This window comes from Hymenobacter sp. CRA2 (assembly GCF_002007105.1).
In the GTDB taxonomy this organism is placed as follows: domain Bacteria; phylum Bacteroidota; class Bacteroidia; order Cytophagales; family Hymenobacteraceae; genus Solirubrum.
In genome coordinates this window covers 57,672-112,505 of the sequence record NZ_MVBC01000017.1, presented here as the reverse complement: position 1 = coordinate 112,505, position 54,834 = coordinate 57,672, and the positions used below count along the sequence as shown (strand labels likewise).

Below are 54,834 nucleotides of genomic sequence, written 5' to 3'. Positions count from 1 at the left end.
CGCAAAAGCGCGCGGCCACTTGGGCCTGCCGGGCGCCCGGCTCGGCCAGCGCCTGCGCCACGCGCTGACGCAAATCCATCGAGTATGCTTGCATACAGCCGCTTACGTACGCGGAGCGCCAGCAGCTTCATTGTCTGTGAATCTGCTATAGCTAGAGGGAATATTTATACATTTAGAGCCTACTCTTTCATCTCATCATATGTCCAAAAGAATAAACGAGCCACAAGAAGATGCATCTGGTATTAATGATGTACTAGGGATAGAAGCTGATAATAAAGATATTATATCTGATTTGCAGCCATTTGACCCTAGTAAAATTATTGTCTATTCAAGAGATTGGACAATTGAGACAATGTTTAGTCAGATTTCTAGTGGTAATATTGATTTAGATCCAAGTTTTCAAAGAAGAAATGCTTGGAATGACTTTAGAAGGAGTAAGCTAGTCGAATCCCTGGTTGTGGGTTATCCAGTTCCTGAGATTGTCCTAGCAGAAGATCCTGCAAAGAAAAAATCATTCATTGTTATCGATGGTAAGCAGCGTTTGATGACTATTGCAGGATTTATTAATCCTGATAATTTCAGAAGTTGGCATAAGAATAAAATTAAAGGGCTTGATGTAAGAAAAGATATTAATGGTTTGACGTTTCAAGATTTGAAAAATAATCCTGATTATAAAGAGGATTTTAGGCAGTTCATGAATGCTGATTTAAGATGTACAATTATTTCAAATTTTGACAAGGACGATGTTTTGTATGATATATTTTATCGATTAAATACAGGTTCTGTTCCCCTATCAACTCAAGAATTGAGGCAAGTCTTGAATAAAGGTTTATTTAGCGACTATTTGTTTAAAGTAACAAACAAGACTTTGAATTTGCATAAGGTTTTGGGATTATCAGGCCCAGATAATAGATTGAGAGATGTTGAGATTATATTGAGGTGTTTATCTTTTGTCCTTTTTGGTGAAGGATATACTGGGAATTTGAAGCAATTCTTAGATTACTCTATGAAGGAGATAAATACTAATTGGGATAAATATTCTAGTAGAGTAGAAGAGGCATTTGTGGATTTTGAGGAATCAACACTTAGGCTTTCTAAAGTTTTTGATGGATATAAATTTGTTGGTCGTAAATATACGAATGGCAAAATAGAATCTAGATTTAATAGAGCTTTATTTGAAGTTCAGACTTTTTACTTTAGTTTACTTGATAGAGAAATAAATGGTTATGATGATAGAGCAAGTGATTTTCATTCTAGATTTATAAAATTGTGCGATAATAATGATTTCAAAAAATCTATTGAATCAACCACAAAGACACATGCAAGTTATTTTACAAGGTTCGAGTATTTTAGGGAAGTCGTTAATCAAGCATTTCAGGTTGATATTCGTAGAAATCCGTTTAATAATCATGTGTTATGAGATTTTTTCCTAAGGCTAAACAAGCCATTGAATCTACTTTTGATGACTTGTTTAAGAGCTTGGTTGAGCTGGAAAATAAGTTTGTAGTTGCCCATGCAAAGAATCCGCTTGCTGCGCCGAATGATTATGATTTGGATGTAAAAGCGTATTGTGTTTTAGCGCATGCGGCTTTTGAGGAATATATTGAGCAAGTTGGTATTATAGTCGCAAAAGCAATTGTTGAAAACTATAAGTACAGACAAGTAGTTAATGATGCCCTCCTGATGCTTGTTCATTCACAAGCTTCGTATATAAGTTTGTATAAAGAAGGGCCCCCAGAAAGTATTGATACAGTGTTTGACTATTTAAGGAATAAGCTAGAGGAATTAGTTGAAAATTTTGAGAAATCAATAGATAGGAGCCACGGATTTGGATATAAATATGTTGATAAAGTTTTGGTGCCATTGGCTATTGATCTTACAAAAGATTCAACGCTGCTAGCTTCTTACAAAAGTCTTACAAAAGAAAGAGGTGCGTATGCTCATAAAAGAAATCAGTATGGCGTATTTTATAGGAGTATAGCTCCGGAAAAAGCTCAAGATATTGTTGGTGATTGTTTGTTGATATGTGATGATATCAGAAAAAAAGCACTTTTAAAAATGTAACTAATAGTCAAATCTACCCCATCGGCGCGTTCTTGATAGAGTGCCCCGGCGGGGTAGACTCATTTTAATATCTTGTCTAACGTCGTTTAATTACTACTGTCCTCATGCCTCGCAATGGCTGTAGATATACCAGTTAAATGCATTCGTAGGTGTTTAGGTTAATTTTTGATTAGTGAATGAAACTCACTAATCATATTTACGATTTCTAAGTAGGCTTGTGAATAAGATTTTAGTATTTCAGTATTGATTATTGAGTAAGATTTCTGTTTAGTATGGTTGTCTAGATGTTCTAAGATAAAAGCATTATCCGAGCTTCTTATTTTTAAAATTCCATGGGTATATATATTTCTGTCCAAAATGAACTGATTTAACATCCTTCGTTTCTCTTTATTCGCTATATGTCGTACTGTGGGGTTGTTTTTTATAAAGTCGCAAAAATTATCTTTTAATTTCATTAAGTCTAATATATTTATTTCTTCTTTCTTCTTTGAATTTCTTAATATGAATTGGTTTGTATTAAGAAGCCTGTTCTTTATATTTTCTGCATTGTTTATGCAAACGTTTATTTGTCTTTGCAATACAACGAAGCTATTAATTCGATAAATGTCAGGTATCTCGACTTTTACGTCTACAGATGTTGTTCCTCCAACAGGCCAATCTTTGTCTCCAAAAAATAAGACACTAATAGTTGTGTGGCATTGCATTTCAGTTGTTGTATCTATATAGGATACATCATGTGAGCTAGTAGCCACAACCTGACGTGGCTTCAATTCTATCTTTTGAGGACTTAAAAGCTGCACGAGTAGTTGTGAAATTACTTGTAAATGAAATATTTATGCCACTACCTACCCCTCGTCCTCATCATCCGACACGCTCGCCGCGGCTACCACCGGCGGCATGGATTCCACGGCCAGCTCGTTCATCAGCTCGCGGGCGGGCAGCACGCCGGGCACGTCGGTGATGGTGACGATGAGCTGCTCTTTGCGCTCCTTCATGCTGGCGCGGCGGGGGTGGGTCTGCACGTAGTTCAGGATCTGGCCGAACTGCTCGCCCTGGAAGTAGGGCTGGTGGCCTTCGCCCGCGTCGAGGTAGCCCTTGAGGGTGTCCTTCTTGAGCGAGACTTTGCTGAAGCCCACGCGGCAGGCCTGCCAGCGCAGGCGCACGATGTCGGCCAGCTGCTCCACCTCGGGCGGGAGGGGGCCGAAGCGGTCCACCATGCTGGTGAGCAGGCGGCGCAGCTCCTCGGGCTCCCGGGCGCGGTCCAGCTTGCTATAGAGCTGCAGGCGCTCGGAGACGGAGGCCACGTAGTTGTCGGGGATGAGGATTTGCAGGTCGGTTTCCACGTTGCACTCGCGGGGGCGGGCAAAGTCGGCGGCGTCCTTGAGGCGGCCGGTCGTGTCGCCCAGAAACAGGTCGCGGAACTCGGTTTCCTTGAGCTCCTGCACGGCTTCGTCGAGAATCTGGTGGTAGGTTTCGTAGCCCAGGTCGTTGATGAAGCCCGACTGCTCGCCGCCGAGCAGGTTGCCGGCGCCGCGGATGTCCAGGTCGCGCATGGCCACGTTGAAGCCCGCCCCGAGGTCCGAAAACTCTTCCAGGGTGCTCAGGCGCTTGCGGGCGTCCGAAGGGAGGCCGGCCACGGGCGGGGTGAGCAGGTAGCAGTAAGCTTTCTTGTTGGAGCGGCCCACGCGCCCGCGCATCTGGTGCAGGTCGGAGAGGCCGTGCATGTGGGCGCGGTTGATGATGATGGTGTTGGCGTTGGGAATGTCCAGGCCCGACTCGATAAGGTTGGTCGACACCAGCACGTCGTAGTCGTGCTCCACGAACTGCATCATGCGCTTTTCGAGCACGTCACCCTCCATCTGCCCGTGGATGGTGGTGATCCGGGCGTCGGGCACCAGGCGCTGAATCAGGGCGGCCTGCTCGGTGAGGTCCTTCACGCGGTTGTGCACGTAAAACACCTGCCCGCCGCGCTTCAGCTCGCGGGCAATGGCGTCGCGCACCAGGTGCTCGTCGAACACGGCCAGCTCCGTCTGCACCGGCTGGCGGTTGGGCGGCGGCGTGCTGATGACGGACAGGTCGCGGGCGCCCATCAGCGAGAAGTGCAGGGTGCGCGGAATGGGCGTGGCGGTGAGCGTGAGCGTGTCCACGTTCACCTTCAGCTCCTTGAGCTTGTCCTTGGTCTTGACGCCGAACTTCTGCTCCTCGTCGATGATGAGCAAACCTAGCTGCTTGAACTGAATGTCCTTGTTGGTGAGCCGGTGCGTGCCGATGAGGATGTCGGTCTTGCCCTCGGCCACCTTCTGCAAGGTGGCCTTGGCCTGCTTGGTGGTCTTGAAGCGGTTGATGTAGTCGACGGTGACGGGCAGCTCGCCCAGCCGGTCGCGGAAGGTCTTGAAGTGCTGCATGGCCAAGATGGTGGTGGGCACCAGCACGGCCACCTGCTTGCCGTCGGCTACGGCCTTGAAGGCCGCCCGGATGGCCACTTCCGTCTTGCCGAAGCCCACGTCGCCGCACACGAGGCGGTCCATGGGGTGGGGCTGCTCCATGTCGTGCTTCACGTCCTCGGTGGCCTTGGCCTGGTCGGGCGTGTCCTCGTAGATAAAGCTGGATTCCAGCTCGGCCTGCATGAAGGAGTCCTTGGCGAAGGCGTGGCCGGGCGCGGTTTTGCGCTTGGCGTAGAGGCGGATAAGGTCGGCGGCAATGTCCTTAACCTTTTTCTTGACCGCCTTTTTCTTGTTCTCCCACTCCGGCGACCCCAGCTTGCTCATTGTGGGCGGCGTGCCCTCCGCGCCCGAGTACTTGGCAATCTTGTGCAGGGCGTGGATGCTCACGGTCAGCACGTCGTCGTCGCGGTACACCAGGCGGATGGCTTCCTGCTGGTGCCCGTTGATTTCCACCTGCGTCAGGCCGGCGAAGCGGGCAATGCCGTGGTCCTGATGCACCACGTAGTCGCCGGGCTGCAGGGTGCGTAGCTCCTTGAGGGTCAGGGCCTTTTTCTTGGAGAACTTGCGCTTCTCCTGGGCCCGATAGTACCGCTCGAAAATCTGGTGGTCGGTGTACACCAGCAATTTTCGCTCCTCGTCGATGTAGCCCTCACGCAGACCCAGGGCCAGGTGCTGAAAGCGGATTTCCCGGCCCAGCTCGTCGAAGATGGTGCGCAGCCGGTCGAGCTGCCGCATGGATTCGGCGGTGAGGATGGTGGTGAAGTCGCGCTGCTGGTTTTCGAGCAGGTTCTTGGTGAGGCGCGAGAAGTCTTTGTTAAACGAGGGCTGCGGCTTACTAGTAAACTGTACCTGCTCGGCTTCCTTGTAGTAGAAGCGTTTGCCGAACTCCAGCACCGGAAACCGCTCCAGGTGCTTTTTCAGCGCCTTGGTCGTCTCAAACAGCTCCTCCGGCTTGGACTTGATCTGCACGCCGTGGGCCTCCTGCATCATCTGCTGGAAGTTCTGCTCTGCCTTGTCGAACTGCTCGCCCACCACGTCGAGCAGCTGGCGCACGTCCTTGGTCCAGATGGCGGTATTGGCCGGCAAAAACTCCAGGAACCCCTCGCGCTTCTCCGTCAGCAGCTTGGTCTGCACGTTGGGCACGATGCTGATCTGCTCCTTGCGCTCCACCGACAGCTGCGACTCGGGGTTGAACGTGCGAATCGAGTCGATTTCGTCGCCGAACAATTCGATACGGTAGGGCAGCTCGTTGGCGTAGCTGAACACGTCGACGATGCCGCCGCGCACGGCGTACTGCCCCGCCTCGTACACGAAATCGGTGCGCTCGAAGTCGTACTCGGCCAGCAGCTCGCCCAGGAAGTTCACGTCCAGCCGGTCCCCGACCTTGGTCGAAAACGTGTTTTGTACCAAACTCTGGCGGTTGATTACCTTCTCGCTCAGCGCTTCGGGGTAGGTGACGATAAGCGCACCTTTGGGCAGCGGCTCCCCGTCCTGCTTGGCCTTGGCTTTAGCTTTTTCGTCCGCCGTCTTGCCCTTCTCGCCCGATTTGCCGCTGAGCCGGTTGAGCACCTCGGCGCGCATGAGCACGTTGGCGTTTTCCGTCTCGTCGAAGGAGTAGGAGCGTTTGTAGGAGCTGGGGAAGGTCAGCACTTCCTCCCGCTCGCCCACCAGGTGCTGCAAGTCGGAGGCGAAGTAGGCGGCTTCTTCCCGGTCGTGCAGGATGAACAGCAGGTGCTCGTCGGGCCGCTCCAGGTGCAGAGTGGCGGCCACCACCGCATCCTGGCTGCCGACGAGGCCGCGCAAATGGAAGCGTTGGCCGGCGCCGCCTTCCACCCCGGGCTTGAGGTTCAGGGCCAGAGTCTGGATGTCGGTGTCGAGCGAGTAAAGGCGGAGGAATTCGGAAGTCTGCACGGGGTATCGGCTGCGAGGAAGGGCAAAGGTAGAAGCCCGGCCGGATGGAATTCCGGTCGGGCGCACTGCTACCCAATACCGCTGCGGGGCAGGGAAAGTTTCCCGCAGAGCCGGTTGGAGCCGGTGTGGTGGCAGCGGCCCGCGTAGCTGCTCTGCACCATTGCTTTTCGGCGATGTTTCGGCCTGGTCGGGATAGAAAACGCCGGGATTGGTCGGAATTCTTGCCCGCGTGCCCGTGGTGGGGCGTACCTTCGCCTTCAAGTTTTTCCTTCGATTTCCTAGTGCGCGGTTCTTCTCACTTAGCTATTGGCCTGATTACGGGTGTGGGTATTGCCGCTGTGGTGCCCGATGTGCGCCTCTCATTGCCCGGTATTGCCCTGACCGGTTTCTCCGCCCTGGCCCCCGACCTCGACCACCCCAACTCCCGCCTGAGCAAGCGCATGGGCTTCATGCAGAACTACGTGCGCTGGGCTTTTGCCGCAGCCGCCGCGCTGCTGGGCGTGTACGCTTACCTGAACCTGCCGCCCGGCCCCAACCAGCGGGTGGCCTTCACGGCCGCCCTGTCGATGTTTTTGATCGGCATGGCCATGCAAAATCAGTCGGCGCGCAAGCTGGCGTTGCTTTTCACCGGCGTGGCCGCCGTGCTGGCGGGGTTGTACTGGCAGTTTTTGTGGCTAAGCCTGCTGGGCGCCTTCGTGGCGGCAGCACCGTTTACCTCGCACCGCTCCTTCACGCACACCATCTGGGCCGCCGCCCTCTGGACCTACATCGGCTACCTCGCCAACAAGGACCTGGGCTGGCACGGTGTGGCTGCCTACGCCGGCGCGGGGTACATGTCGCACCTGCTGGCCGATACGCTCACTAAGTCCGGCGTCCGTTATTTTTTGCCCCTCTCCGACACGTCCCTGAAAGTCCCAATTATCTCCACCGGCTCGGCCACGGGAAATGTAATTGAGCTGGGTATTTGTGCCGGTTATGGCTTGTTGGTGGCAATTTTATGGTGGCAGCGGTACAATTTAACCTAAACTAGACGCATTCCATTTTTGGGAAGAAATACGTAAGGATGACCACTTCTGAGGCCGTGCCCGCAACAAAAAGCCCGCAGAGTGGTTGCGTATCGGCTAGGTTTTGTAACATTGCAGGCTCAGACAACGCCACGCTGAAGTAGCAGTTCTGGCCACTTAGGCTACTACCGGGTAGCCGGCCATCCGCTGTGATTCCGCCTTGGAAAGTGAGTCGATAGCTGAAAGCAAGCAGCTATTTAAATTAGCACTATTCAAGGTTATGTGTGGTATTTTTTCTGAAGATCTTGCGTTTTTAATACATCAAAACCTCACTATGTCTTTGTACCTTTGGCCACTCCCGGCTACCGGGCCCGGAGTCTCCGTCCTCTCTTCCTCTTCTCTCGCACACCTCTTGCAATCATGAACCAGATCAATAGCCCACTGATCCGGATAGGCGTCTTTTACGACGGCAATTATTTCCTCAAGATCAGTGATTACTACTACTTCCAGCACGACCGGAAAGCCCGCATCAGCCTGGAGGGCCTGCACGAATTCATTCGGCACCAAGTAGCCGAGGACGAAGACGCCGACGTGCGTCTGTGCCAGATTACCGAGCCGCACTTCTTCCGTGGCCGCCTCTCGGCCACCGAAGCCCGCGACAAGGACCGTCTGTTCCACGACCGTCTGCTCGACGACATCCTGATGAACATGTCGGTGCAGACGCACTACATGCCCCTGAAGACCCGCGACGGCCGCTTGCAGGAAAAAGGTGTGGACGTGTGGCTGGCCCTCGAAGCCTTCGACCTGTCGCTGCACAAGAACCTCGACGTGGTCGTGCTCATCGCCGGCGACTCGGATTACGTGCCCCTGATCAAGAAGCTGAACACGCTCGGCACCCGCGTAATGCTGCTGAGCTGGGACTTCAAATACACCGACTTCAAAGGCGAAAACCGCGTAACGCGCCCCTCGCAGTTGCTGCTCGAAACGGTGAACTACGCCGTGGCCATGAACGAGGTCATCGACAGCAACCGCGGCGGCGACCTGGTGGACAACCTGTTTGTGAACCAGCCGGAGCCCTCGCCCTTTCCCAACGTAGCCACGCCGAAGCCCTACACGCCCTCGGCGGCCGGTCCGGAAGGCTCGATTGGCATCAGCACCATCAAGAACCTGAAGAACGGCTACGGCTTCGTGGTGATGCCGCCCAACAACCTGTTCTTCTCTTACGCCGACATGGCCGAAGGTCAGGACTTCAACGAGCTGCGCGAGGGCGATTGGGTGGAATTCACCGTGGGCCGCAACCACCGCAACGAAGACTGCGCCCGCAACGTGCGCAAAGTCGAAGCGCCCGAAGGCGAATACCAGCACGAGCCCGAAGGAGTCGAATCGGAGCTGTAAGCCCGCGCCTCCTCGTTTTTTAGCCCGGTGCTACTGCCGCCGGACCGGCCGCTTGCTCTTCGCGGAGCAGCGGCCGCGTCCGGCGGCGGCTTTTTAGGGGCTACTCGTCGGCGGGCTGCGCTAAGCCAAGCTGCGCGGCCACGGCCTGCACAAACTGGCGCTTGGTGGCTGGGTAGCGGTTGAAGGTGCCCAGGCCCCGGGCCACCACTACGTCGCGGGCCGGGCACTCGATGCGGCCACCCACCACCACCAGGCTTTTGCCGTGGTGCTCCACTTCGGCGTGGGCCACCAGCTCGTCGTGCAGGTGCACGGGGTGCAGAAAGTTGAGCTTGAACTCCACCGTCGACACGAACTCCTGGTCCAGAAATGCCCGGGTAAGGGCCGCGGCGCCCAGCACAGCATCCATCAGGCCGGCTACCACGCCGCCGTGGGCCGTGCCGGGGGAGGAGAGGTGCTGCTCCTGCACCGTCATGGTGTAGGTGACCGTGCCGGGCTGCTGCACCGCGAGCTTCATGCCGTTGGTGCGGCCGTAATGGTTTACCTGGTCGTAGAGGGCCAGCAGGGTGGCCAGGTCGGGCATGTCAGCCATGCGGAAAGGTAAAAGAGCTTGGGAATGGTCGAAAAGTTAGCTTTCTTTCCCTACACGCCACTTTATCCGGCCATGTCCAGCCCGCTGCCTACTCACCCCACGTTCGCCGAGTTTTACCCGTATTACCTCACCGAGCACCGGCGGCGCGGCACCCGCGTGCTGCATTTCATCGGTACCACGCTGTTTCTGACGTGGGTAGTGGCGGCTATAGTGGCGCGGCAGCCATGGTTTATTTTGGCCGGAGTGGTTTCGGCGTACGGCTTTGCCTGGGTGGGACACTTTTTTGTGGAGCACAACCGCCCGGCCACCTTTCAGCACCCGTGGCTGTCGTTGCGCGGCGACTTCCGCCTGTACTGGGATTTGCTGCGCGGCAAGGAGCAGTTCGGCGCGTAGCATCGCGCAGTCAGAAGCTGCGCTACAGCGTTTTGCGCATCAGAAAGTGCGGAATCACGCCGAACAGCGTGTGCGAAGGCTCGACTACGGCATAGCCCAGTCGCTCGTAAAAGCCCACCGCCGCCTCGCGGGCGTGCAGGGTAAGCTCCGTCATGCCTTGCTGGCGGGCGGCGGCCTCCAGGTACTGCAGCAATTGCCGGCCCACCTGGTGGCCCTGCCATTCGGGCGCCACGGCCATGAAGCGCACCTGCCCCTGGGCCGGGCCGCTGGGGCTCAGGCGGGCCACGCCGGCCACGCTGCCATCGGGAGTGCGCCACAGGGCGTGCGTGGTGGTCGGCGCGTCGTCGTCGTTGGCCCGCTCCGACCCCGGGGGCTGGTTCCAGGGCTGGCGCAGCACGCGGTAGCGGAGTTGGTAGTAGGCGGCCCAGTCGGCGGCCGTACGGGGTGAATCGGGAAAAGCAGTCATGCGTAGAAGGCGAGGCGCTAGGAGGCAGGGCAAACCTGCCGCCGGCAAGTTGTCCTTCGGGCCAAATTAGCCAACTTTGATGCCCCAGCGGCGGTACCTGCCCGCCGCGTGCCGCTTTTTCTCGAACTGAATATTTCCCGTCATGGCCTCTTTCGACATCGTCAGCAAAGTAGACCCGCAAACCCTTGAAAACGCCGTCAACAACGCTAAAAAAGAGTTGATGACGCGCTACGACTTCCGCGACACCAAAGGCGGCTTCGAGCTGGATAAAGCCAACAACGTCATCACGCTCTCGTCGGAAAACTCGATGAAGCTCAAGTCGCTGGAGGATATTCTGATGACCCGCATGGTGAAGCAGAGCATCGACCCGACCAGCCTGGATTTCTCGGCCGAGGAAGAGCCCTCGGGCGCGCTGGTGAAGAAAAAGCTGAAGGTGCGCGCCGGCATCGACAAAGACCTGAGCCGCAAGGTGCAGAAGCTCATCAAGGACTCGAAGCTGAAGGTAGAAGCCCAGATTCAGGGCGACCAGCTACGCGTCACGGCCAAGAAAATCGACGAACTGCAGGCTGTTATTGCCCTGCTGCGCACCAACGCAGCCTCTATCGGCCAGCCGCTGCAGTTCGTGAACATGAAAAGCTAGTTTAATGTGGGAAAGGTGAGGAAGTGTGAATAATGTGGCTGAACCTAGCTGAGCTACATCGATTCATTTTCCACATTCCGCACATTCATTACACATTCTGCACATTCAACACTGTGTTCGACTTCTCCGTCTTCTCCAGCCCCCAAGCGTGGGTGAGTCTGCTGACCCTCACGTTCATGGAAATCGTGCTGGGCATCGACAACATCATCTTTATCTCCATCGTCGTCAACCGCCTCAACCCGGCGCAGCAGAAGCAGGGGCGCACCATCGGCCTGATGCTGGCCCTGCTCATCCGCATCGGCCTGCTGATGAGTATTTCGTGGATCGTGGGCCTGAAGAACCCGCTGTTTCACGTGGACGTGCCGTGGGCTGAGCAGGACTTCGGCGTCACCGGCCGCGACATTATTCTGTTCATCGGCGGTCTGTTTCTGATCGGCAAAAGCACGACCGAAATCCACACCAAGCTACAGGGCGAGGAGGAAGAAGAAGGAGTGGAAAAGACTTATAGCTCGCTGCCGCGCATCATCGTGCAGATCGTGCTCATCGACATCGTGTTCAGCTTCGACTCCATTCTGACGGCCGTGGGCCTGGTTGATAACGTGCTGATCATGATTCTGGCCGTAATTCTATCCATGGGCGTGATGCTCGTCTTCTCGGGCGTGGTGGCCAACTTCGTCAACCGCAACCCCACCATCAAGATGCTGGCCCTGTCGTTCCTGATCATGATTGGCGTCATGCTGGTGATGGAGTCCTTCCACAAGGAAATCGAGAAGGGCTATATCTACTTTGCCATGTTCTTCTCCCTGTTGGTGGAGCTGCTGAACATGCGCCTGCGCAAGCAAGCCAAGCCCGTGCAGTTGCGCGAGTCGCGCTACGACTAAGCAGAAAGGCAATTCGGCATTCCCCCACACGGCAACGGTCGGCAGCTACATCAGCTGCCGGCCGTTGCCGTGTGGGGGTAGAAGCGTTAGGTGCGAAAGAGCAGGTACACGGCCAGCAGCGCTACAATGGCGGCCGTCGCAGCGGCGTCGCAGGTCTGTCGGGGTGGGCGGCTGCGCTGGTAAGCCCAAGCGGCGGTCAGGCCAAAGGCCGCGCTCAGCAGCGCCACGGCCCGCGGAAACCAGCCCTTGGCGTAGCTGTGCGCCTCAGCCGATGGCGCGCCGCTGGGGCGGTAGGAGCGCACGTGCCCGGACAAGCCACTCCGCTGTAGGTGCAGCGCCGTACCAGCCGGGTATGTATGATCGGCCCGGAAATTGGTGCTATGGGTCTGGACGAAGTAGTAGGAATCGATGATGCCGCGGCGGTCCTGCACCGTGCGCAGGCTCACCCCCGTCACGATTTCGCGCGGATAATCGCGCACCCAGACAAAATCCAGCAGCAGCAGTGCGGCAGCCACCATCAGTACCTGACACAGCACCCGCGCCACGGGCGCGTAGCGCGCGTACACGGCCGCCTCGCCCGACGGTCCTCGCGGCGGCTGTCGGCGCAATTGCTCGTGGTGCTGCTGGCGCAGCTCGGCCGTGGTCAGCGTAGCGTAGGCGTGCTCCAGGTCGGCCAGTTGACGCCGGATGGCCGGGTCGCCCTGGGGCGCGCGTTCGAGCAGCCGCTTCCAGTGTTGATACGCCTGCTCGATGCGGGCCGGGGGAGCGGTGTACGGCACGCGCAGCACCTGGTAAGCATTGCCGCGGAATGGCACGGTATACGCGGGGCGCGGCACCGTGCCCCGTAGGCTCGCGTCGTAACGGGCGCGCAGCGCCGGCTGGCGCAGCGTGTCGTAGGCCTCGTTGATGAGCAGGTAGCGCCGGTGCGCGGCCGGGTCGGGTGTACGGTCGGGGTGGGTGAGGCGCACCAGCCGCAGGTAAGCCTGCCGTATTTCCTCGGCGGTAGCTTGCTCACCCAGCTCTAGTACCTGGTAATAGTTGCTCACGTGCCACTTGCGGCTAGGGCCACCACGTCCGGAACCTGCGTGAGCACGCGCTGCCGGGCCAACTCCAGCAGCCGGCGGTTCATTTCGGGGCGATGCTGGCGGTAGTAGGCGTATTCATCGGCGGTGAGCAACGCCGTCACCAGGCCCACCACGGTGTGCTGCAGGCGCTGGTTGCGGCGCAGCAGTTCCTCCAGCAGGCGTTGCTGATCGGCGGGCGCGGCGGTGCCTAGGGGCAGGCGGTAATCAAGCGCATAATCCGCCACCACGCGCAGCAGGCGCGCGTTGAGCAGCTTGAGCACCGGGCGCAGGGCGCGGTGCAGCAGGTCGTCGGCGCCGGGAAGCGCGTCGGGCGGTAGCGTGGCCGCTACGCTGGGGCGCAGGGCCAGTAGAGCGGCATCGAAGTCGGCGGTGGAAGCCATAACGCAATATTGGTAGCGGGCTTAACAACAAACGCCCGGCCACCGGGGCCGGGCGTTTGGTAAAACAGCAAGCGGGGCAAATTAGTGGCGCACCACCAGTTTTTGCGTAGCCGTGCCGGTCGAGCCGGTCAGGCGCACCACGTACATGCCGGCGGGCAGCTCGGCGGTGCTCAGCTCCACGCCTTCGCCCTGCAGGCGGGAGGCGGCAGCCGTCTGGCGCAGCACTACCTGGCCGAGGTTGTTCACTAGCTCTACCTGCACGGGCTGCTGGCTGGCGGCCATCAGGCGCACCGTCACGCGGTCCTGCGAGGGGTTCGGGAACACCGTCATAGCGTCAGCCGACAGGCGGGTCTTGGTCGACAGCACGCGGGGCAGGTCGTAGGCCACCGTTTGGTCGGTGATGCTGCTGCTGGAGCCCTGGCTGGCGCTGGCGCCCATGCCACGGCGGGCAAATACCTGCCAGATCAAGGCCGAGTTGGCGGCGTTGTTCAGGATGGAGTCGGCCTTCAGAATGCCGTTGCGGCCGGCGATGAAGCCCGGGGCACAACCCTGGTACTTGCAGCCCTCAATGACCAGCTTCAGGGCGAGGTTGTTGCCGCCGGTGCTGCCGTACAGGTCCGTGTTGTAACCGTAGCGGTTGATCAGGGCCCAGTTCATGTCCCACAGCGTCGCTGCCCAGATTTCCCCGTTGTTGTGCACCTCGTTGTAAGGCGCCACGCCCAGGTTGGCGTACGTCAGGTTGTTGACGCTCATGTTGGTCGAGTACGGCTTGGTGCGGATACCAGCGCCGGTCAGCGAGTCCGAGGCAGCGTAGTTGCCGATGCCGCGCGGGGTAGTGCCCACGTCACCGGGTTTGGTAGTCATCCACAGCGCGAAGAAGTCGCTCCAGCCTTCGCCCATTTGCTCGGCGTTGGACAAGCAGCCCGAACCGACACCGGTGAGGCGGTTGGTAATGCCATGGCCGTATTCGTGGGCGATGATGCCGTTGTCAAGGTCCCCGTCGCGGTCAAAGGCTGCGGCGGTGGCCGTGACGGTGCCAGCCGCCAGCGCGGCGCGCAGCTGCTCCCCGTCGGCTTTGGAAATGAACATAGCCGGGATGCGCAGGCCGGCCGAGTCGGCGGCGGTGGTAGCGCCCATGTTCACCAGCGTGGTCGAGCCCACGATGCTGTCCATCACGATGACCAGGCGGGCACCAGCGGCCTGGGCCGCCTGTGCTTTGGCGGTGAAGTTGCAGCCGCCGCGGCGCACCAGTGCGATGTTGCCGCTTATCGCTGCCGCGTTGGGCAGCGGGTTGGCGCAGCCGGGGCCGGCGTACACTACCCGGCCCGTCAGCGGTGCCACCACGGCCAGGCGGCGACCAAAGCTGGCTTGAGCGAATCGGAACGGCCCGATGGTGGTGCCGTTGCCCAGCGTGAACGTCAGGGACTGGCTGCCCGGCGAGTTCCACAGGTACATCTGCATGCGGGGCAGGGTACCGTCGGCGGGCGAGGCGAAGTTGGCATTATCCATGCCGCGGCCGTCCTGTGCTTCGGCCTGCACATAGTCATTGCCCCGGCCTGCGCCCGAGTAGTTGATGGACTGGAAGTTACGAGCCGCCTCGGTGAAGCCGTGGCGTTCGGTAACGTCGTGCATCAGGTTGTTCCAGTAGAACAGGTTGCTGATGGCCGCGTCCTGGTTGGCGTTAGCCGAAATCGTGGTCTGGTACGGGAAGTCGAAGATTTGCTGCGCGCCGCCGTCGGGGCTGTAGCCGGCAGCATTCCGGTTGCGGCGGTCTTCGTAAGCGTAGGCGTTGTTGCCGCGGGCAATGGTGAATTCGGCACCGGTCTGGCCGTCCACGTCGTGCCAGCCGTAAGGCGAGGCCGTGGTATTGGCAGGGTTGCTCACCACCTGGCGCGCGCCGTGCATGGGGCTTTCTACCGTCAGCGGCCACACATTGTAGCTGTTCGGCACGTTGGTGCGCGAGGCCGTGGTGGGCTGCGGGGCGGGCGTAGTGCTGCGCCGGGCAGCCGTGGCGGCTACCGAGCGTTGGGCCCGCTGCTGCGAGAGGGCCGCAAACGACGTTTGCTCACCCACTACGAAGTCAGTGCGGTCAAGCAGCTCACCGGTGCTGGCGTCGATGCGCGCATCCCAGTAGTGCTGGGCGTCGAGCGGGTAGAGCGTCACGTTCCACACCAGGGCCAGCCGGCCGTTGGGCCGCAACGAGTACATCAGCTTCACCGGAATCTTTTCCAGCGAGATGCCGCCCTTGGAGAAGGTCATGCCCTCGGTGGCGCTGCCTTCCTGCTCCAGCTGCAGGCCCTGCGGAGCCGGCATCTGCAGGGCGCGGGCGGCAGCTGCTACCGCCTGCTCGGGCGTGAGGCCGGGCGTAGCGCCGTTTGCCATAGCGGCGGCATCCGGCACGAACGTGTTGTGCGACTGCACCACGCGACCCGTGCGGTCAAAGTGAACCTCGATAACGGCTCCGTAGATTTCTACGCCCTGATGGCGCTGGCGCAGGTACAAGTGCGTCACGCCGGCGTCGGCATCGGTGTATTCCGACGCCACGGCCGGGTTGCGCAGGTCGGCTTCGGTCAGGCCGAGCTTGGCGCGGCGCGCATTCAGGTACTCCAGGCCCCGCGTCAGCGAGGAGGGAGGAGCCGTCTGAGCTGAGCCCAGCGCCGGTAGCGCCAGCAAAGCGGCCAGCGTGAAAGCACGGCCGTAGTGCGTAAACGTGTTTGTCATATAGGAGACGGGAAATGAAATGTCGAAGGGCTTATTCCGCCGTCAGCGGAATTGTGGGCCTCTAAAATACAAAGCCGGGACGGCAATTCCGAACGCTTATGCTGGTAAATCGGGCGCCCGGCAAGGGCCGTGGGCAAGTCCACGGAGCCTATAAGCGGCGCCAAGTAGCCACCCAGGCGGCCCTGGTAGATTTGCTGCAGCGCTGAACAAGGCTTCCGCCGGGGGCATAATTGCCTGCAACCACCGCGGGTGAGGTCGGGGCATTGAGGCTTGCCGCCCGCTAATCGTTGCTGCGCGAGCAGATGTGCTCAGCGTCCGGCACCCCACCAGCACTTAGCCGGCTGAGCAAGCCGCACGGGCGCAGGTGCACAGAGCGGCCGCTCAACTGCCCGTGGCCAGGCCCCACTTCGTGAGCACGTCCCACACCAGCACGCCCACCGTCACCGACACGTTTAAGGAGTGCTTGGTGCCGAACTGCGGAATTTCCACGGCCGCGTCGCAGTGCTGCAAAACGGCATCGTCTACCCCGAACACCTCGTTGCCGAACACCAGGGCTAATGGTTGATTCGGGGCCGGCTGAAACTGCGGCAACGGCACCGAGCCGGTGGTTTGCTCCACGGCCACCACTTGCCAGCCCTCGGCGCGCAGCTGCGCCACCAGCGCAGGCACATCCGGGGCGTGCTCCCACGGCACCGACTCCGTGGAGCCCAGGGCCGTCTTGGTGATTTCGCGGTGCGGGGGCCGGCCGGTGATGCCGCCGAGCCAGAGTTTGCTCACCGCAAAGGCGTCGCAGGTGCGGAAGGCGGCGCCTACGTTGTGCAGGCTGCGCACGTTGTCGAGAACCACGCACAAGGGGAATTTCTCCGTATTTTTGAAGTCCTCGACCGTGAGCCGGTTCAGCTCGTGGATGGTTAGTTTTCGCATGATTGTAGGCCCGCGCCAGCGCGCGGGAGGGCAATAGAACGATACCGCCCGAACCCGGTGTTCAGACGAAAGCGCAAGCTACGGCTCACCGCTCTTTTTTGCCCGATCCGCTGGGCCGCCCGCCGGCCCCGCCTCCTATTGCCGCTCCTCCGCCGTGAAGACAGCTACCGATAAGCCCGATAAGAAAGCCGTACGTACCCACGGCACGCTCGGCCCCGCCCCCGTGGCCGATACGCCCCTGATGAAGCAGTACCACCAGCTCAAGCAGCAGCACCCCGGTGCGCTGCTGCTGTTCCGGGTGGGCGATTTTTACGAAACCTTCGGCGAGGATGCCGTCACGGCTGCCCGCATCCTGGGCATCGTGGAGACGAAGCGCGGCGCGGGCACCTCGGCCGAAACGGCCCTGGCCGGCTTTCCGCACCACTCGCTCGATACCTACCTGCCCAAGCTGGTGCGCGCTGGGCAGCGCGTAGCCATCTGCGACCAGCTCGAAGACCCCAAGCAGGCCAAAGGGCTGGTAAAGCGCGGCATCACCGAGCTGGTGACGCCCGGCGTGAGCCTGCACGACAACGTGCTGGAGCGCCGCTCAAACAACTACCTCGCCGCCGTGCACTTCGGCCGCGGGCAGCAGGCCGGCATCAGCTTCCTCGACATCAGCACCGGCGAATTCCTGGTGGCTCAGGGCGACGCGGGCTACCTCGGCAAGCTGCTGCAGAACTTCGCGCCTGCGGAGGTGCTGCTCTGCAAAAACAGCCGCCGCGACTTCGAAACCGCCTTCGGTCCCGATTTCTGCACCTACGCCCTCGACGAATGGGTTTTCGGTCACGACTACGCGCACGAGACGCTGACGCGCCACTTCAAGACGACTTCGCTCAAGGGTTTTGGCATCGATAACCTCAACGACGGCATCATCGCCGCCGGCTGCATCCTGCACTACCTGGCCGAAACCAAGCACAACGACATCGGCCACGTCAACGGTATCGGGCGCCTGGAGGAAGATAAGTATGTGTGGCTGGACCGCTTCACCGTGCGCAACCTGGAGCTGCTCTCGGCCCAGCACGCCGGCGGCGTCCCGCTCATCGACGTGCTCGACCAGACGCTGACGCCCATGGGTGCCCGCCTGCTGCGCAAGTGGGTGGTGCTGCCGCTAAAGGAGCCCGCCCAGATTCAGCGCCGCCTCGACACGGTGCAGGCCCTGCACGAGCAATCGGAACTGCTGGAAGCCATCCGTGACCAGCTGCGCCAGATCAACGACCTGGAACGCCTGATTTCCAAAGTCGCCGTGCGCCGCGTGAACCCGCGGGAACTGCTCCAGCTCAGCCGCGCCCTCGAAGCGCTGGCGCCCATGCGCGAGTTGCTGCACGCCACCGACGTGCGCGCCCTGCAGAAGCTGGCCGACCAACTCAACCCCTGCGAGACGCTCCGGCGCGAAATCCAAAGCAAAATTCGCCCCGACGCCGGCGTGCTCACCAACCAGGGTAACCTGATTCTCGACGGCATCGACGCTGAGCTGGACGAGCTGCGCGCCATTGCTTACTCTGGCAAGGACTACCTGTTGCAGCTGCAGCAGCGGGAGCAGCGCAACACCGGTATTTCGTCGCTGAAAGTGGCCTACAACAAGGTGTTTGGCTACTACCTGGAAGTCACCAACGCCCACAAGGACAAGGTGCCCACCGAGTGGATTCGCAAGCAGACCCTGGTGAATGCCGAGCGCTACATCACCGAGGAGCTGAAAACCTACGAGGAGAAAATCCTGCACGCCGAGGAACGCCTGTTCGTTATTGAGCAGCGCATCTACGACGAATTGGTGCTGACCGCCAACGAGTTCGTAAGCCAAGTGCAGCAGAACGCCCGCACCGTGGCCGTGCTCGACTGCCTGGCTTCCTTCGCCGCCACGGCCCGCCAGCACCGCTACGTGCGCCCAACGGTGGACGACGGTAGCCTGCTTGACATCCGCCAGGGCCGCCACCCGGTCATCGAGCGGCAACTGCCCCCCGGTGAGCAGTACATCCCCAACGACATTCGCCTCGACCGTGACGATCAGCAAATCGTCGTCATCACCGGCCCGAACATGGCCGGCAAATCGGCCCTGCTGCGCCAGACGGCCCTCATTGCCCTGCTGGCCCAGATTGGCTCCTTCGTGCCCGCGGAAGCCGCCCACGTCGGCGTCATCGACAAGATTTTCACCCGCGTCGGCGCCTCCGATAACCTCTCCAAGGGCGAGAGTACCTTCATGGTGGAAATGACCGAAACGGCTTCCATCCTGAACAACCTCTCCGACCGCTCCCTGGTGCTCATGGACGAAATCGGCCGCGGCACCAGCACCTACGACGGCATCAGCATTGCCTGGGCCATCGTGGAGCACCTGCACAACCATCCCAAGGCCCGGGCCAAAACGCTTTTCGCCACTCACTACCACGAGCTGAACGAGCTGGCCGAGCAGTGCCCGCGCGTGCGCAACTACAACGTGGCCGTGAAGGAAGCCGACGGCCGCATCCTGTTCCTGCGCAAGCTGCAGGAAGGCGGTTCCGAGCACTCCTTCGGCATCCACGTAGCCCGCATGGCCGGCATGCCGCCCGCCGTGGTGCTGCGCGCCAACGAAATCATGCACCACCTGGAGCAGGAGCGCACCAGCGTCGGCGCCGAAGACGGGGCAGGAGAGGAATTGGTAGAAGCCGAAGCGACGCCTGCTACCAATGGCCGGGCCAAAGCCGTAGCCCAGCCCCATGCCCGCCCGGTAGCCACGGCCAGTGCCCCGCGCCCCACGTTGCAGCTGAGTATGTTCGAGGCCGCTGATCCAGTGCTGGAGGGCATCCGCGACCTGCTCCAGCACCTCGATGTAAATACGCTCACGCCCATCGAAGCCCTGCTAAAGCTTAATGAGCTAAAGCTGGCGCTCAGCCGCAAAGCCTAAGATCAGTCCGCTCATCCTACAAAGAGCCGGGCCATCCCAGCATAACAGGGTGCCCCGGTTCTTTGTATAATTCAGGGTCTATTGCCCAATGAAAGGCCGTCGTTATGCTTGAGCTTACTTGGGTAAAACAGAATTATTTCCAATAGTCAATGAAAAAAAGTGCCTCAGAATGAAGTAGAAGCAGTTTTGGAAGAGATTTTTATGGCCTTAGCACTTGACTTCCGTTGTTCGCGCTTTACCTTTGTGTCACCAATCGCCGCTTCGGTGGCAGACTTCAAGCGAGAGTAGCTCAGTTGGTAGAGCGCGACCTTGCCAAGGTCGAGGTCGCGAGTTCGAACCTCGTCTCCCGCTCAAAAGAGCCCGTTGCTTCAGCAGCGGGCTTTTTTACTTTTCGGGCCTAGTACAGCAGGTAGCAGGCCGGGTACATATTTTTTTGCTGGGGCTCTTGACAACACGGATTTTCTTGTTGTACCTTTGTGCCATCAAAACGCCGCCTGCGGCGGTTGACCTCAAGCGAGAGTAGCTCAGTTGGTAGAGCGCGACCTTGCCAAGGTCGAGGTCGCGAGTTCGAACCTCGTCTCCCGCTCAAAAAAGGATGCTGCTTCGGCAACATCCTTTTTTATTTTTGTGCAAGCTGATTGCATCGGCCAGAGTGGTGTAATGGTAGCCACGAGGGACTTAAAATCCCTTTTCCGCAAGGAAGTACGGGTTCGAGTCCCGTCTCTGGTACAAAGAAGCCCCGCAGCACTTAGTGCTGCGGGGCTTCTTTGCTTTCAAGCTATAGCGTTGGCGTAGAAGGTGTTAAGCCTGCGGGGCAGCTGGCCGTTGCCAGCGCAGCAGCGGCACTAGTGCAATAACGGGTAAGGGCGACACAATGAAATCGATGAGGCGCCGGCCGAGCTGGTACGCCCACTGCGCGTCGCCTGCCAGCTTGCCCCCGATCAGGAGCAAGGCACTGGCCGCAAATACGCTCCCGTAGATCAGTACCGCTGTGCGCAGAGCTTGGCGGCGGGCCGTCAGCAGCCAGATGAGGGTGAGGCATGCGCCGGTGTACAGCAGCCCGTAGGTGAGCATGGCCGGCAGGCTGCGGGTAGTAACCTGGTGACTGGTGCCCTGCTGCACGCGCTGGGCCCAATCGGCTAGGCCCAGGGCAGTCAGGACGCGCTGCCAGCCGTGGGTGAGCCCGGCAAATACCGTTTCGTCGTAGGTGCCGACCCAGAACAGCAGGGCCGCCAGCAACGCCGCCAGGAGCCAACGGCGCCAGTGCTGCGGAGTGCTAAACGCGCCTTCAAGCATGAACAGGAGAGGTAGCGTACCGGCGCACCCACAGCATCCAGAGCAGGAAAATGCAGCCGTACACCACAAACGTGAAGGTGTAGTGGTGGTTGAAATCGACGGTGCTGCGGGAGTACAGGTGGTTTAGGGCCAGAACCCCTACGCGCAGAATGTTCAGCACATAAATCAGGGCCATGCCCACGGCCATGAACGGCAGCTTGCGCCGCCAGCCACCGCCGGGAAAAGCCAGGACGAAGCCCACGAACAGAGCATAGAGCACCAGGCCGTTGCACGGGTCGCCGACCCATACGGTGGGTTGGCCGTCGACCAGTACGGTGCGCTCGGCCACGCTGCCCGCCATGCCTACCCAACGCAGGGCGGTGGCACTGGCAGCGGCAATGTTCAGGGATAATGCCTCGTCTAAGTGCCCTGCTGGCTTGAGCCACTGCTCATAGCCGAAAAACCATAGTAGATAAAGACCCGCCGCCGTCAGCAGAAAGCGGCGCAGCTGCGGGGCATTGGTGGAATAGGATTGCATACTGTAAACATAGCACGGAAACTGCTTCGGGCGCGCTAAGCGCACTCACATGATAAGGGAAGAAAAGTATACCGAATGCCTAATTGAATTCTGAGTAGAAAATAGCAGAATTAAATTGCATTGTGTAGTTTTCACGGAATTTTCGCTAGTGCATTCAGCCGCGCTGAAGCTTTCGGGCTCAGTTATTTATCGCCCGTTCGCTGAGAGCCGCGTCAGGTGCCACCCACGCTTGATTTGGCGAAGCTTTTAATGCGTAAGAGTCCCTCTTTTTTTACCACCTAACCCCTTTTTCATGCACACACCTTTACGTGCTGCGGGCCTTGACGGGCCCTCACAGTCTGTTTTGTGCCTTTCGGGTAACTGGACGCGCCGCTTGCTGACAGCCTTGCTGCTGTTGCTGCTGGCGGGCCCGGCGGCCTGGGCGCAGCTGACAGGCGTCAAAGCCATTCCCGGCGACTATCCGACGTTGCGGGCGGCCATCACCGACCTGAACACCGCGGGCGCCGGGGCGGGCGGCGTGACGTTCAACATTGCGGCGGGCTACACCGAAACGGCCGCCAACCTGGCCATTACCGCTACCGGTACGGCTGCCAACCCGATTGTCTTCCAGAAAGCGGGCACGGGCGCCAACCCCAAAATCAGTGCGGGCGTGGGCACCGGCACGCTGGACGCCATCATTGCGCTGGTGGGCTCGGACTACGTGACGCTGGACGGGCTGGAGCTGGCCGAAAACGCGGCCAACACCACCACTGCCACGCAGATGGAGTTTGGCATCGCGCTGTTTCGCCCTTCGGCCACCGATGGGTGCCAGTACAACGTGATTCGCAACTGCACGGTGACGCTGAACAAGGCCAACACGGCCACCTTCGGCATTTACGGCGCGGCTTCGACGGCGGCCGCATCGACCTCGGTAGCGGCTACGGCGCCGAGCGGGGCTAACTCCAACAACCGCATCTACGCCAACACGGTGAGCAACGCCGTGAGCGGGATGTACCTGACGGCTTCGACGTCGACGGCGGTGGCCAACTACGACCTCAACAACGAAATCGGGGTGACGGCCGGTAACACCGTGACCAACTTCGGCGGGGCTGCTACCTCGGGCTGGGGCATCGGGGCCAACATGCAGAACGGGCTGAAAATTGCCAATAACACCGTGAACAGCACGGGTGGCACGACGGGTACGTCGACGCTGCGGGGCATCTACGGCAACACGGGCACCTCCGCCAACGTCGACATCACCAATAACGTCATCACGCTGGTGGGCGGAGCTACTTCCAGCGCCGTGATTGGCATTGACAACGGCATCGGCTCGACGGCGGCCGGCAACACCGTGAACATCACGGGCAACACGATTCAGAACAGCACCTACACCACCGCCACGAGCGGGGCGTTTTACGCGATTCAGAATACCGCATCGGCGGCTACCGTGAACATCACGGGCAACACGATCAGCGGCAACGCGTCGTCGGCTACCAGTGGGGCCTTCATGGCCATCCGCAACACGGCCACGCAGCCGACGCTGGTTGTCAGCAACAACGTCATCAGCAACAATACGCTGACGGGCTCGGGCGAGTACGACGCCATCTTCAACAGCGGCACGACCAGTGCGGCCTTTACGGTGAACGGCAACCAGTTCGGCAGCACCGCGCCCGTGGCCACCACCGGCTCGCTGTTCTTCCTGAACAGCAACGTGAGCAACACTGGCACGATGAGCCTGCAGAATAACGTGGTGCGCGGCCTGACCAAGTCGGGTGCTGGTGGGGCTTTCTATGGCTACTACAACGCGTCGTCGCCGACGGCCACGCAGACTATTTCGGGCAACACGTTCGCGGATCTTTCGGTGACCGGTGCCACCACCTTCTACGGGCTGTACCTGCTCACCTCGACGTCGCAGACGCAGAACGTGACGAATAACACGGTGTCGAACATCACCGGCGGTACTAGCGAAGCCTACGGCCTGTACATCGCGTACGGGGCCAACGGCTCGACCGTATCGGGCAACACCGTGAGCGGCATGACGACCGGCGGCAACGTGTACGGCCTGGGCATCGGCGGCTCGTTTGCGGGCGGCAACGTGTTTCAGAACACCATCAGCGGCATCAGCAGCTCGGGCGCCTCGTCGACGGTAGCGGGCCTGCAGGTCAGCGGCACCACCAACGCCGTGAACGTGTACCGCAACAAGGTGTACGACGTCACGGGCACGGGCGCTACGCCCACGGTATCGGGCATTCTGGTATCGGGCGGAACCAACGAAGTAGTGCACAACAACCTGGTGGGCGGCATCACGGCGCCGGCAGCCTCGGGCTACAGCGCCGTGAACGGCATCAGCGTAACGGGCGGTACGGCAATCAGCCTGTACTACAACTCAGTGTACCTGAACGCGACGAGCAGCAGCAACACGTTCGGCACCTCGGGCATTTACTTCACCGCCACGCCCGGCGCGCTGGACCTGCGCAACAACATCGTGGTGAACAAGTCGACGGCGGCCGGCAGCGGCTACCTGACGGCGGCCTTGCGCCGCTCGGCGGGCACGGCCGGTACCATCCCGGCTAACTTGTCGGCCAACAGCAACAACAACCTGTACTACGCCGGCACGCCTTCGGCCACGAATGTGATTTACGCAGAAGGCGGCGCTACCGTAACCAACGCCCAGCAGACGCTGGCAGCCTATAAAAACTTCGTGGTGAACCGCGAAGGCGCCTCGGTAACCGAGGACGTGCCGTTTGTGAGCACCACGGGCAGCGCGGCCGACTTCCTGCACGTGAGCACCACCGTGCCCACGCAGGTAGAAGGTGCGGCCATGTCGATTGCCGCCATCACCGCCGACTTCGACGGCGACGTGCGCAGCACTTCCACGCCCGACATCGGGGCCGACGAAGGCATCTTCCAGCCGCAGGACCTGACCGGGCCGAGCATCACCTTTACGCCCCTGGGCAACACGACCACGCTCGCCACGCGCACGCTGACGGCCATCATCACGGACCCGAGCGGCGTAGCCACCGGAGCCAATGCCCCGCGGCTATACTTCCGCAAGGGCACCAGCGGCGCCTTCCAGTTTGTGAATGCCACCACGGTAAACGGCACGAGCTACACCTTCACCTTCGACTACGCGCTGCTCGGCGGCGTGAGCAACGGCGAAGTGGTGCAATACTACCTGGCCGCTCAGGACCTGGCTTCGGCCAACAACACCACTACCAGCCCCGCCGGCGGCAGTGGCACGCCTCCCGGCACCACCGGCCCGAGCATCGTGTACCAATACAACGTGCTGCCTTTGCTGAGCGGAACGTACTACGTGGGTACCAGCGCCTCGCCGGATGCCTCGCGCACTTTCGCTACGCTGACGGCCGCCGCCAACGCCTACAACAACAGCGGCATGGGCGGCGCCGTGACGTTTGTGCTGCTCGACGCCAGCTACTCGGCGGCCACGGGCGAAACGTTCCCGATTGCCTTCGGCAACAACCCCGATGCCAGCGCCAACAACACGCTGACCATCCGCCCCAACGCGGGCGTGACGGCCACGATTACCGCCGCCGGCTCGGTGCTGGCGTTGTCGAACGCGCGCTACGTGACCATCAACGGCTCGAACAACGGCTCGGCTTCGCGTAACCTCACGCTGACGACCAGCGCCGTGGCTACGGGCACCTACAACCTGGCCCTGATCAGCACGGCTACCACCGGCCCGGGCAACCAGAGCATCACCGTGAAGAACCTAAACACGGTGGGCGGCGGCACCACGAGCAACACGACCTACGGCCTGTACGTGGGCAACGGCCCCGACAACGACAACGTGACGCTGCAGAACAACAGCGTGGTGGGCGTGAGCTACGGCATCTACACCTTCGGCTCGGCCAACGTGTCGGCCGGGGGCATGGACAACCTGGTTATCACGGGCAACGTGGTAGGGCCGGCTACGGCCGCTGCCGCCGCCAACATCGGGCAGTGGGGCATTTATGTGTCGGGCGCCGTGGCTCCCTCGGTGACGGGCAACGAAGTGCAGAACGTCATCAGCGCCACCACGACCAACGTGCACGGCATCTACCTGGCCGACGTGCGCAACGGCATCGTGAGCCGCAACTCGGTGCACAACGTGGCTTACACGGGTTCCAGCACCACCAAGGTATGGGCCATCAACACGCTGATGACCAACCTGTCGACGGCTGCTAACCCCAGCGCGCTGCGCATCGACAACAACCTGGTGTACAACATCACCTCGTCGTCCACCAGCTCGACCTGGAACACTTCGGGCATCAACCTGAACGCCGGCTACGGCGACAAGGTGTACTTCAACACGGTGTACCTGAGCGGCGCCCTGAGCGCGGCCAGCGGTACGGCCGGTTCGGCGGCCTTCAGCAACGGCAACCCGAGCGTGGCGACGGTTTCGGCCAACGTGGACGTGCGCAACAACATCTTCGTCATCATCGGGGGCACGGGCGGTACGGCAACTACGCCGCTCTACGCGCACTACACCATGGCGACGAGCTACACCGGTAGCACGCTGAACAACAACGACCTGTTCGTGACGACGGGCAGCACCGGCGCCGCCCGCATCGGCCGCTTCAACGCCGCCGACGCCGTGGACCTGGCCGCCTGGCGCACCGCCACGGGCCAGGAAGCCAACTCGGTAAGCGTAAACCCGAACTTCACCCAGGTCGGCACGGCTCCCTACGACCTGACGCCGACCGCTGCGACGGTGAACAACGTGGGCGACGCGACGACCGGCGTGACGGTGGACTACACCGGCGCCACGCGCGGCAACACGCCCGACCTCGGCGCTTATGAGTTTACGCCGGCAACCATCGACGTGATGGCCGGCGCGCTGATCAGCCCGGCGGCCGCCGGCTGCTACGGCGCCTCGGAAGCTGTAACGGTGAGCTTCACCAACAACGCCGCCACGGCCCTGGACCTGGCCCTGAACCCGGTGACGGTAACGGTGGTGGTGACGCCGCCCAGCGGCCCGGCCCAGACCTTCACCGCCACGGTAAACACCGGTACGCTGGCCGCCAGCGCCACGCAGAACGTGACGCTGCCCGGCACACTGAACATGTCGGCCGCCGGCAGCTACTCCTTCGCCATTACCACCACTACGGCCAGCGACGCGACGCCCGGCAACGACCAGGCCACGGTGACGCGCACGGTAGTGGGCGTGGCCGCGCAGCCGCAGTTGGTGACCTTCACGGGCTTCACCGGCTCGAACCTGACCACGGTGTTCCCGGGCTGGTACGAGGCTACCGGCGTCACGCTGCCCACGCCGGCGGGCTCGGGTTGGACGAACACCTCGTTCCCGGCCGGCAACACCACGGCTAAAATCAACCTGTTCTCCAACAGCAAGAAGGACTGGATTGTATCGCCGAAGTTCCTGGCTGGGGCTTCGACGGTGCTGACCTTCGACGCGGGCATCACGGAGTTCGGCGCCACGACGGCCGACCCGGCCGGCATGACCGGTACCGACGACTTCGTGGAAGTGCGCATCTCGACGGACTGCGGCGCGACGTTTGCCCGCATCCCGACGTTCAGCCAGTTCAACGCCGGCAACCAACCCAGCAACGGCAGCCTGACCAGCTACTCCATCGACCTGAGCCCGTACGCCGGCCAGCAGATCATCCTGAGCTTCTTCGCCTCGGAGGGCACCGCCGACGATCTGCCGGACTACGACTTCCACCTCGACAACATCTCGGTGAGCAGCCCGCTGCCCATCGACCTGGCCCCGACGGCCCTGGTGGCCCCGGCAGGTGGACAGACCTGCTACTCGCCGACGGAAACCGTAACGGTGACGGTGCAGAACAAGGGCACCCAGGCCCTGGACTTCGCCGTGAACCCGGCGTCGGTATCGGTGGTGGTAACCACCCCGGCCGGCCCGCAGACGCTGACGACGACGCTGACCACGGGTACGCTGGCGCCAAACGCCACGCAGAACGTGACGCTGCCCGGCACGCTGGACATGTCGGCCGCCGGTGCTTACTCCTTCGCCGTCACGGCCACGGTGCAAGGCGACCAGACGACCAGCAACGACGCGCTGGCTGCCGTGACCCGCACGGTGGTGGCCCCGGTAGCCGGTACGCTGACGACCAACAACGCCGGGCTCTGCAACAGCGGTACCGCTGTGCTGACGCTGACCGGCGCGGCCAACGGCACCATTCAGTGGCAGCAGTCGGCTGACAACGTGACCTTCACGGACATCAGCGGCGCCACCACGGCCAGCTACACCACGCCGGTGCTCACCAGCACCACCTACTTCCGCGTGCAGGTACGCTGCAACGCCGCCGTAACCAGCAACGTGGTGACCATCACGGTAAACACGCCGCTGGTAAGCGGCACCAACACCCCGCTGACCGTTTGCGAAGGCACTACGGCTACGCTTACGGCCACCGGCTCGACGGGCGCTACCCTGCGCTACTTCGAGGCCGCCACCGGCGGTACGGCCCTGGGCACGGGCGCTTCCTTTACCACGCCGGCCCTCACGGCTTCGCGTCAGTACTTCGTGGAAGCAGTGAATGAAACCGCCGAAACGGTGGGCAAAGCCAGCACCACGGGCGGCGACGGTGGCTACAGCGGCGGCAACACCGGCCTAGTGTTCAACGCCACGTCGGCAGTGACCATCCAGTCGGTAACGGTGTACCCCAGCTCGACCACAGCCGGCTCCATGACGGTGGAGCTGCGCTCCAGCACCGGGACGGTTATTGCTACGGCTGGTCCGTTTGCCGTACCGGCCAGCAGCACCCCGCGCACCCCGCTGGTACTGCCGCTCAACCTGAGCGTGCCGGCTGCCGGTACCTACCGCCTCGTGACGGGCACCTCGCCCGCCCCGCCCGAGCTGTACCGCGACTTCACCGGTAGCTACCCCTACACCTCGCCCAGCGGCGCGGTATCCATCACCGGCGGTCTGCTGACCGGCAGCACGAGCACCACGTACTACTTCTTCTACAACTGGCAAGTACTGGCCGAATGCGTCAGCGCGACCCGCACGCCGATTCAGGTGAACGTGACGCCGGCGGCTTCGGCCGCGTTCAGCTACGCCAATTCGACGTTCTGCCAGACCTCAGGCACCAACCCGGCACCGACGGTGACGGGTACCACCGGTGGTACGTTCAGCTCGACCACGGGCCTGACCCTGAATGCTTCGACGGGTGTGATTGACCTGTCGGCTTCGACGCCGGGCACCTACACCGTGACCTACACGGCTGGCACCACCTGCACGGCCTCGACCACTGACACGGTGACGGTGGAAGCGGCGCCGGTGCGCCCGACGGTGAGCGTGAGCTACCCCTCGGCGGGCACGGCGGTGCTCAGCAGCTCGTCGGCCACGGGCAACCAGTGGTACCTGAACGGGGTGGCCATCCCCGGGGCCACGGGCCCGAGCTACACGGCCAACGGCACGGCGCAGCCCGGCGCCTACACCGTGGTGGTGAGTTCGGCCCAGGGCTGTGCCTCGCAAGCTTCGCTGCCGCTGACGGTGACAGCGAGCAGCAAACCGCTGGCCGGCTCCTCGCTGCAGCTCTTCCCCAACCCGACCCCCGACGGCCAGCTCACGCTGCAGTTGAGCGGCTACCACAAAGCCGTGGAGCTGACCGTGCTCAACGCCGTGGGCCAGGTGGTGTACCGCCATGTGGTACCGGCCGGCCAGGCGCAGCTGCTGCTGGACCTGCGCCAGCAGCCCACCGGCGTCTACATCCTGCGTGCTGCCACCGACGGCGGCACCGACACGCGCCGCATCGTGCGCCAGTAAGCACGCCGCTTACCCCGCACAAAAGCCCCGCCGGTTCTGCCGGCGGGGCTTTTTCTTTGGGCCTTGGGGCCAGTGGGCGGATGGCACGGGGGCTTATTCAATTTCGGCCGGAATAATGCCTTGTGCGGGGCTGATTGTACCTTTAGCCACTTGTCAGCGCCGACGCCCATGCCCGACCCCTCGTATTCCCCCGACCTCACGCAGCACTACCAGCAGAAAATCCGGCAGGTATCGGCCGAAGTCGGCAAGGTGGTGGTGGGCCAGCAGTACATGCTCAACCGCCTGCTCATCGGGCTCTTTACGGGCGGACACGTGCTGCTTGAGGGTGTGCCCGGTCTGGCCAAGACGCTTACTATCAGCACACTGGCTCAGGTGCTGCACCTGCACTTTCAGCGGGTGCAGTTTACGCCCGATCTGCTGCCCTCCGACCTGGTCGGCACCATGATTTACAACCAGGCCACGTCGGATTTTGAGGTCAAGAAGGGCCCCATTTTCGCCAATCTGGTACTGGCCGACGAGGTGAACCGTTCGCCGGCCAAGGTGCAGTCGGCCCTGCTCGAAGCCATGCAGGAAAAGCAGGTGACCATCGGCGAAACCACGTTTCCGCTCGATTTGCCCTTTCTGGTGCTGGCCACCCAGAACCCCGTAGAGCAGGAGGGGACCTACTCGCTGCCCGAAGCGCAGGTGGACCGCTTCATGCTGAAGGTGTACGTGGACTACCTCAAGAAGGCGGAGGAGCTGGAGGTGATGCGCCGCATGGCCAACCTCTCCTACGCCAGCGACGTGCAGGCCGTGCTCACCAAGGAAGACATTTTCGGCATCCGCGGGCTGATCAACCAGGTGCAGATTTCTGATACGCTGGAGAAGTACATCATTGAACTAGTATTTGCCACCCGCAAGCCCGCCGAGTACGACCTGGCCGAGTTTGCCCAGTATGTGCAGTACGGCGTAAGCCCGCGCGCCAGCATTGCCCTGCACCGGGCGGCCCGCGCCGTGGCCTTCTTCGACGAGCGCGACTATGTGCTGCCCGAGGACATCAAGGACGTGGCCGCCGACGTGCTCAACCACCGCATCATGCTCACCTACGAAGCCGAAGCCGACGGCGTACGCACCCAGGACCTCATCGAGGCCATGCTGCGCAAAGTGCCCATCAGCTAGAGGATTGTAGGGGGACGATTAAGAGGCCTTTACCTAGCCACTCACCAACAAAAACCGCGCCTTCAGCCAAGGCCGAAGGGGCGGTTTTTGTTGGAGCTGGGCGGTTATTCCACCACCACGCGCTTGGTTACTGGGCCGGCAGCCGTGGTCAGCTGTAGCGTGTATACGCCCTTGGGCAGGCCGCTCACCTCGACCTGCGCTTTCAGCCCCGCGGCCGCCGGTGCAAACCGGTGCTGCCGGACGTTTTGCCCCAGCGTGTTGAGCAGCGTGGCCTGCACGCCCGCGCGGCTGAGCGACGCCGGTAGCTGCAGCCAGAATGCCTGCTGGGCCGGGTTGGGGTACACGTCGACTTGGGCGGCTAGTGCGCCGGACCGGCTAGCCGTGGCCACGTCGATGGTGACGATGTAGTCCTCGGTTTCGCCCGAGCCCACCTGGGTGCAGGCGTCGCCGGTGCCGAGGCCGGCGCCCGTGGTCCGGCTCCGGATGCGTAGGCCCGTGGGCCCTGGCTGCGCGGTAGCCGGGATGACAAGGCTGGTGCCGGCGGGTACGTTGGCCTGCCCGCCCACAATTACCTGCACGCCCTCGGCTGCTTCGTACTGACCGTTGCGGTTCAGATCGAGCCAGGCTACAATGTCGGCTGCTCCGCCGCTGGCCGTTACGTTGAGCCGGTAGGTCTGGCCGCGCAGCAGCGTGGCCGTGGTGCTGCCGGCAGCGGGGTAGAGCACGTAGTAGTTGCCGCTCGAGCCCGAGCAGCCGCTGGCATTGTTGAGCGTAGTGTTGGGAATGGTTACGGCGCTAATATTCGGCGGGCAGCTACCCCCGAGGTTGGTGGTGCAGTAGGGGACCAGGGTAAAGCTCGTGGTAGCCGGCAGTGAGGTCAGCCCGCCGGTGCAGCTTGTCGTCACGCTGAAGGAGTAGCTGACAAGCGGCGAAAGGCCCGTAACGGCTACCGGCGACGTCGTGGCGGCCAGGGTCGTGGGCGTGCCACCGCCCGCAGGTACGTACGACACCACGTAGCCGGTGGCGTTGGCCGGACCCGTGAAGCTTACCGTCGCGCCGGTGCTGCCGTTAGCCGTTACCGTGAGGCCCGTGACGGCCGGACACGGCGCGGCGCTGCTGAAGGTCAGCGTAGCGGGCTGCGAAGTCTGGCCTGCGCCGCAGCTGGCTACTACGCTCAACGTGTACGCGGTGCTGGCTGTGAGACCCGTGAGCTGCACCGGCGGGGCCGTGGCGGGAATGGTAGTGGCCGTGCCGCCCTGGGGCGTGAGCGTCACGGTGTAGCTGCTGCCGTTCGAGGGGCCGGTGAAATTGAGCTGGGCCGAAGTGGTGGTGACGTTGGTAACGCTCAGGCCCGTAGGGGCCGGGCATGCTGCCTGGGTAGTGAAGCTGGTGCACACCGGCGGGGCTTGGCCACCGCCGGCGCAGTTGCCGGCCACGCACACCTGGTAAGTGGTGCCGGGCGTCAGGCCCGTGAGCATAGCCGGGCCCGATGCTACCTGCATGGTGGTGGCTGTGCCGCCCTGCGGCGTGTATGTGAGGGTGTAGTCGGTGGGCCTGGGCAAGCTATTAGGCACGTTGAAGAGCACTTGAGCCGAAGTGGTGGTAATGTTGGTGGCCGTCGGGGCAAGACTCAGGGGCGGGCAGGGCGGCACGCTGGCTACGCAGATGGCAAAAGTGCCAACACTACCGGTGCTGAAGGTGCCCGTTTCGTCGACGAGCAGGTAGTACGTTGTGTTCGGAGTCAGGCCCGTGGCGCTGAGCGTGGGCGCCGGACCCGACGAGGACGTGCTGGTGGCACAGGCCAGCTGCGTGAAGCTGCCCGAGCAGGAAGTGCCCTGCAGCAGGATAACGCGCCGCGCCGCCTCCCCATCGACGGTGACGTAGAAGCTGGTGCTGCCGGGGCCGCTGGCCGCTGTGGTGACGGTAAACCAGACGTCGTGGCGCAGGGACGAGTTGCCGCCGCAGCCCAGTAGCAAGTTGGAGGCGGCGGAGGACGTAGCCCCGCTGTTGCTGGCCGCCATAGGCGTACAGACGCTGCCATTCAGCGGCAGGGCTACCGCTCCGCAGGGCTCGTCGTTCGGAATCGGCACCCGAAAGGTGTAGGTAGCCGTAGCCTGGCCGCCCGTCGGGCAACTGCCCGTGGCTCGTACCGTGTAGCTGCTGCCGGGCGTGAGCCCCGTCAGCGGCAGCGGCGAAGCAGTGACGGTGAAGGTGCCGAAGGTATTCTGGGCCGTGTTGTTCTCGATGGCCACGGTCAGCGGCCCCGCGTTGTTCAGGCCCGGTGTAACGGCTAAAGTGCCCGTGGTCAGGCCCGTGCTGGTAAACGCGCCGATAAGCGGTTGTCCGCAGGTGGGCGCGGCGGGCCCGTCGGTGAGGCAGATGGTAAACGGCCCCGGCGTATCGTTGTTGGTGGAGCCGGCTACCTGGATGTAGTAGGTGGTGTTGGCCGTGAGCGAGCCGGTGGTCAGGCGTGGCGCTACCGTGTTTGGGGTCGTAGCGGCGCTGCAGTCGAGCTCGGTAAACGGCCCGGTGCACGAGGCGGCGGTGAACAGGTGAATGATGCCCGCCGGGTTGCCCGTGACGGTAATAGCTGCCCCGAAGCTGGTGGGGCCGCTGGCGCTGGTGGTGAACTTGAACCACACATCCTTGGGAAGGGTGGCCGTGCCGCAGCCGCTGGGGTTGGTGTAGCCGTTGGGCGTGGTCGTAGTAGCGCCCGCGTTGGTGCTCAGCGTGGGGCTGACGCACAACGCCCCGTTGGCAGTGAGCGTGACGGCGCCGCAAGGGTCATCGTTGGCCGGCGCCTGTGCCTGCGCCCCGCGGCTGAGGGCCAGCAAGCTCAGCAACAGTGCCCCGCTAATGCCACAGCGCTGGGCAAGCCGCAAAATGGTCCGGCCCCACTGGCCGGACAAGGGTAGTAGTGTTGGCATATGAGAGGAAAGGATGGTGGAAATCAGCAATCAACTCCCGCCGGACCAGGCGGAGTACGCGTAAGCGGGGCCGGAAAACCCGGTGGATAAAAGGCCACAAACGAGCGTAAGTCGCTCGGGTAACTGCGGGTGGCAAATGGCCGAGTTAATGTATAAAAAAGCCTGCGTCATGCCAGTGACGCAGGCCGTAGAACCCAAGGATAAATAGTTTGGGAAGGAAGCTTATTGCCCCGCCGCGGGGCACCTGGGTGCATGGCCGGGCGGCATATGCAGCCGTAGTGGGCCCAAGCCCGGGGCTGAGACGTTCGTATCCGATCCAAGCCGCTGACTGCCCCGCGGCACCAGCAGCTGGCGGACCAGGCGCCTGAGGGCATCAGGCAATTTGCGCAGCAGACTAGGGCAGAGCAGGTGGCCCAGAAAACGTACCTAGGAAGGTGCGGCCGGGCGGTATGCCCCGGTAAAAGGCGCCCAGTGTCGAGCGTTTTGTAATGACTGCATCGAGCCGTGCACCGCTGTTGCTGCCCAATCAAGACCTGAGAGTATACAGCCAGCACAGGCAGCCCCGCGCCGCTTTATCCGCGCTGGCGCCAGCTCATGATGTCGCGCCAGCGCGGGCGCAACGACTTCAGCGGCAAACCCGACGCCCGGCGAAACTGGGTAAGCAAATAGCTGGTGGAAGCCACGTAGGATAGCGTAGTGGCCAGCGCCGCGCCGGCGGCGCCCCACAGCGGAATCAGTGTGGTGCAAGCCAATAGCGTTACCGCCAGACCTGCCGTAGCAGCCAAGTTGTTGACGCGGTAGATGCCCTGGCCGGCAAAGTAGCTGTTGAGCAGCATCGTCAGGCTGACGGCCAGCACCCCGGGCGCCAGCAGCGCAATGAGCGGGCGGGCGGCGCCGAACTCAGGGCCGAACACGGCGGCCAGCACGGCGGCTGGCAACAGCAGCAGCACCAGCAGAGCCGCCGCGGTGGCCAGCAGGGCCGTGCGGGCTATGCGAACCGTGTGCGCGGCCTGCCCCGCTTTATCATCGGCGTGAACCATATCCACGTATTGCACCTGCGAAACGGAGCGCGGAATCAGCCAGATGGCCTCGGCCAACGCCACGCCTACCGACAGCACGCCCACGGCCTGCGCCCCGGCCAGCGCCGCCAGAAAGTAGTAGCTGAGGCGGTAGTTGAGAAAGGCCAGGATGTTGGAAAAATGCGCCCCGCGGCTGTGTCGGGCTAGTTCGCGCGTGGTGCTGCGCAGCTCTTGCAGCGTGCCGCGCCGGGCATCGGGCAGGCGCAGCAGCAGCAGCAGGCTGGCCAACAGCGGCAGGCCGTAGGCCACGTAGCAGGCCCACCAAAACACGGCTACCACGCGCACCTGCAGGCCCCAGAAGACAAGCAGCAAGGCGGCGGCCAGCAACCCGGCCTGGATCAGGTTGAGGTAGTTGTAGGCTTGTTCGCGGCGCCGGGCCAGCAGCAGCGTGGTGGTAATCGAAAAGGCAGCCTGCACCCACGACACGGCGAACAGATGCCCGGCGTAGGCCGCGCCGGTGCCGCGCCATAGCCAGATGCCCACGGTGCCCAAGGCGCAAACCAGCGTGGCCCAGGCCAGCGCCGGGCCGAACAGGTGCCACACGCTGCGCCGCGGTGCCAGGTAAATCAGCGACGAGCCGCCCAGCAGTCCGATAAACAGCAGCTGTAGGGCCACATCGGTCACAAACAGGCTGATCTGCCCCCGGCCCGCGGCCCCCAGGTAACGCGCCGTGAGCAGCACCACCGCGAAGTTGCACAGGGCCACGCCCAGCCGAGCCGCAAACGTGTGAAACAGGCGCAGCAGCATCAGACCGGCAGTGATGAAGGCAACGGTAAGCCCAACACGCGGCGGTACAGCCCGGCGAGCTGCTGGCCTACCACGGGGAAGCTGAAGCGTGCTGCGTCGGCGCTGACGGCGGCAGCCGCCGGTTTGGGCTGGCTGAGCAATTCCTCGATAGCGGCGGCCAGTGCCGCTTCGTCGCCGGGCGCTACCAGCCGGCCGCGGGCGTCGGTGCCGGCTAGCAGCTCGGGCACGCCGCCCACGCGCGTAGCCACGGCCGGCAGCCCGCTGGCCTGCGCTTCGATGAGCACGCAGGGGAGGTTTTCGTAGTTACTAAAGAGCACGAAAAGGTCGGCGCGGCGCATTTCGGCGGCTACCTGCGCGTGACTGAGCTTGCCCAAAAACTCGACCCCGCCGCTCCGCACGAGCCCCAATTCGTCGGCCAGCCGGTGCAAGGCTGCCTCCGCCGGGCCGTAGCCGCCGATGCGCAGGCTCAACTCCGGGCGGCTGGCCCGTAGCCGGGCCACGGTGCGCAGCAGGCCGCTCAGGTTTTTGGCCTGTTCATTAAAAGCCGCCACGTGCAGCAGCCGTCCGCCGCACGCCGGATCGGAAGGCGGCAACTGCTCGGCTGCGGTAGGCGGGTGAAATGCCGTCGTATCCACCACGTTCGGAATGACCACGCTCCGCGCATTCACGGCGCCGAACCGGGCCAGGGCCCGTTGTAGGTCGGCCGACACGGTGTGCAGCGCCGCCGCCCGGCGCACCACGGCGGCCGTGAGCCAGCGCCGCAGCCGCCCGAGGTGGTGGGCGTTGGCGGGCAAATACAGCGTCCAGTGCTCCGTCACCAGGTAAGGCAGCCCGGTCAGCCGCTTCAGCGCCCAGGCCACCAGGCCGGTGCGCAGCAGCACATGTACGTGCACCAGCTGCGGCGGCCCCCAGCGGCGCCGCAGCTGCCGGTAGCCGTGCCCGATGCAGCCGAAGTACAGCAGCAGCTTCAGCGGCTTGTCGAGGATGGCTAACCCCGTGAGCCGGGCGCGGTAGTAGTAACGCAGCGTCGGCACGGCGGCTTCCCAATCTGCCTCCAGCTCCACCAGCTGCTGCAGCGGTCCGCGCGCCACGGTGGCAAATAGTACGGCCGCCTGCGCGTAGGGCGCCACCGCCGCCACGTGCCGCTCCACAAAGTCGCCGTCCTGCACGTCGTAGCGGTGCGGGTACCACTTGGGCAGCATGAGCACGCGGGGCAACGACGAATCGGGCATGAGGAGCAAACGGTCCGCATTGGCGCGGGCGGAGCAAGTTCGGCAATCAGCGGCGGAAATGAACCTGGAGGCCCGGCCGAAAGCCAACGGCCCGCCTCCGGAAGGAGACGGGCCGCGGGACTAACTAACGGGATAGAGTAGGTACGCGTAAGGCGGTAGTTACTTGGTTACCACGAAGCGCACGGCGGCGCTGGTTTCCTCGGTTTGCACGGTGGCCGTGTACACGCCGTTCGTCAGCGTGGCGGGCAGCTTCACTTCCTGCTTGCCGGCGGCCAGCTTCTGGTTTTCCGTCACCACGGCCACTTCGCGGCCGGTTACGTCGAGCACGCGCACCGTCACGGCGCCGGCGCGGCGCAGCTCAAAGGCCACGGCTGAGGCACCGGCCGTCGGGTTGGGGTACACGCCCAGGCCCTGCACCTGGTCCGAGGCTTTCTTGCTGCTGGTCGCCACGGCGCAGTAGTCGGTGGTTTGCGGGTTGAAGTTGGTCCAGCCGCTCAGCCAGTTGGTGGCGCCGAAGGCGCCGCGGTAGGCCACGTTGTCGAAGAAGCCGCCGGCCAGCTTGGCATCGGCAAACGCGGCGCCCGAGAGCAGGGGCGAGGTGCTCTGCGGCAGGAAGCTGGGGCTGGTCAGCGTGAAGTTGTTCGCGTCGAGGGCCAGCGCGGTCAGCGTCGAAATGGTATTGGCGTTGCCGGCCGTGTTCCAGAAGCCCGCCACGTCGTAGGTCGTGGTGCCCGTGCCGGCGGCCTGGAAGTTGTTGCCCATGTCCGCCATCACGTTGTTCTTCAGCGTCAGCGCGCCGCTGGTGGCGTTGGCCTGGGCGCCGGCGCCGTCCAGCGTCAGGCCCGTGGGCCAGCCCGTCAGCACCGAGTTGAAGATGGAAATCTGCGTGTTGCGGCGCAGGTGCATGGCGCGGGTGAAGTTGCCGGTGCCGGGGCCCTGCAGGAAGGCGCTGACGTTGGAGAATACCGGCGAGGTGCGCGGGTTGTTGGAGGTGCCGCCCGCGTCGTTGTCGGATTCAAAGGCCGTGGAGCCGGAGATGTCGCCCTCGGCCGGGTTGCGCAACGTCACCGCGTACTGCACCTTGCCCGAGTAGCCGTTGTCCGTGTCAAAGTCGTCGTCGGTGGCCCCGATGGCCACCAGGTGCTTGGCATTCACCGTGCCCCCGAACCACTCGAAGGAGTCGTCGCCGCTGTTGGACACCTGTACGTAGTCGATAGTGGTGCCCGCGCCCACGCCGGCCAGCGTCAGGCCGTTGATTTCGTTGTCTTGCCCGAACGCAATGCCCGGGTACTCGATGCGCACGTAGCGCAGCGTGCCGGAGTTGTCGTTGGCATCGGTGCCGCCGTATTGGGCGCCCACGCCGCCTTCCACGGTGGGCGTGCCGGCCAGGTTTACCGGCGCCCGACCGCAGATGATCAGGCCGCCCCAGTCGCCGCGGCCGCGGGCGCCGGGAGCTTGGTTCGAGGTGAAGACGATGGGGCGGGCGGCAGTGCCGTCGGCAATGATGCGGGCGCCCTGCTTGATGATGAGCGTGCCCTTCGAAAGCTTGTCGCCGCGGATGATGGTGCCCGGGTCGATGGTCAGCTGCGCGTTGTTGTCCACGTACACGAAGCCCGCCAGCACGTAGATTTTATCGGCCGTCCAGCGCGTGTTGGCCGTGATGGTCCCCGTCACCACTTGCGTCGGGGTGCCGCAGGTCTGGGCCTGGGCCGTCGACAGGGGGAGGGTTGCCAGCGAGGCAAAGGCCAGGAGCGCGGGGAGTAGAAGCTTTTTCATAACCAGAGCGAATGGAGGTGAATTGCGCTGCGAAGGTCTGGAACGACAACGCCCCCTGGGCTACAGGAGGCGTTATCGTTTCGTTAGGAGCAGATTACGTTATTGTGTACTGCGGCGCGGTTAGAAGTTGTACACCAAGCCGAGCGTGGAGTAGTTGCCGCGGCGGTAGCGCGCAAAAGCGCCCCGCTCGTCGCTGCTGATCTTGCCGTTGCGGTCAAAGTCGTAGAGCAGCCGCACGTACTGGTTGAGGATGTCCTGCGCCCCGGCTTTCAGCTGCAGGTGCTTGCCGAAGCCCTTGGTCACGGCCAGGTCAATCACGTGGCGCGGCATCTCGATAATGGAGTAGTTAAACTGCCGGTCGCCCACGAACTGGATGCGCTGGCCCACCACGTTGTACTGCGCCGATACCTGCAGTTTGTGGTCGTCGTCTTGGTAGAACACGCCCGCATTCACCACGTAGGGCGACTGGCCTTGCAGCGCCCGGTTGAAGAGGGCAAAGTTTTCCGTCGAGGCTTTCTTGTACAGGTCCACGCGGCTGTAGATAAATGAGGCGTTCAGCACGAAGGCAAAGCGCTGCAGCACCGGGCTGCTGGTCAGCCCCAGCAAGGACTTGCGCGCTTCCAGCTCCACGCCCGCGTCGTAGGCCATGCGGGCGTTGTCGTACGTGAGGTTCAGCTGCGACGACGAGACGGACTTGGTCACCTGCTCGATGGCGTTGCGGAAGTACTTGTAGAAGGCGCCCACCGAAATCATTTCCGAGCGCGTGGGGTAGAATTCGTAGCGCAGGTCCGCGTTGTAGATGGTCGCGGTCTTCAGGCGTGCGTTGCCGCTGATGTCGGCGTTGAGGCCAAAATCGAAGTAGTTGTAGGTGGCCACCTCGCGGAATTCGGGCCGGTTGACGGTGATGCTGCCCCCCAGGCGCAGCAACGAGCGTTCCGTGAAGTTGTAGGTCGCGTTAAACGACGGCATCGGAATCACGCGGCGTTCTAGGTAAGCCGTATCGGTTGGGTCGCCGTTCTGCAGGTATTTGCGGTTGTATTCCACGCGCACCCCACCCGAGAGGCTGAATTTATCCGAAATCGGGACTACTACACCCACGTAACCGGCCAGCAGGGTGTTTTCGGCGCTGTAACGGTCCTCACCGGTCGTGCCTTCGGCCAGCACGAAGCCGCCGTCTTCCCGCACGTTCTGAGGCGCAAAAATCTCGTTGATCGGCAGGTTAGCCAGGGCCCCATTGAAATTGCGGCCCCGCACGTAGGAGAAGTAGCGGCTGTCGTAGTCACGCTTCTTCTGCTCGGCGTAGAAACCGGCGCGCAGCTTGTACTGGGTGGCCGAGGTGGTGTCGCGGCCGGGCAGGCGGTACTCCCACTGCCCGCTGGTCATATAGGTGTTTTCGCGCAGGTCCGAGAAATACCGGCTCACGTCGAACGCGTTGCCGCCGTTGGGAATGTTCACCCGGAAAGCCCGGTCCGTACCCATCATGCGGGTCGCGCGGTAACGGCTGTAGTCCGGCTCGTCGCGGAACACGTAGTTGTAGCCCGCTGCCCACGACAGCGTCGTGCGGTCTTTGGGGCCCACCTCGTGCGTGCCCTGCAGCTGGCCCGAGTAGATGGTGCGGCTCTGGTAGTGCAGCGCGTAATCGTCGCGGTCCTGCTCCTGATCCACGATGGTGCCCGTGCGGTGCAGCACTTCGTCGGTGCCGTACTGATTCAGGAAATTGCGGAATTCCAGACGGTTGCGGTTGTTGAGGCGCAGTTGCCAGTTATGAATTACCCCCAGGCGGGTGCCCGTCAAGGAGCGCTCATCCTTAAAGAGGTATTGCGGAGCCGGCTGACCGGTGGTCGGGTCCAGCTCAATCAGGTAGCGGTTGCGGTTGATGCTGTACTGCTCGTGGGTGTTCGAGTACGACACCGACGTAACGTTGCTCAGGTACGCCTGCCCGATTTCGAAACGCCGGTTCAAGCCCAGCGACATCCGCAAATCCGGGCGCGCCGTGATGGTTTGCGGCGTCCATTGGTTGCGGAAGCCCACCACCGAGCCTTCCACGCGCTCAGGCGTGCTGTTCGGCAGTTGGCGCTGCCCGCTGTCGAAGCCCAGCCAGTCGGAGTTGCCGCGGGCGCTGCTCATATAGTTCTGGCCCGTGGTGCCGGCACGGTACCAGCCCGATATGCTCAGCGACGTGGCATTGTCGAGCACCGAGTTCTTGGTGTACACTTTCACCGCGCCGCCACCCATTTCGCCCGGCAGTTCCGGCGAGCCGGACTTGAAAATCAGGACCCGGTCGATAACCGAGGAGGGGAGGATATCGAAGGAAAACGAGCGGGTGTCCACTTCCGCCGACGGCGTCAGGGCGTCGTTCAGCAGCACCGTGTTGTAGCGCTCGGCCAGGCCCCGGATGACGATAAAGTTGTTGTTCTGAATGGTTACGCCCGGAATGCGCTTCACCACCTCGGCCGCGTCGCGGTCCAGGGTCTTCACAATCTGGTCGTTCGACATGCCGCTGACCACCACCTCGCTCTTGCGCAGGTCCTGAATCAGCGCCACTTCGGTGCCCGTCTGCTTCTGGCCGGTCACGGTCACCTCCTGCAGGGAGTGCACGTTCTCTTCCAGCGCGCCGTTAAGCGTCGTTTTCTGACCCGCACTTACCACAATGCCCGTGAAATTCATGGGCTTGTAGCCGATGTAAGTCATCAGGATGTTATAGGTACCGGCCGGGAGCTTCAGCTCATAATTGCCCTCCACGTCCACCGGCGCGGCCTGCGTAGTGCCCGGCACTACTACGGTGGCCCCAATCACGGCCTCGCCCGTTTTCTTATCGACGACTTTGCCGACGATAGAACCTTGCTGGGCAAAAGCCAAGCTGCTGACGGTCAGCAGCAAAAACAGTAAAAAAGAACGGCGCATAAGCATGTGCTGGTTAGCGCCGCAAAAGTATTTTGACCCTGTTACGTCAGTATGACGGGCCAGTTATGCTTATGTTATGACATATGCAAGTGCTTGAATGTCTGCATTAGGCCGTACTTTTGTCGTCCCTTTTACACCACCTCCGCCCATGTTGCTATCCATGACCGGCTACGGCGTCGCCCAGCGCGAAACCGAGCACTACACCGCCGTCGTCGAGATAAAGTCGCTGAACTCCAAAGGTATGGACCTCAGCCTGCGTATGCCCCGTTCGCTGGCCTCCAGCGAGTTGGAGCTGCGCAACCTCATCAGCAAGCAACTGGTGCGCGGCAAGGTCAACGTCAGCATCGACATCACCCGCCCGGCCAGCACCCGCTCGCGGGCTACCCTAAACCGTGAAGTCCTGACGGCCGCTTACCAGGAGCTGCAAGCCGTGGCCCAGGAGCTTGGCGCCCCCACCGACAACCTGCTGGAGCTGGCCCTGCGCCTGCCCGGCGTCGTGCAGTCGCCCACCGAGGCCGCCACGCCCACCGAGGAAGAGCTGAACCTGTCGTGGACCGATCTGCAGCCGCTGGTGCAGGAGGCCCTGGACCGGGCCCTGGACTTCCGCCGCACCGAAGGCCAGGCCCTGACCACTGAGATTCTAAGCTACATCGACCGCATCCGCATTCTGCTGGCCGACGTGGACCGCCACGACCCCACACGCCTGGAGAATGTGCGCCGCCGCATGCACGACGGCCTGGCCGACCTCGCTCAGAGCGACCAGTTCAACCCCAGCCGCTTCGAGCAGGAGTTGCTATACTATATCGAGAAGCTTGACATCGCCGAGGAAAAAGTACGGTTGGTCAGCCATCTGCACTACTTCACCGAAACGGTGCACCTGCCCGAATACAGCGGTAAGAAATTGGCCTTTATTTCGCAGGAAATTGGTCGCGAAATCAATACTATAGGTTCCAAAGCCAACGATTCAACCATCCAACACCTCGTGGTGGGGATGAAAGAGGAACTGGAGAAGATCAAGGAACAACTCAATAATATTCTTTAACCGCAAAACCGTGTTTCTACATGCTTCGTAAATCCAATTGAACATTCTCAATACAATTCAGTATAAGAGTATGTATATGCTTGCTCACTCACCTTGCAACTTCCTTAGGTACTGAGTGTATGTTCAAAAAATGCCTTCCCGGTCTCCACAGGCCTTTTTGACTTGAATAGCTTGCGCCGTTTGCTTTTGCACTAAATTATTTTTGTATAAAGTTCTTGCGCACACAGCTTTTCTTCCTAAATTGTGTTATCCAAACAGAATCCCCACGGGCTGTTCGGTAGTTTACCCAGAATGAATGTTCACCTTTTGTTGGTTCTAGTCATGAAGAAAGTTCTACTCGCCCCGTTGCTCTGCTTGGCAGTGCTGCTGATGGCTGCTAAGCCTTTTGCTGAAGTGGAGCTGATTAAGAAGCGCGTTCTAAGCGAACGGGTGGAAATCCTCATCCCCAAAGGCTTCGAGGTGATGAGCGAGCAGCAGATGGATTTTCTCTATGCCAAGGCACAGAGCCGTCCGAGCGTTATCTACACCAACGCCTCGCACGCTAGCCTCGCCTTTGCGTACACCGACAACACGGCCGATCAGGACATGGTCGACATGTACGCGACGAACTTCATGAAGACGTACCGCAAGCAATACTCGGACGCCACGTTCTTCGCCGACGGTGTTAAAGAAATCAACGGCCGCAAAATCGGTTTTATCGAAATGATGAAGCCAGAACTGGGCCACCAGGTTTACCAGCTGATCTTCTTCACGGACGTAGAAGGCCGCCTGCTGATGTGCACCTTCTCCTGCCCCGACCGCCAAAAGCCGGAGTGGGAATCGGTAGCCAAGCAAGTAATGGGCTCCCTGCGCAGCAACAGCTAAACAGCGCGGCGCCACCCGCTCTGTTTCTTATCATCCCGGAATTGGCCGTATCCACCACGGACAGTTCCGGGATGAATGTTTTTATGCCGGGTCGTTAATTGCTCAAGGCGAAGCGGACTATGGCGTCCGGCTCAGCACCTGGCAATACGCCACCACCAGGCGGAAGAGGCCAGCAAACCCGGTCAGCGGCAGTGTCCGGGCCCGGTCATAGACATCGTGGTAATGAGTAGGCGTGCCGCGGGTGTAAAGGAAAAATGCCGGTACCCCAGCCTCGGAAAAGGGGTAATGGTCGGAGTTGGCTGCGCGGCCGCGCGGGGCTAGTTCAGGTAGGTAATGCCCTGCATCGTTTAAGCGGACTAGCTGCCGGTACTCCGCCTCGTGAATGCGGCCGTTGACCACGGTGGCGCCAGTTTGCCCGGTGCCCGCCAAATCGAGGTTGAGCAGGAAGCGGATGCGTTCAAGCGGAAGCAACGGATGCTTGACGAAGTAACGTGAGCCAACCAAGCCCGCCTCTTCGGCTCCGAAGGCTAGAAAGGCCACCGAACAGCGAGGGCGGTGCTCGGGCTGGGCATAGTAAGCGGCCAGCTCCAGTAGCATAGCGGTGCCGCTGGCGTTGTCATTGGCGCCGGGAAAGTATGCGCGCCGGCCCATCTGACCGAGGTGGTCGTAGTGAGCGGTTAGCACTAAAAACGAATCCGGCTGCGCAGTGCCCGGCAGGAAGCCCACCACATTCTGGGTGGGGTAGGCTGTACGCAGCTGGGCCTGCACCTGCACGCTGACCGACTGCTCGGGCTGCAACTGCGGCCATTTGCTGGCTAGCACTTGCAGCTGTGCCTGCGGGGCCACAGTGCTGCTCAGTGAAGCGGTGAGCTTGCCGGAAACCAGCGTGAGGCGCACTGCTGCTTGTTGTACATGCTCAGCAAATACAGTGGGCAAGGTGCGTAACCGCTCGGCGTCGCGTTGGCGCAAAACCAGAATACGGCCCTGCAGCGGGGTGGCCAGGAAGCGTTGGCCGGCCTGCTCGTCGTTGTATATTAAGGAGTCGAGGTACACGGGTACGCCGTTGACAGCGGCCGCACCAGAGCTGGGCTCGGCAATGAAGTCAGCACCCGCCTGCAGGGCATGGTTGCCCGCTCGCAGGCGTAGCTGGCCCGGAAACGTGTTAACGTCGAGGGTAAAGGGTTGGAAGTACCCTGGTGCTAGGGGCTGCAAGCCAAGCTGCTTGAACCGCTGCCGGATAAAATCAGCCGCGCGCCGTTCGCCCTGCCGCACGTAGCCGCGGCCGTGCAGGCGCCGGCTGGCTAAGTGCTCAATGGTGCGGCGGGCCCGGTTAAGATCCTGCGCCGCAGCTGGCCGGGTATCCAGGGCAAGCAGTACCGCGCTACCGACCAGCAAAGACCGTGAAAGTGAAGGCATGAGCGGTGTACGCGCTTAAGCCGGCATCCGGCCGAGGTCCCACCAGCGTTGCGTCAGGCGCATCAGGCCCAGCCCGGCCACGGCGCCCAGGCCGTCGCTGATCAGGTCGGTCCACTCGCCTAAGCGGCCGAGCGCCATCAGCGTCTGGGCCAGCTCGATGCCCGCGCCCAGCAGCAGGCACACAACCAGCGTGCACAGGAAAGCCCGGTGGCGCAGGCTCGGGAAGAGCCGTTGCCACCGGGCTGTCGATACGTAGAGCACGGCCGTTACCACGAAGATGCCCACGTGGGCGGCCGTGTCAAAGGAAAGTAGCTCCCACTCGGGTAGGGGCGGGAGCTGGTTCAGCGGGCTGAGCGTGCCCCAAAGCATGAACAACGTCCACGCCGCGGACACCACTACGGGCAGGTACCGAACCACCGCCGCGCGCAGTTAGGCGCCTACCAGCTCGCCGTAGGCCTCGGCCGACAGCAGGGCATCCAGCTCAGCCGGGTTTCCGATGCGCATTTTGATCATCCAACCGTCGCCGTAGGGGTCGGAGTTGACGGTTTCGGGGGCGTCGGCCAGCGCGGGGTTTACTTCCTCCACGGTGCCGGAGATGGGGCTAAATAGGTCCGAAACGGTCTTCACGGCTTCTACCGTACCGAATACTTCGTCCTTGCTGACTTCCTTGTCAACCGAATCAATGTCCACGTAAACGATGTCGCCGAGTTCTTTCTGGGCGAAATCCGTGATGCCCACATAGGCCACATCGCCTTCGATGCGGATCCACTCGTGCTCTTTGGTGTACTTCAGGTTAGCGGGAAGGTTCATATCGGGCAAGCAGGGAAAGAAAGTGTAAACCAGCCGCACGCTGGCGGCGGCCAAAGATAATGAATGGCGGCATCAGCCGCGGCGGGAATTCGGGCTGGCACGGACCTGAAACAAAAAACAAACGGGGGAAGCGGCATGGCTGCGCTTCCCCCGTTTGCCTGTTACGCCCGCTGCGGTTACTGTGACAGGCTGTAGCGGAGCTGGATACCGCCTTCCGTAGCGGCATTCTTGTACGAGGTGGTCTGGCCCCGGGGCTGCGACACGTTGCGCGTGAAATAGAACTGCAGGTTCAGGCGCTGGTTGACCACGTAGTCAACCGTAGGCCGCAGTTGGAACTGGCGGTTGCCGTTGGTCACCTGCTGCTCGGGCCGGCCCGGCTGGCCGGGGTTCACGGTTTGCGTGGCCGTGTCGAAAGTGGGGGCCACGTAGTCCACGATACTCCGCTGCACGGTAATGTTGTCGCGGATGGACAGGTCAAGACGGGCGCTTAGCTCGTTGCGCAGGATGCGCTGCTCACCCCCGATTTTGAACGGGATGCGGAAGCGGTTGGTGGTGTAGCCGATGCCAATGGTGATGCTCTTGCTGCGCAGTTCCGTTACCTGGGCGTTGGTGGTGTTCAGGGCCAGGTTACGGTCAATGCCGTAGTCGAGGGTGCCGTTGAATTTTTCCAGGGTCTGGAAGTTCACCCCGATCAGCGGCGACAGACGTTCGGTTATCACCACTTGGTTGATGACGTAATAAGGAACGTACTGCCGGTTTTGGTTGACCTGGTTGGGGAATCCTTCCGGCTCCCTTTCGTACAGGGTGGAGGTGGTAAAGCCCAGGATCTGGTACTCCGACGAATAACCGTGGCGCAGGGTAACGGAGCGCAGGTACTGCTGCACCAGCGGCAGGTTCGAGAGGCCGTTATACTGCACCGTCCAGTTCGGGATGGGCAGCTGCCCAAAGGGGTTGAAGCGCTTGGCCTTGTAGTTATCGGACGAGCGGCCGCGGTAAGCGTCGATGAAGGCTGGAATCAGCACGTCCTGCGAGTTGTACCCGTACAGGCCTTGGGTACCGTTGGCATCCTGCAGGCGGTTGCGAATGGCTTCGCGGTTGCTCACGAAACGGTTGAACGCATCCGAAATAGACTTTTTGTCCAGGTCACCGAAGAGCGTATTCAGCGCGAAGAACGAGGTGCTGAACGAGCCGGAGCCCAGCGGCAGGCGTGGGGCTAGTTCCCCCGTCAGCTCTACGTCGCCCGTAACCGGGTTCAGGCGGGTGAACGGTTGCAGTGTCGAATCGTTTACCTGCAGGCGGTAGAAGGTCTCGCGGTTCAGCACTTTCTGGCGGCGGGCCTCCAGCTGAATGTTGAAGTCGCGGATGGGCTCCAGGGTCGTGCGCACCTGGAGGTTCTCGGTGCGCAACGAGCTCAGTGGCGTGTTGAGCAGGTCACTGCGCCTGGTGTACCAGCCGTTGTCCCGGGCCGTATTGTAGAGGTCGTCCAGGTCATACTGCTGGCCCAGAATGAAGGGGACGCCAGGCGCCGAGAAGTCGCTGTTCAGGCCGAAGAAGCGCGTCTTGGGTAGGTAGCCCGGCAGCAGCGTACCGGCGGTGCGGGTGTAGGTGAAGTTCAGCGAGCGGGCCGTCATCAAGGAGCGCAGCACGGCCTTGAGGGCGCGCAGTTCGGGGCCTTTCGTCGAGTCGCCATCCGCTTCGTTGCCCTTGGCCGTGGGGTCTTTGCGGTTGGCCAGTTCTCCCTTGCCCTGGCCCTGGCGCAGGCGTTCCATCGTGCTCAGCCCCTGCGCCCCGCGGCTGTTGCTGCTGGGCTGGGCGTTGTTGATGATGTTGAGGAACTTGACCTTGTTGTACAGCTTCACCAGGTCGATACGGCCGTTGAGGCTGATGTCCTGGTTGTTCTGGATGGTGTTGCCAATGTCGACGCGCGTCGTGGAGGTATCCGTCAGCGGCTTGCCGAGCTGAGGGGCCCGGATGGCCGTGGACGCCGCCTGCCACGAGTAGTTGGCGGCATAGCGCGCGTCGGCCGACAGCCAGTCCGTCAGCGGGAACTTGTCGAGGGGCAGGCGGTAGGTAAGGGCAATCTGCTGATTGAAGTTGGTGGTCCGGCCGCCGCGCTTGAGGTTGCGCTTGAGCAGGTCCCGGTTTTGCTGGGCGCGCGGGTCAGCGTCGCCGATGGTGGGGCCTTCGCCCTCATCCACGCTGCTGCGGTTCGTGGCCGTGTAGTCCAGAATCAGGCTCTTCGTCAGGTCCCACTTCAGGTCGTAGATGCGGTTGATGAAGAAGCTTTTCTGGAACACGCCCGGGATGCCGTCGGTGGTGGGCACCTGGCCCTGGGCCTGCGTGCGCTGCAGGAACCGTTCGTTATAGCGGCGGTCCAAGTCGGCGCGGAAGGAGAAGCGCGAGGGCAGCGGCGTGAAGTTCAGTTCCTGCAGAAACTTCAGGTAGGGCGAGTTCAGCGCCTTCACCTGGCTCAGCGGCGCGTACGACTTGGGCGTGGGCTGGTACACGTAGGCCAGCGCGCCGGTATAGGTGCGCGTGAAGTCGCGGTCGGTGCGGATGTCGGTGTGCAGGCGCTCGGTGAGGGAGTAGCTCACCGCCAGGTTCTCGATGTCGTAGGGCTTGGGCTTCCGGTCGGGGTTGGTGCGCTCCTTGCGCACGTTCAGCACGCTGATGGAGCGGCTGCTGGTTTGGTCGATAACCTCCTTGCGGTAGGCCGCCCGGTCGGCATCCGAGGCAAACTTACTGGCCAGCGACTTCGACAGCTCCATGTCCGGGTCGAGCGGGTCGTACTTAGGCGAGCGGCTCTCGTGGCCGGCCTGTACCAGTACGGGTACGCGCAGGCCGAGCTTTTCGGGCAGGAACTTCTCCACCGCCACGGCCGCGTTTACGTCGCCGCGCATTACATTGTCGAGCGAGCGTTGGGCCGGGCGGTCCTGCAAGGCCCCGAAGCCCACGGACGTGAACGAGCCCGTGGCGGTGATATTCGCTACGTCGGCCAGGCGCGTGTTGAAGCGGGCGGTAGCCGCCCAGCCGTCGGTCTGGTCAAAGTCGCGCACGCGCAACTCGTCGGCCCAGAGGCACAACGATTGGTCGGGGCCGTTGTCGGCGGGGTTCAGCACCCCAATCATCAGCCCTTGCAGGGCGCTCAGGTCGGGATTGCCGAGTACGGTGATGGTGGCGCCGTTGGGCAGCGTCTTGGAGTAGGGCACCAGCAGGCTAAAGCCGGCGCGGGCGCGGTCAGCTTTGGCATCCACAAAGTCCTGCAACGCCACGTCGATGCGGTTGGCCTCGGGCCAGATGTTGTTCGGGTCGGTGGAAACCGTGCGCGTCAGCGTCAGCGGAAGCGTGTACTGGTAGTAGTTCTGGGTGTAGTCGGTGCCGAAGCGGACGAAGCCTTTCACCTGCCCGTCCTGAATGTTGGCCGCGGTTTCACTTTCGGCGTGCAGGAATAGCTTCAGGCGCTTGTAGCGCAGCAAATCCAGGGTCACGTTTTTGTAGGCGGCTTTGGCGTAGCCCTCCTTCAGCCCTTCCACGCACAGGCGCAGCGACTGTTCGTTTTGCTGGCGAATGGTGGAAGTGGAGCCGTACTCCCGGTCGCGCTGAATGCCGGGCGGAGTAACGTACGGAATGGTGCCGCCCTGCCCGTTGGAGGGACCGTTTTCCTCGATGCCCACCGTCGAAATGGCAAAGGCATCGGCGTCGTTGGGTACGTTGACGGTCTGGCCGCTATTGGGCTCGGTAATCACGCCCAGGTAGCGCCGCCACTGGTTGGCCACGAACTGCATCTGCACGAAGCGGAGCACGGTGGGCTCTTCCCAGCCCGTGAGGTACATGCGCAGGAAGCGAATCGACTTAAAGCCAAATTCCGTCTGGGCCCCCTGAATGCCGGTGTACTGGCGAATGGGGATGCGGAACAGGTACCAGGTCACGTCGTCGTTGGTGCCTTGGATGCGGTTAGTCACCTGGTCCACAATGAAGTTCTGGCCCGGTTTCAGGCCATCGGAACCGGCGCCGGGCTTCAGCGGAATGCGGTACTCGTAATAACGCTCCGTGTCGTTGATGACGTTGTCGCGGTTCAGGTCCTCCTTATCGGGCAGCGCCGTGGCGCTCTGCGTGCCACTGAGGGCGCGCGAGTTGCCCTCCATACCGTTGAAGTTCTTGTAGCGGCCGAGGATTTTGGTGCCGCCCGCCACGTTGTTGTCGTAGAACGGGTCGAGGTGGTGACGGAAGTCGTCGGCGGAGGGGTCTTCGAAGTCGGCGTACGCCCCGCCCGGAATGGTGCGGAAAAATTCCCGTTCCTCCGTCTGCGTCAGGCCGTCGAGGCCCACGTCCTGCCGGTCGCGGCCGCCCGGCGCGTTGCTGAACGCGTCGGTGAGGAACTGCAGGCGCGTGGCGCGGGCCCAGTCGGTTTCCTGTACGTTCTGCTGCTGCGCGGTGTCGTCCGCGTCAGGCAGGCCGTTCTCAAACTCGTACACCTTGTCGGGCAACAAGTCTTCCGAAATGGTGCCCAGGTTGAAGTACAGCTCGCCGCCTTTGGTGTTGGGGCCGTCGGGCGTGGTCGGGTCCGAGTCGTCGATGTCGGCGTACGTCGAGCCCGGGTTCTTGCTCTTGATGAACGGGTCCATCAGCCAGAACTCCAGGTACTCCACGTTGGCGTTGTCGAAGTCCGTATCGAACGTGATTTCGCGCGAGATGCCGCCGTAGTTGCGCTGGTTGAACGCGGCTGACTGGGTCGGGTTCAGAAAGCGCCCGTCGCTGCTCACGTTGGGGTTGTAGTTGTACTGGCCGCGCTCAGCCGGGTAGTACGCCAGGTCAAACGTGTTTTCGAAGCTGCCGCCTAGCTGGCCGTTGTCGCGGCCCGGAAATACCTCCGAGCGCGTGATGCCGCGCGTGTAGTGGTTCTTCAGGTCCTCGTTGCTGACGTTGTCGGGCTTGGAGGGGCCGTTGTTGAAGTAGGTCTGGTCGATGGTGTACCAGGCCAGCTTGGCGCGCGGGTTGCCGATGTTGCGGCCCGATAAGCCAAGGCGCCGAACGATGGGCTCGGGCGTGGCTGCCAGTCGCCAGGGGTTGGCCGGGTTATTATTGCCGAGGGTGTAGGGCGTGCGGGAGTTTTCGAAGTCGTCGAGGTACGACACGCCGTCTTCGCCGCGGCCCAGGCGGGATTTACCCGGCACAAACTGCGCAAACTCGCCGCTGAACGCCACCGTCGAGGGCGCCTTCGTGTTCACGAAGGGCAGCATGTCGATGTACTTGGTCAGCACCCGCGACTCCTTGCGCAGGTTCATGTCCAGCCCGTAGATGGTGTTATTGCTCGGCTCGTCGCCCAGGTTCACACGGTTAATGCCCGGGGCCTGGTTTTCGATCAGGTGCATTACCGTGCCCCCGAAGTTCACGTCGTCCGACAACTTGTAGTCGAAACGGGCGCCCAGCAGCTTGCGCGGCAGCACCTGCACCACGGCGTCGCGCTCAAACTGCACGCGCAGCTCGTTGGCCGAGTTCAGGTAGCTGGGGTTGAGTACTTTAACCTTGGCCTGGTCGTAGAAAACCTGGTAGTCGACGCCTTCCTGCAGCAGCGTGGAGCCCGAGTATACCCGTACCGAGCCTTCCGGGATGCGGATACCCGGCAGCGTGATTTCGTCGGTGGCGGTGGCTGCATAGCGGCCGCGCAGGTAGAACTTGTCCTTCTCCTGGCGCTGCTGCGCGTCGCTCTGCACCTGCGTGTAGAGCTGCGGGTACACGTACTTGTCGATCAGCGGCCGCTCGTTGACGGTGACCGTGTCAAACTTGGCGCGCAGGTAGGAGCCGAACGGCTCGACCTCCGGGAAGATGATCTTACCCAGCTCCGGGTCGATGGTGAGACCCGGCAGAAAGTCAAAGTTGCCGTCGGAGGGCCGGTCGTTGTTGGGGTTGACGTTGTCCAGGTTCAGCACCTGCGTCAGCGGAATGTTCTGAATTCGCGTGCCCTCTTTCAACGACAGCAGGTCGACGCCGGTGGCGTCGTCCTTGTAGATGATGTCCAGGCGGAACTGGTCGCGGCTGAGCTGCGAGGCGTTCAACGCGTAGATGTTTTTCATCATCAGGTCGAACACCGGCAGGTTGCCGTTGCGCAGCCGGTCGTTGCCGTTGGGGTTGGTGGGCGAAGGAAAGTTTACCGTCGGGTCGCCGGCATTGACCAGGCCCACGCCGGGGTTGGTGGCGCGCAGCAGCTTGAGGTACACCACCCCGGTTTCGGGCACGTTGGGGCCGTAGTCATCCGACAGCTCGCCCACCTTGAAGGAGCGGCCGTTGAACGTGTACTCGTACGAAACGCTCAGGACCTGCTCCGGCAGCAGCGGCGTGTTGAGCGAGAGGTAGCCAAGCTGGGCGTTGAAGGTGTATTCGCGCGGATCAAGCTTGCGGGCCCGCACGCGTTCATAGTCCACCGTCTTTTCCAGCTTTAGCCCAGTCTGCAGGTAATCATCCACCTGCTGCACGTCGCGCGCCCGCGTGGTGCTGGTGTTCAGCACCGTGGAAAGCAAGGTGTTGGCCGCGTTGGCCGGCGGAGCGTTTAGCTGGGTTTGGTTGACGAAGGTTCTGCGGTACAACCGCCGCGGCTCGCCCACGTCCTGCAGGGCCACCACGTTGCGCAGCGTCTCGGTGGTGCGGTTGTCGTTGGTGATGTACACCTCCACGCGCCGGATTTCAATGCCGCTCTGCACCGTAGGCAGGTTGCGCAACGAGGCGTCGTACCGCTCGCGGAAGAATTGCGAGAGGAAGAAATGGCGGTTGGCCTCGTATTGGGAAGCCTTGAGTTCGAAGTTGCGCGACTGGGCCCCGTTCTGCACGCGCACTTCGTCGGCCGTGCCGCGCATCTGGGCCGCCACGCCGGTCACGCTCAGGCGCCCGAATTGCAGCTGCGTCTTCACCCCGAACAGGTTCTGCCCACCCTGCACCAACGAGTTGTTCAGCGGCAACGACACGTTGCCCATCTCCACTTTGCGGATGATGTCCGTGTCGTAGCCCGTGAAATCAGCCTTGATCTGGTTTTCGAAGTCGAAGGCCGCCCGCGTGTCGTAGTTGAACAGAATCTTCAGCTTGTCCCCGATCTGTCCGCTCAGGTTCAGGTTGAAGTTCTGCTGGAAGTTGAAGTCCCCGGTGCGGCGCTGGCGCAAGGTCAGCGCCGGGTTGTCGTTGAAGTTCTGGCGCCAGCCCAGCGAAATGGTGGCCGCGCCGTTGGGACGGATATCGATGAACTCCCCGCCGAAAATGCGGCCCAGCGTGGGGTTCAGGTAGATCTTCGGAATCAGGCGCTTGGCCGTGGCCGGCGCCCCGGGGCCGCCCGCCACGCCGCCTTCCGATTTCGTGCGGAAGTAATTGCGGATGGCTTGCTGCTCCTGCAGGCGCTGAAATTCGGCGAACGACAAACGGGCCGGGTCGCGGAACTCAATGTCCTGTCCAACGTTTTCTTCCACGTCCACGTACTCCAGGGAGTCGCCCAGCGTCACCTGCGGCTTCACGTTGGAAGGCAACGGCAGCACCAGTGGCGAGCGGCGGCGCCGCTCGGAAAGGAAGTTGCCCGGCCTATCTTCGGGCGCCACACGGGGCCGCCGGCTCGACCGGTAGCGCGTGGTGTCGCCCGCGACGGGACGGGTGGTGTCCGGCGGCGTGAGTAGCGGCGCGTGCGGATGAGCCTCCATCCAGCTCCACAATTGCGAAAACGCAAAGGGACGGGTCGAGGGCTCGGCCTGGGACCACCAGGTCAGCAGCGACGCAACAACGACGGAGGAAAGGGTGGTGAGAGACTTAGTACCGGTGGTCAAGCAAGCGCGAAAAGAAAGGGCCCGAAGGCCCGCGGAAACCTAATTCGACTTAAGAGCAAATTTAATTAATTCCTCCACGCTCAGGTCGTTGCCGTGCTTCTGCTGAATGCCATCCAGCGTCTTTTCGGCCGCGGCCCGCGCGAAGCCCAGCGTCACTAACGCGGCTAACGCTTCGGAGCGGTTGGTATTGTGCTGACGAGCCAGCGGCACGGTTTCCACGCCGGCTTTGGCCAGTAGTTCGTCTTTGCGCAGCTTGTCGCGCAGGTCCAGCACAATGCGCTGGGCCGTTTTGGGGCCTACACCCTTGATGGCTTGAATCGAGCGCACATCCTCCTGCACGATGGCCTGACGGATTTCGCCCACCGACATCGATGAGACGATGACGATGCCCGTGCCCGGCCCGATGCCCGACACCGAAATCAGGTGCATGAACAAGGCCTTCTCATTCGGGTCGAGAAAGCCGTAGAGGGCCTGCGCGTCCTCTTTGATGTGCTGGTAGGTGTAGAGCTTGGCTTTTTCGCCTTCGCCGGGCAGTTTGGAATAGGTGGCCAGCGAGATTTTTACTTCGTAGCCCACACCCTGCACGTCAATAATTGCCAGCGTAGGGTCTTTGTAGGCAAGTTTACCGTCGAGGTATGCAATCATATCAGAAACTCAAGAACTCAGGGAAGAACCGAGGCACAGCCGGCCAGGGGCAATGCCGGTAAGCAGAGTAACGATAAGAAGGCATTGTTTGTCCCAAGATAATTAGATTTAATAGCTAATGATATTAGTATATAGAAAGGTTGGCGTACTACCGCCAACCTTTCTACTAGTCGCTACAGTGGTTGATTATAAGTCTGAGCGTCGGACACGGCAATGGCCGTGATGTTGACGATGTCGCGCACCGAGGCGCCGAGCTGCAGAATGTGCACCGGCTTGCGCATGCCCATCAGCACCGGCCCGATTACCTCGGCCCCACCGATTTCCTGCAGCACCTTGTAGGCAATGTTGCCGGAAGTCAGACCCGGGAAGATCAGCGTATTGGCACCCTTGTCGGCCAGTTCCGAGAAGGGGTAGTGTTCCTGCAGCAAGTTGCGGTTCAGGGCGGTATTAGCCTGCATCTCGCCGTCCAGAATCAGGTCGGGGAAGCGGCGCTTGGCCAGCTCCGTGGCCCGGCGCATCTTGTCGGGCAGCGGCCCCACGTTCGAGCCGAAGTTGGAGTAGCTCAGCACAGCAATGCGCGGCTCCGTATCGAAGAAGCGCACAGCGCGGGCCGTCAGACCAATGATATCCACCAGCTGCTCGGCTGTGGGGTCGATGTTGACGGTGGTATCCGAGAAAAAGAACGGGCCCTTGCGGTGCAGCACGATATACATGCCGGCCGCGCGCTGCACGCCGTCTTCCACCCCGATGATCTGAAAAGCGGGCAGAATGCTCTTGCCGTAATCTTTGGTCAGGCCGGTGATATAGGCATCGGCCTCGCCGGTTTCCAGCATCATGGCGCCGAAGTAGTTCCGCTCGCGCAGCAGGCGCTTGGCCTCGTACAAGGTCATGCCCTTGCGCTGGCGCTTGCGGAACAGCAGCTCGGCGTACTTGTCGCGCTTGGCTTCTTCGTCGTTGATGACGTCGACGATCTGGCAGCCTTCGAGGTCGAGGTTGTTCTCGCGGGCAATGCGCTCAATTCGGTCGCGCCGGCCCAGCAGGATGGGCTGGGCAATGCCCTCGTCGTGGGCAATCTGAGCGGCTTTGAG

The 54,834-nt window shown here is 61.8% G+C and carries 33 protein-coding genes and 3 tRNA genes (1 of these 36 cut by a window edge); 15 read left to right on the top strand and 21 right to left on the bottom strand.

Features of this window, described 5'->3' with window-relative positions; translation table 11 throughout:
* The first annotated feature begins 199 nt into the window (after positions 1 to 199).
* Positions 200 to 1,420 carry a DUF262 domain-containing protein gene (locus B0919_RS21500; RefSeq protein WP_078014354.1) on the top strand — a complete coding sequence of 407 codons (1,221 nt, stop codon included), beginning with the start codon at positions 200 to 202 and terminating at the stop codon, positions 1,418 to 1,420.
* Positions 1,417 to 2,064 (top strand): HEPN domain-containing protein, encoded by a 648-nt coding sequence (locus tag B0919_RS24915; RefSeq protein WP_139362313.1) that lies wholly within the window; start codon positions 1,417 to 1,419, stop codon positions 2,062 to 2,064. Before B0919_RS21500 ends, B0919_RS24915 begins: the two co-directional genes overlap by 4 nt.
* A gap of 158 nt (positions 2,065 to 2,222) precedes the next feature.
* Here B0919_RS24915 and B0919_RS24910 read toward each other — a convergent pair whose 3' ends face one another.
* On the bottom strand, positions 2,223 to 2,864 hold the full coding sequence (locus B0919_RS24910) for a hypothetical protein (protein WP_139362312.1): 642 nt from the start codon (positions 2,862 to 2,864) through the stop codon (positions 2,223 to 2,225).
* 45 nt (positions 2,865 to 2,909) lie between these two features.
* On the bottom strand, positions 2,910 to 6,419 hold the full coding sequence (gene mfd, locus B0919_RS21495) for a transcription-repair coupling factor (protein WP_078014353.1): 3,510 nt from the start codon (positions 6,417 to 6,419) through the stop codon (positions 2,910 to 2,912).
* 281 nt (positions 6,420 to 6,700) lie between these two features.
* Here mfd and B0919_RS21490 point away from each other — a divergent pair, with 281 nt between their 5' ends.
* Entirely contained in the window at positions 6,701 to 7,444 is a 744-nt protein-coding gene (locus B0919_RS21490; protein ID WP_176133169.1) for a metal-dependent hydrolase, read from the top strand.
* Positions 7,445 to 7,843: 399 nt separating this feature from the next.
* Positions 7,844 to 8,818 (top strand): NYN domain-containing protein, encoded by a 975-nt coding sequence (locus tag B0919_RS21485; RefSeq protein WP_078014351.1) that lies wholly within the window; start codon positions 7,844 to 7,846, stop codon positions 8,816 to 8,818.
* Positions 8,819 to 8,918: 100 nt separating this feature from the next.
* On the opposite strand, the gene B0919_RS21480 is transcribed toward B0919_RS21485, so the two are convergent.
* Positions 8,919 to 9,407 (bottom strand): PaaI family thioesterase, encoded by a 489-nt coding sequence (locus B0919_RS21480; protein WP_078014350.1) that lies wholly within the window; start codon positions 9,405 to 9,407, stop codon positions 8,919 to 8,921.
* 72 nt (positions 9,408 to 9,479) lie between these two features.
* Here B0919_RS21480 and B0919_RS21475 point away from each other — a divergent pair, with 72 nt between their 5' ends.
* A complete protein-coding gene (locus tag B0919_RS21475; protein ID WP_078014349.1) occupies positions 9,480 to 9,800 on the top strand; it encodes a DUF962 domain-containing protein in 321 nt (106 codons plus the stop codon).
* A gap of 22 nt (positions 9,801 to 9,822) precedes the next feature.
* Here the strand turns inward: B0919_RS21475 and B0919_RS21470 are convergent, their stop codons facing one another.
* Complete coding sequence (locus B0919_RS21470) at positions 9,823 to 10,266, bottom strand: GNAT family N-acetyltransferase (RefSeq protein ID WP_078014348.1); 444 nt, start codon at positions 10,264 to 10,266, stop codon at positions 9,823 to 9,825.
* 142 nt (positions 10,267 to 10,408) lie between these two features.
* Between B0919_RS21470 and B0919_RS21465 the strand changes: the two genes are divergently transcribed.
* On the top strand, positions 10,409 to 10,906 hold the full coding sequence (locus B0919_RS21465) for a YajQ family cyclic di-GMP-binding protein (protein WP_078014347.1): 498 nt from the start codon (positions 10,409 to 10,411) through the stop codon (positions 10,904 to 10,906).
* Positions 10,907 to 11,019: 113 nt separating this feature from the next.
* Positions 11,020 to 11,787 carry a TerC family protein gene (locus B0919_RS21460; RefSeq protein WP_254846640.1) on the top strand — a complete coding sequence of 256 codons (768 nt, stop codon included), beginning with the start codon at positions 11,020 to 11,022 and terminating at the stop codon, positions 11,785 to 11,787.
* Positions 11,788 to 11,873: 86 nt separating this feature from the next.
* Here the strand turns inward: B0919_RS21460 and B0919_RS21455 are convergent, their stop codons facing one another.
* From B0919_RS21455 to B0919_RS21445, 4 genes are all read right to left on the bottom strand, one after another.
* Positions 11,874 to 12,833, bottom strand: a complete 960-nt coding sequence (locus B0919_RS21455; protein WP_176133168.1) for a J domain-containing protein — start codon at positions 12,831 to 12,833, stop codon at positions 11,874 to 11,876.
* On the bottom strand, positions 12,830 to 13,252 hold the full coding sequence (locus B0919_RS24905) for a hypothetical protein (RefSeq protein ID WP_139362311.1): 423 nt from the start codon (positions 13,250 to 13,252) through the stop codon (positions 12,830 to 12,832). The genes B0919_RS21455 and B0919_RS24905 overlap by 4 nt, the downstream gene beginning before the upstream one ends.
* Positions 13,253 to 13,333: 81 nt before the next feature.
* Complete coding sequence (locus B0919_RS21450) at positions 13,334 to 15,973, bottom strand: T9SS-dependent M36 family metallopeptidase (protein WP_078014344.1); 2,640 nt, start codon at positions 15,971 to 15,973, stop codon at positions 13,334 to 13,336.
* A 381-nt stretch (positions 15,974 to 16,354) separates the two neighbouring features.
* Positions 16,355 to 16,897, bottom strand: coding sequence for an RNA methyltransferase (locus tag B0919_RS21445; RefSeq protein WP_078014343.1), 543 nt, complete (start codon positions 16,895 to 16,897; stop codon positions 16,355 to 16,357).
* 241 nt (positions 16,898 to 17,138) lie between these two features.
* Here B0919_RS21445 and mutS point away from each other — a divergent pair, with 241 nt between their 5' ends.
* From mutS to B0919_RS21425, 4 genes are all read left to right on the top strand, one after another.
* Complete coding sequence (gene mutS, locus B0919_RS21440) at positions 17,139 to 19,811, top strand: DNA mismatch repair protein MutS (protein ID WP_078014362.1); 2,673 nt, start codon at positions 17,139 to 17,141, stop codon at positions 19,809 to 19,811.
* A gap of 278 nt (positions 19,812 to 20,089) precedes the next feature.
* Positions 20,090 to 20,162, top strand: a tRNA-Gly gene (locus tag B0919_RS21435).
* Positions 20,163 to 20,324: 162 nt separating this feature from the next.
* Positions 20,325 to 20,397: transfer RNA gene (locus B0919_RS21430), tRNA-Gly, on the top strand.
* 60 nt (positions 20,398 to 20,457) lie between these two features.
* Positions 20,458 to 20,540: transfer RNA gene (locus B0919_RS21425), tRNA-Leu, on the top strand.
* Positions 20,541 to 20,612: 72 nt separating this feature from the next.
* Here the strand turns inward: B0919_RS21425 and B0919_RS21420 are convergent.
* Positions 20,613 to 21,107, bottom strand: a complete 495-nt coding sequence (locus B0919_RS21420) for an XrtX-associated membrane protein (protein ID WP_078014342.1) — start codon at positions 21,105 to 21,107, stop codon at positions 20,613 to 20,615.
* Positions 21,100 to 21,624, bottom strand: a complete 525-nt coding sequence (gene xrtX, locus B0919_RS21415) for an exosortase X (protein WP_078014341.1) — start codon at positions 21,622 to 21,624, stop codon at positions 21,100 to 21,102. Before xrtX ends, B0919_RS21420 begins: the two co-directional genes overlap by 8 nt.
* A 292-nt stretch (positions 21,625 to 21,916) precedes the next feature.
* Between xrtX and B0919_RS21410 the strand changes: the two genes are divergently transcribed.
* Positions 21,917 to 29,347 (top strand): T9SS type A sorting domain-containing protein, encoded by a 7,431-nt coding sequence (locus B0919_RS21410; RefSeq protein WP_139362310.1) that lies wholly within the window; start codon positions 21,917 to 21,919, stop codon positions 29,345 to 29,347.
* Between the two features lie 168 nt (positions 29,348 to 29,515).
* Positions 29,516 to 30,505 carry an AAA family ATPase gene (locus B0919_RS21405; RefSeq protein ID WP_078014339.1) on the top strand — a complete coding sequence of 330 codons (990 nt, stop codon included), beginning with the start codon at positions 29,516 to 29,518 and terminating at the stop codon, positions 30,503 to 30,505.
* Between the two features lie 104 nt (positions 30,506 to 30,609).
* Here B0919_RS21405 and B0919_RS21400 read toward each other — a convergent pair whose 3' ends face one another.
* The 5 genes from B0919_RS21400 to B0919_RS21380 form a co-directional block, all read right to left on the bottom strand.
* Positions 30,610 to 33,432 (bottom strand): fibronectin type III domain-containing protein, encoded by a 2,823-nt coding sequence (locus tag B0919_RS21400; protein WP_078014338.1) that lies wholly within the window; start codon positions 33,430 to 33,432, stop codon positions 30,610 to 30,612.
* Positions 33,433 to 34,004: 572 nt separating this feature from the next.
* On the bottom strand, positions 34,005 to 35,258 hold the full coding sequence (locus tag B0919_RS21395) for a lipopolysaccharide biosynthesis protein (RefSeq protein WP_078014337.1): 1,254 nt from the start codon (positions 35,256 to 35,258) through the stop codon (positions 34,005 to 34,007).
* Complete coding sequence (locus B0919_RS21390) at positions 35,258 to 36,490, bottom strand: glycosyltransferase (protein ID WP_078014336.1); 1,233 nt, start codon at positions 36,488 to 36,490, stop codon at positions 35,258 to 35,260. The genes B0919_RS21395 and B0919_RS21390 overlap by 1 nt, the downstream gene beginning before the upstream one ends.
* A gap of 159 nt (positions 36,491 to 36,649) precedes the next feature.
* Positions 36,650 to 38,266: a T9SS type A sorting domain-containing protein gene (locus B0919_RS21385; protein WP_078014335.1), complete on the bottom strand. Its 1,617-nt coding sequence runs from the start codon at positions 38,264 to 38,266 to the stop codon at positions 36,650 to 36,652.
* A 120-nt stretch (positions 38,267 to 38,386) separates the two neighbouring features.
* Complete coding sequence (locus B0919_RS21380; RefSeq protein ID WP_176133167.1) at positions 38,387 to 41,170, bottom strand: TonB-dependent receptor; 2,784 nt, start codon at positions 41,168 to 41,170, stop codon at positions 38,387 to 38,389.
* A gap of 148 nt (positions 41,171 to 41,318) precedes the next feature.
* Between B0919_RS21380 and B0919_RS21375 the strand changes: the two genes are divergently transcribed.
* The gene (locus B0919_RS21375; protein WP_078014333.1) at positions 41,319 to 42,212 is read left to right on the top strand and encodes a YicC/YloC family endoribonuclease; all 894 of its coding nucleotides are present in this window, start codon (positions 41,319 to 41,321) and stop codon (positions 42,210 to 42,212) included.
* 321 nt (positions 42,213 to 42,533) lie between these two features.
* Positions 42,534 to 43,076, top strand: a complete 543-nt coding sequence (locus B0919_RS21370) for a hypothetical protein (RefSeq protein WP_139362309.1) — start codon at positions 42,534 to 42,536, stop codon at positions 43,074 to 43,076.
* A 117-nt stretch (positions 43,077 to 43,193) separates the two neighbouring features.
* Here the strand turns inward: B0919_RS21370 and B0919_RS21365 are convergent, their stop codons facing one another.
* From B0919_RS21365 to B0919_RS21340, 6 genes are all read right to left on the bottom strand, one after another.
* Positions 43,194 to 44,492, bottom strand: coding sequence for a M28 family metallopeptidase (locus tag B0919_RS21365; RefSeq protein ID WP_078014331.1), 1,299 nt, complete (start codon positions 44,490 to 44,492; stop codon positions 43,194 to 43,196).
* Between the two features lie 15 nt (positions 44,493 to 44,507).
* Positions 44,508 to 44,909, bottom strand: coding sequence for a VanZ family protein (locus B0919_RS21360; RefSeq protein WP_139362308.1), 402 nt, complete (start codon positions 44,907 to 44,909; stop codon positions 44,508 to 44,510).
* Between the two features lie 12 nt (positions 44,910 to 44,921).
* Positions 44,922 to 45,302, bottom strand: coding sequence for a glycine cleavage system protein GcvH (gene gcvH / locus B0919_RS21355; protein ID WP_078014361.1), 381 nt, complete (start codon positions 45,300 to 45,302; stop codon positions 44,922 to 44,924).
* A gap of 176 nt (positions 45,303 to 45,478) precedes the next feature.
* Complete coding sequence (gene sprA / locus B0919_RS21350; protein ID WP_254846639.1) at positions 45,479 to 53,101, bottom strand: cell surface protein SprA; 7,623 nt, start codon at positions 53,099 to 53,101, stop codon at positions 45,479 to 45,481.
* A 39-nt stretch (positions 53,102 to 53,140) separates the two neighbouring features.
* Positions 53,141 to 53,746, bottom strand: a complete 606-nt coding sequence (gene ruvA, locus B0919_RS21345; RefSeq protein ID WP_078014329.1) for a Holliday junction branch migration protein RuvA — start codon at positions 53,744 to 53,746, stop codon at positions 53,141 to 53,143.
* Positions 53,747 to 53,919: 173 nt separating this feature from the next.
* Positions 53,920 to 54,834, bottom strand: the final stretch of a protein-coding gene (locus B0919_RS21340; protein ID WP_176133166.1) for an NADP-dependent malic enzyme. Its footprint extends 1,359 nt past the window's final position; the window shows 915 of its 2,274 coding nt (coding positions 1,360-2,274); the start codon falls outside the window, past its right edge; it ends in the stop codon at positions 53,920 to 53,922.

What these genes read in the sequence shown, in the direction of transcription:
- B0919_RS21500 (WP_078014354.1), top strand. Translation starts at nt 200, where the DNA reads ATGTCCAAAAGAATAAACGAGCCACAAGAAGATGCATCTGGTATTAAT.
- mutS (WP_078014362.1), top strand. Translation starts at nt 17,139, where the DNA reads ATGAAGCAGTACCACCAGCTCAAGCAGCAGCACCCCGGTGCGCTGCTG.
- B0919_RS21475 (WP_078014349.1), top strand. Translation starts at nt 9,480, where the DNA reads ATGTCCAGCCCGCTGCCTACTCACCCCACGTTCGCCGAGTTTTACCCG.
- gcvH (WP_078014361.1), bottom strand. Translation starts at nt 45,302, where the DNA reads ATGAACCTTCCCGCTAACCTGAAGTACACCAAAGAGCACGAGTGGATC.
- B0919_RS21385 (WP_078014335.1), bottom strand. Translation starts at nt 38,266, where the DNA reads ATGAAAAAGCTTCTACTCCCCGCGCTCCTGGCCTTTGCCTCGCTGGCA.
- B0919_RS21445 (WP_078014343.1), bottom strand. Translation starts at nt 16,897, where the DNA reads ATGCGAAAACTAACCATCCACGAGCTGAACCGGCTCACGGTCGAGGAC.
- B0919_RS21390 (WP_078014336.1), bottom strand. Translation starts at nt 36,490, where the DNA reads ATGCCCGATTCGTCGTTGCCCCGCGTGCTCATGCTGCCCAAGTGGTAC.
- B0919_RS21400 (WP_078014338.1), bottom strand. Translation starts at nt 33,432, where the DNA reads ATGCCAACACTACTACCCTTGTCCGGCCAGTGGGGCCGGACCATTTTG.
- B0919_RS21485 (WP_078014351.1), top strand. Translation starts at nt 7,844, where the DNA reads ATGAACCAGATCAATAGCCCACTGATCCGGATAGGCGTCTTTTACGAC.
- B0919_RS21395 (WP_078014337.1), bottom strand. Translation starts at nt 35,258, where the DNA reads ATGCTGCTGCGCCTGTTTCACACGTTTGCGGCTCGGCTGGGCGTGGCC.
- ruvA (WP_078014329.1), bottom strand. Translation starts at nt 53,746, where the DNA reads ATGATTGCATACCTCGACGGTAAACTTGCCTACAAAGACCCTACGCTG.
- B0919_RS24905 (WP_139362311.1), bottom strand. Translation starts at nt 13,252, where the DNA reads ATGGCTTCCACCGCCGACTTCGATGCCGCTCTACTGGCCCTGCGCCCC.
- B0919_RS21470 (WP_078014348.1), bottom strand. Translation starts at nt 10,266, where the DNA reads ATGACTGCTTTTCCCGATTCACCCCGTACGGCCGCCGACTGGGCCGCC.
- B0919_RS21480 (WP_078014350.1), bottom strand. Translation starts at nt 9,407, where the DNA reads ATGGCTGACATGCCCGACCTGGCCACCCTGCTGGCCCTCTACGACCAG.
- B0919_RS21365 (WP_078014331.1), bottom strand. Translation starts at nt 44,492, where the DNA reads ATGCCTTCACTTTCACGGTCTTTGCTGGTCGGTAGCGCGGTACTGCTT.
- B0919_RS21465 (WP_078014347.1), top strand. Translation starts at nt 10,409, where the DNA reads ATGGCCTCTTTCGACATCGTCAGCAAAGTAGACCCGCAAACCCTTGAA.
- B0919_RS24915 (WP_139362313.1), top strand. Translation starts at nt 1,417, where the DNA reads ATGAGATTTTTTCCTAAGGCTAAACAAGCCATTGAATCTACTTTTGAT.
- B0919_RS21405 (WP_078014339.1), top strand. Translation starts at nt 29,516, where the DNA reads ATGCCCGACCCCTCGTATTCCCCCGACCTCACGCAGCACTACCAGCAG.
- B0919_RS21450 (WP_078014344.1), bottom strand. Translation starts at nt 15,973, where the DNA reads ATGACAAACACGTTTACGCACTACGGCCGTGCTTTCACGCTGGCCGCT.
- B0919_RS21370 (WP_139362309.1), top strand. Translation starts at nt 42,534, where the DNA reads ATGAAGAAAGTTCTACTCGCCCCGTTGCTCTGCTTGGCAGTGCTGCTG.
- B0919_RS21375 (WP_078014333.1), top strand. Translation starts at nt 41,319, where the DNA reads ATGTTGCTATCCATGACCGGCTACGGCGTCGCCCAGCGCGAAACCGAG.
- xrtX (WP_078014341.1), bottom strand. Translation starts at nt 21,624, where the DNA reads ATGCAATCCTATTCCACCAATGCCCCGCAGCTGCGCCGCTTTCTGCTG.
- B0919_RS21380 (WP_176133167.1), bottom strand. Translation starts at nt 41,170, where the DNA reads ATGCGCCGTTCTTTTTTACTGTTTTTGCTGCTGACCGTCAGCAGCTTG.
- B0919_RS21410 (WP_139362310.1), top strand. Translation starts at nt 21,917, where the DNA reads ATGCACACACCTTTACGTGCTGCGGGCCTTGACGGGCCCTCACAGTCT.
- B0919_RS21420 (WP_078014342.1), bottom strand. Translation starts at nt 21,107, where the DNA reads ATGCTTGAAGGCGCGTTTAGCACTCCGCAGCACTGGCGCCGTTGGCTC.